The sequence below is a fragment of the Fervidicoccus sp. genome, assembly GCF_049967375.1.
Classification (GTDB): domain Archaea; phylum Thermoproteota; class Thermoprotei_A; order Sulfolobales; family Fervidicoccaceae; genus Fervidicoccus; species Fervidicoccus fontis.
Window position 1 is genome coordinate 1 of sequence record NZ_JBMFSV010000004.1, and the last position, 49,253, is coordinate 49,253.

Consider the following 49,253-nt stretch of genomic DNA (forward strand, 5'->3'; position numbering starts at 1 on the left):
CATTTTCTCGATACAATGTGAGGTTTCCTGAGCGTCCATCTTTATAAACTTTTATACATGAAGATTTTAACATTAATAAAAAAATCTCAAATTCACATTTATACTATTTAAAAAACTATTAAATAAATTTCAAATTGACAATATTATCTTATTGATTTGCTTTAATGCTACTTGTTATAGTAGCTTTTTCTGGGCCGTGTGGTCCTGGTATAAATAATAACTTTGATTTATATATTTCCACTTTTCTTATTGGGTAGATCTTTTTTGCCTCTGAAAATATTTCCGTTGATAAATCATTTCCGACTAATAGCTGAATAACTTCATCAAAGCTCTTCTCCTTTATCCTTTCAGTAATTATCTTTTCCATAATTTTTCTAATAGCTCTTTTTTGGCTAGTATTTGCTTTATAGGATGTGAATGTTATAGCTATAATCCTCAGCTTATAGCCATCCTTTGTCTCTACGTTAAATATTCCCTGCACTTTGCTACTCTTTCTTCTGGTCAGAACCTTAATATAATCCCTTGCCAATTCGTGACCTTTAAATCTGGTATGTGCATTATGACCTTCAACCTTAATTATTTGGAAATTTAGCTTTATGTGAACCTGAGTATAATCACCAGTTATGTCATAGAGAGTTGCTTCTACTGTTCTTCCAATTAATTGCTCAGGAGTTAGAGCTGGTATGCTACCTATAGAGACTTCTCCAAATACCGATGGTGCAATAACCTCATACCATTTTTTCATTTTCCAGGTTTCTTTTAATTCTCTCCTTTTCCCTTTTACAGACGACATTTTCTTCCCCCATATAGGTAATCTTTATAACTTTTCTTTTGCTCCTTTTATTGAATTAATTACAGTTTCGATTGAATTTATATAATCTTCAATCGTATTTCTTACAGTTAATATGTTAATTCCTTTATAAACAATCTGAATTAATATAGAAGTTTTGAGATTATAAGTTTTAACTTGAAGTTCGGGAGAACTTGTTAAATCATCCGGTACTAAAGAATTAATTATGCTTTTACACAAATTCTCATTTGTTAAAGATATCTGAATATCTGCTTTGATATTGAACAAATTTTCATTCAATTTTTTCACCGTATTATTTCTATATAGGGAAAAGTTAACTTGTTTGATGATTTTAAAATTTTATTTCTTGTCTCATTGTCTAAATTTGAAAGTTCAAATATAGAAGTATAAAGCTTTCCATCTCTCTCACATACCACTATTTTTTTGCTATCTACAAGTCTGCGGTTTCTAAAAAAGTCCCCAATAAATGAAACCGGCATAACTTCATTACATTTGATTTTCAAAAAATTTCCTTCGAAGGTCATATCCTCTTTTTTAAGAAATTTTTTAAATACATCTGCAATTATTTTAATGTAAAAATTTCTATGGACCATAAGTCCATGCAGAGGTAACATTCCAGCGTAAAATAAATATAATGAGGCTGGAGATACTTCTAAAGCTATATCTATACTTTCTGCGATTTCTTTCAGGTCAAAATCTATGTTATTAAGTGTAGCAGATATTGAAACTCTTATCAGATCCTTACCACCGGCATTTGGATCAATTTTTTTGTATTCGTTTAAGAGAAGTTCAGCTATTCTTTTTACTTTTTCTGAACTTTGTTGAGTATAGTTTAAGTACGGATCAATTCCCTCTTTTTCTAAAATTTGCTTTATAAACCCAGGGTCTGCCACAGAAAAAGAAGGATAAAAAGGATCAATGGTAAAAAACAAAGAATCAATGAGACTTTTTTCGCTTCCTCCAATTAAGTTTAAAGATTTCTTTAAGATTTTTAATTGAGTAAAAGAAAGATATGATGATATTAAGTGCTCTGTTTCAAAGGGCGTTTTGAGCTCCTGATATATACTCGAATATACTGCAACTTTTTTATCTTGATCTATAAGCATACTTCCTTCTAGGATTTGAAGAATGGAATAAACAGGATTAAATTGAATAACATCAATAGAGGGTTTTAATTGAATGCTTTTAATTTTCGGAATTACAATTACTTTTTCATTGCTACTATTTTGCATTCCATTATAACCTATTAAAATATTTAGCCCTTCTTCAGAGAGTTCCTTGTCATATGTAATTTTTAAAAAGCATTTCTTCCTTGTTAAGGATAAACTGGATGCTAGAAAAATCCCTGCATGAGTGCTCATCTTGTCTGGGTATGCGCTTATAAATATTGGTAGGTCTTTTGAGATATATTCGCTTAATTTTTTTGCGTCATCCGCATAAGCTTCAGATATTGAAGGATTGCTCAAAATCCCACTCATCATTTTTTTGTTTTTATCAGATATTTTTACCTATATAAATAAAAAAGCTTATTCACAAGTTATCGATTATTTTACAACGGAAAATTTACTAACTTATGAACAAAAGCTTAAAAAAATTATAAACTTCTATACAATACATTCAAACGTAGTACTTGTAATTATAAATAAGAGAATTCTGATCATTTTCCAAAATAAGCTATAAATGGTTTTTATTGCTCTCCTTCATCACTGCCTTCGCTTTCTTCCTGCATGAGTTCTAAAGCTATTTCATAGTAGTCTTCAACTCTTTGCTGCTGCTCTTCGTCGCTAACTCCAAATTTAGAAGGTTCTGAAACTAAAGATGTAGTTTTTGGCTTGTCCTTTTCTTTGACTTTTTCTTTGATGACATAGCTTTCCTTTTTCTTCGCTTTCATCTCATATCCACATTTTGTGCATCTTAGTACCGTTTCTCCATCTTTTTTCACTGGTACCATGATGCCTCCACATTTTGGGCAAAACTGCATTTTTCCATTACCTCGATTATTTTTACTTTTAAAAAGCATTTTTACTATTTAAGCCATATAGAAATATTTAAAGATAACGCTATTACGCTTGAAACTACATTGTAACAAATTTTTAAACTTTTATCTTTTTTGATAAAATAATTTTTCATTGTGTTGCATTTTTACGATAGCACTGATGGAAACTTTATGCAAGGCTTTAGATAAAGAAAGAATTCATTCTAAAACAGAGAAGAACTTCCGAATTCTACTTCACCACAAAGAGCAATGCTCTTTAGACGGAATAATAGTTCTCATTTATGTGTGAATATATTGTCTACTTACGAAAAGTTGAGAATGAACAGAATTCTGTATTGAGTTTTTTAAGTTTTTTCAAGCTCTTATATTTAACTCATATGATACAGAAGTAAAATTTTAGATCTTTTTTGTTATATATTGAAAATTTCTGCAAAACAACTTTGAAGAAAATTTAGCCTTCAATCATGCTATAAATGATTGGCCTTTTAACTGTTGTAAATTCGCTTTCTTATCATATTGAAAAGTGGATTTATTAAAAGAGATATTTTCATAAATTTATAAAAATAAATTCATATATTTTAGAACAATTTGCAGGGTGTTATTTTATTGAGTAAAAATATTACTGCAGTTATACTGGCTGCGGGAAAAGGAGAAAGAATGTGGCCTTTAACTTATGATACGCCGAAGCCGTTATTACCAATTTTGTGCAAACCATTACTTAATATTCATCTAAACGCATTAGAGGAAGCTGATTTATTAAACTCAGCAATCGTCTTAACTTATAAGAATAAGGAAAAAATTTTTGAATATTTAAATGGTTACAACAACCTAACGGGGAAAAAAATTAAATTAATGGAGCAAAGCTTACCGCTTGGGACAGGCCATGCAATTAAAGAGATTCTAGAAGGAGCAGAAGATCTCGGAGATGAAATTTTAGTTGTATATGGAGATATATTTGTTCCAAGTAAAGAAATGTCTAGAATTCTTAAAAACATATTGGAGTTTGATGGAAACATTATTGCTGTAAAAGAAGTGAATAACCTTTCGAAATATGGGCTAGTCAAAGTAGACGAACATGGAAATCTTTTAGAAATACAGGAAAAAAGAAAAGATATACCTCCTGATGTTAATGGTTATGTAAATGCTGGAATTATGAAGCTTAGAATTGGAGATTTGAAAAAATATATAGATAAGACTGAAATTTCGCCAAGAGGAGAAATTGAACTGACATCGGTATTAAATTTGATTGCAAAAAATAATTCTGTAAAAATTTATCCGATCGAATCCTCATGGATGGATGTCGGCACCCCATGGGATTTGCTTAAGGCTAATATAATTGAATTAGATCATTATTGCTCGGAACTTGGAAAGAATCCTGAGGACTGTTTGATATATGATAAAAGTACAGTTGAAATCATTGAGCCGGTTTCGCTAGAAGGACCGATATATATATCCGGAAAGGCTGAAATAGGTCCCTGTTCTCATTTAAGAGAACATACAATTTTATGCGGGGAAAATAAGATAGGCTTTTCTGTCCAAATAAAGTCCTCAATTATAATGAGAGGTGCAAAAATACCTCATTTAAACTATGTCGGAGATTCTGTAATTGGCGAATATGTAAATTTAGGGGCAGGCACTGTAACTGCAAATCTTAGGCACGATGGAAAAAACGTTAAATCGCTTGTAAAGGGAGAATATATCGACACTGGAATGAGAAAACTTGGCGCTATTGTTGGAAACTATACAAAAACGGGGATAAATACTTCTATATTGCCTGGGATAAAAATTGGTGCGAATACCTGGATCAATGCTGGATGTATAATTGATAGAGATGTACCAGACGATGCTATAGTATATTGTTCTCAAGAAAAGAAAATTAAGAAAAAATAAGAAAAAATGGGTAAACATCTTGGATAAGGGGAAAATTTTTCAAAACGAAGTAAACAACATTATAAAAAAGAGATTTGACTATCACATAGCATTGCTTTACCCTTCTACTTACAGATCTAGCCTATCTAGCTTAGGATATCAGTTAATTTATTTTTACTTAAACAGCTTTGAGGAAATTTTTGCTGAAAGAGTAATTACAGAATCAAGAGGGGATTATATCAGCATTGAAACGGGTACGCCACTAAGTAAGTTCGATATCATATTTGCAAGTGCTCACTATGAGTTAGAATATCCTGAAATTATAAGGACGCTATTGAGATCAAGAATATCTCCTTTGAAAGAAGAGAGAAATAGGCCGATTTTAATTATAGGCGGTCCTTCTCCTACGGCAAACCCTTTTCCGATGGGAAAAGTTGCCGATTTTATCTTTAGGGGTGAATTTGAAAGTACCGGCAAAAAATTTTTCGACTCAATTCAATATATTGATAATCCGAAGAAATTTAAAGAAATGCTTTCTTCTATCGAAGGCTTTTGGAGCTTGGAAAATAGAACAGAAAAAATCTCAATAGTTAAAGATTTGGATTCTTCTTTTTTTCCAATTATTCAAATACAAAATCCTCATACCGAACCTATTTTGGGAAAGGGGTTAATGGTAGAAACTTCTAGAGGTTGCAATAGAGGTTGCTTTTTCTGTATGGAATCGGCCATATCGCTTTTTAGAAGAGAGAGAAGTGAAAATAAAATTATCGAATTAATAGAACGAGGGCTAGAAGTTAATAACTTAAATAGAGTAATTTTCTTTTCTCTTAGTTTTTTTGATAGCGCTCTTGGAGAAAAAATCTTGAAGTATGTTGTAGATAGAGGCATAGAAGCAAGCATTCCAAGCGTCAGGATTGATTCTCTTGATGATAATAAAATTGAGCTGATAAAAAAAGCTGGACAAAAAACTCTTACTGTCGCACCGGAGACTGGTATATATGAGCTGAGAAAAAGCATTGGAAAACCTATTAAAGATGAAATGATACTACAAATTGCTGAAAAACTTAAGGCTCTTGATATGGGAATAAAATTATATTATATGATAGGGCTACCGGGAGAGAGGCAAAGCGATTTGGATGCTATCATTGCACAAGTGGAATATTTTTGGAAGACTCTAAGAAACAAGAAAAAAATTAAAGTTTCTGTAAATCCGTTTATTCCGAAGCCATTAACTAAAATGGAAAATGAAAAAATGGAAGAAGCAAACGAGCTACAAAGAAAAATTGATTACCTAAATGCAAAACTCTCGAAGATTTCTGAATTTGAATACTATCCTCCTAAATTAGCACGTCTTCAGTATACTATAAATAGCTTGGGAGAAAATGCACATGTTTTTTTAATTGAACATGCATTAAAGAAAATTAGGGACTGAGAAGGTTGGTAAATTACTTACCACCATTAATAGGTGTAATTGGAAAAACTAATGTAGGAAAATCGACGTTTTTTTCTGCCGCTACAATGACAACAGTTGAGATTAGTAACAGACCTTTTACCACAATAAAACCGAATCATGGAATAGGGTATGTTAAAATAACTTGCCCTCATCTTGATTTTGGTCTTGAAGCTTGTAATCCAAGAACAGGTTATTGTCAAAATGGTAATAGGTTCGTTCCTATCGAACTGCTCGATGTTGCTGGTCTAATACCTGGTGCACATATGGGAAGAGGCTTAGGAAATAAATTTATGGATGACCTCAGAAAAGCAGATGCATTTATTTTAGTTATCGATGCATCTGGGTCTACAAATGAAGAGGGGAACCCAGTACCGCCCGGTACCTACGATCCTATAGAAGAAGTTAAGCAAATAATAAATGAAGTTGATTTATGGTTGGCTAAAATAGTAAGCTCTGATTGGCAGAAGTTTTCTGTAAGTGTTGAAACAAGCAGAAAGAATTTTGTAGATGCATTATACGATAAAATTTCTGGACTATCTATAAAAAGATCTCATGTGATTGAGGTACTTGAAAGGATTGATTTGACAAATAAAAGACCGAGCAATTGGAAAGAAGAAGATTTTTATATTTTTGCAAAAGAATTAAGAAAGACGGCTAAGCCTCATATAATCGCTGCAAATAAGGCAGATCTTCCTACCGCATATGAAAATATTGAAAGACTGAAAAAAGAATTTCCCGAGGTTCCAGTTGTTCCAGTTTCATCTGAATCTGAACTAGCTTTAAGAAAAGCTGCAAAGATGAATCTGATCGATTATATTCCAGGAGATAGTATATTTTTTATAAAAGAAAATGTCAAGTTAACTCCACAGCAGGAAGTTGCTCTAAAATATATAGAAGAAAAAGTCCTTAAAAGGTATGGTTCTACAGGTGTTCAAAAAGTAATTAATTCTATAATTTACGATGTATTGAAAAAAGTTGTAGTTTTTCCTGTTGAAGACATTAATAAGCTTACAGATAAAAACGGCAATATATTGCCAGATGCGCTAATAGTAGATCATGAAGCTTCTCCTAAGGTAGTAGCGGGTTTAATACATACTGAACTAGAAAAAGGATTTCAGTATGCTATTGATGCAAGGACAAAGCAAAAGATGGGAGAAGGTAGCAGAGTTTATGATAGGCTTGTCTTTAAAATTGTCTCAACAATCTGAGTGTTCTCTTTCTGAAGGATGAAGGTTTGTTTGGTGCTCATCATTTTTATTAGTTATACAGCTTACACCTTTCACCTTCTAGGAGAGAGAAGGTCAAAATATACCTCATTGAAGAAATTTTCCCTTAATATCCGATAAAATTAAATCGAAAATTCTATATAAAAATCTTGCAGTATATTGCTTATTTCTCTTTTTGTCTTTTCGTTAACATCAAAGACAACAGCGCCCATTCCTGGTTGCCCATAAATTACTCTTCCACTGGAATTCATTGGTATTAATAAAGGGACATATAATGATAGAAGATCTTCCTCTCCTCTAACAATTACTAAAGATGAAATGCCTTGGATGTAGTTAATTAAAACTTCAGAAAGTTCTTCATCTATTGTTTCTTTACTGATAGTTCCTTGTTTGTTATATATTTCGATTATATCCGTATAGTAACTTTTTATCTTTGAAATATCATATCTTTCTCTTTTTGTCTGCATATCTACAAAAGAAAGCACAGGAGATTTTTCTGCAATTTCTATATACTTTTCCGTTACATAATCTCCTATTGTTATATACCTGAATTTATTATGTGTAGTTTTTATAAGGTTTTCAAAAGAGGAACCAGAATAAATTGGACCAAATGGTTCCGAAAGAACTTTCTTGAGTTTATCATTCATTTTTAGAACTATTTATCATCACCTAATCTTTATTGCATACTTTCCAGGCTTCGTAATTCCTAAGATTTGAGCTATTTTACTATTATTAACATCTAGGACAATTACAAGTCCTTCCCAATCATTAGTAAATTCTTTAGACCCGCAGACAGGACATACTTCGACATTTGGTTCTACAAGAGCCTTGCACTTTATACATGCCTTATAAGGAGATTTCAACCTTTTAGACATTGCTTATCCCTCTACAGTTTTACCAAGGTAGGGCTGTCTCATAGTTAATTGGACCCTTATTTCTTTTTTTTCAGTAGAAAAACTTAATGCGATAATCCTTGCTCTAACAATATCTCCTCTTTCAATGATTCTATTACTGTTTTTCAGAATAAATGCTTCCCTGCTGCTATCATATTCAACGTATTCGTCAGAAATTTGCGATTTATGCACAAATCCATCTATTGGACCGATCCTAATGAATAATCCATAATCTTTAACGTCTGTTACAAAGCCCTCTACTACTTCATGCATTAAAGGCTTCATAGAAATTATTGACGCTTCTACATTATGATAAGATGCTCCATCTCCATGCACAATTTTTCCAAATGGATCTACCTTTGCCTTTTCGACACCAATAATAATTCCAAGCTCATCGTCATAGTATCCCGAGTAATATTGATTCAGTATTTCTGATGCGACTTTGTCCAAATCTTCATTCATCCTTTCCGGCGGAATCCTTAGTATATCCTTTACCCTAGAACGTAAAAACATATACTCATTACCTCATTGCTACAAATATTGAAAAGTTGTTTTATATTATTGATATAAAGCTTTTATAAGTATTATGTTAAATTATAGCCAGAATTCGAAATCTGTTTCAAGGGAGTTTTCACTTTCTCTGTAGTAAATACTTTTTATCCCGATCTGTCTCAATTTTCTCCTCAATTCTCTGTCATTTGTAGCAACAATTACAATGCCCTTTTCGGTTAAGTTCAAAGCAATTTCTAAAATGTCTTTATCAGCAGAAAAATAATTAGACTTTTGAAGTTCACATTTTTCCTTAATCAAGCCAATTCGTTTTTTTATTTCATTATCATTTTTTCTGTTTTTCCTCTCCAATTTTTCTAATTCATTTAAAACGCTTTCTAAGCAAATGAATTCCGGTTTATAATTAATCAAAGAAGAGATCTCTTCGAAAACATCAAACTTTCTTAGATGCATAAACAAGAAATTTGTGTCAAGCACTACATATATGTTTTTTATAACTTCAAGATTCCCCATCCTGCCAATCTCCACTTCCCATTAATCTCTCTGCTGAACACAGCCCTGCTACCGCTTATGCCAACAATGGGCTTTGAAAGCGAAATTTCTATTACATTGCTTGATACTCTCTCAACTACTCCTTTAGTTAGAGCAGTCCCTATCGTAATCATTAGTCTTTCTTTTGCCTGAATAGGTCTTGCTGTGATGAATTCTTTTGCACCTACAACTCTTTCGAGCAAATGATATTCCATTTCAATATGGTCTATTATAGGAAGTTTATTATTAGGAATTGTAAGAACGTTTCCAATAAGTTGATCTCTTTTAGTAATAGATGGATCTAGCTTTGTCCCTACAGCGAGCAATCCGCCTGGAAGGGCTTTTTCAACCTCAATTTCACCGAACCTTAAACTAGTAACTTCAGTATATATAGCCTGATATTCTTCTCTTCCGCCCGATTTTTTAACTTTCATGCCTGGCAGAATTACTATTTCATCGCCGATTTTAAGCTCTCCTTGCGAAAGTGTGCCTCCAACCACACCACCAGCAAGTTTTTCAGGAGGTGTACCAGGCTTATTTACATCAAAGCTTCTAACAATGTGCATTAAAGGAGGCTTAGTCAAATCTCTTTCCGGAGTAGGTATGTACTTTTGTATTGCAGCCATAAGAACATCAATATTAGCCCCTTTTAGAGCGCTAATAGGTATAATAGGAGCATTTTCTGCCCATGTGCCTTCTATGAGACGTTTAATTTCATTGTAACTTTCTCTAGCTCTTTCCCTGCTTACTACGTCAACTTTGTTCTGAACTATAATGAGATTTTTTATTCCGATTATTTCAAGAGCCTTAAAATGCTCAAAAGTTTGCGGTTGAGGACACTTTTCATTGGCTGCTATCACTAAAAGTGCTCCATCCATTATAGCAGCACCAGAAAGCATGGTAGTCATAAGTATTTCATGTCCTGGCGCGTCAACATAAGATATTCTTCTTAAAAGCTCAGGCTCCGATCCTGAGGGACATTCCTTGCATTCTGGTAAGGGCTGGTACTCTTCTGGAAATGGGCAGTTAGAACACCTATATATACCCCCATCTGCATATCCAAGCTTTATTGTCATTCCTCTCTTTAACTCTTCACTATGTTTTGAAGTCCAGATACCAGTGAGAGAATAAACTAAAGTAGTTTTTCCATGGTCTACATGACCTGCAGTCCCAATATTTACTTCAGGTTGTTCCTTTTTTTCATAAGCCAAAATACATCACTTTAACGATATAATTTATTGCACTAAAATAGTATTTATTTGAACAAAGCTTTCATCTATTGTATTTCCTCTGACCATTTTTCTTCTTTTTTCACCATTTCTTTCAGGATGATAACCAGGAGGCCCTGAAAGTAGCAACTTTTTCTTAACTGCACCAGGAAGATCCTTTCTCATGGGAAAACCGCTGTTATCCGAGCCCCCTTTCACTACTAGTTTACCTTTTAGATCTATAATTACAGCGTCTATTTCGTCACCTATCTTCATTCCTACAAATCTTCTGCTCGTTGAATCATCTAGAGTTAGCTGAAATGCTTTTGACTTCATAGCTATAGCTTCCGCCTGAAGTTCTCCGATTTTTTCTCCTAAAAGGTCTGAAGATATCTTTACTGTATTTTCATCTAAACCGTCTTCAATAGTAGTCTTAAAGTGCATTTTAATTACTTTTCCGCCTTCCTGCGAGAACTTTAACATGAGAACGGCATCATTTACGTTAAGCTTATCAGCCAATGCGCGTGAAACAATAGCAATAGGAAGTTTTCTTCCTTCTTTTTGCTCCTTGCTCAGCTGAATTTTTTCATCTCCAACTACTTTCACTTTGATTGATTGATTATTGTGCTTTGGAACTGATACTACTAATTTAAATTCGGGCATTACTTCATTTACCTCCGCATCCAGCTCTTTTTTCATTGCCGGATTTGCAGATTATTTAAATGCGTTTAAATTTATTATTATTAAAAGGATAATTAAATTTTAATTATACCTTTTTTGAAAGCATAATAATTAAATTCTCTATTTCAACAAAAGAAATTGAGTTTCTTTTACTCTATTGCAAATGTTTATAAGCTTTTTGCTCAGAGATAATTTTGAATTAGACATTTATCCAATCAACAATATAAGATAATGACTCATCTTTAAAAACAAATAACAATTACATTTTTGGTGATTAAATTGAGCGGTACTTCTAGAATCGAAGAGCAAAAACTGAGGCAACCTATTGTCGTTGTAATGGGTCACGTAGATCATGGAAAAACAACGTTACTTGATAAAATTAGAGGGACAAGTGTCGCTAAAAGAGAGCCTGGAGAGATAACGCAACATGTTGGTGCAAGCGTAGTTCCCTCGAGAGTTATAGAGCAATTAGCTGAACCTCTTAAAAAAATAATACCTGTTAAGCTAAAAATTCCAGGGCTGTTGTTTATAGATACACCTGGACATGAGCTTTTCATGAATATGAGAAGAATAGGCGGAGCGATCTCAGATTTTTCTATATTGGTCGTTGACATAATAGAAGGTTTCAAAGAGCAAACTGTAGAATCATTGCAACTTCTAAGGGCGAGAAAGGTTCCATTTTTGGTCGCTGCAAATAAAATTGATAAAATTCCGGGTTGGAAGCCTTATCCAAATGAAGCTTTTATAAATTCATATGCTAAGCAGTCACAAAGAACTAAGGAACTTTTGGATGAGAGGATATATTATCTAATGGGAGAGCTTGGTAGATACGGATTTAACAGTGATAGGTTTGATAGAATAAAAGATTTTACACGAACCGTGAGCATCGTTCCCGTCTCCGCAAAAACAGGTGAGGGAATACCAGAATTGCTTGCAATGCTTGCAGGGTTGTCTCAGCAGTACTTGAAGGATAGGCTGATATTTACTTCAGGAAATGCCAAAGGAGTAGTGCTTGAAGTTAAGGAGATGCCAGGACTGGGGAATACTATTGATGTAATAATATATGATGGAATTTTAAGAAAAGGAGATACAATAGTTCTTGGAAGCGCCGAAGGACCGATCGTTACAAAGGTTAGAAATCTCCTTATGCCTAAGCCATTGCAAGAAATCAGATCGCCAGAAGACAAGTTTTTGAGTGTAGATGAAGTTGTAGCAGCTGTTGGGGTAAAAATTGTTGCTCCGGACTTAGACAATGCAGTCGCGGGAACTCAGCTATATGTTGCAAATACACCTGAAGAAATAGAAGATGCTAAAAATAAAATACTAGAAGAGCTAAGTAAGATAAAGATAAAAACAGATAAAAGCGGGGTAGTAGCTAAAGCTGATACTTTGGGGACTTTAGATGCACTTGTTGAAGCTTTGAAAAGAAATAACATTCCAGTTAGAATAGCTGATATAGGAAACATAACAAAAAGGGATGTTGTTGAGGCATCAATTTCCAAGCAAGATGATGAAACTTTAGGCGTAATTTTGGGGTTTAATGTTAAAGTAATGCCTGATGCTAAAGAAGAAGCCGAAAAGTTAAATGTGAAAATAATGCTAAACAATATAATTTATAAGCTTCTTGAAGACTATTTCAATTGGAAAGAGGAAGTAAAGAGATTAGAAAAAATAAAAGAAATGGAAAACTTAGTTTGGCCTGCAAAATTTAGAATAATCCCAGGATTTGTTTTCAGAAGGAGCGATCCTGTTATTGTTGGAATCGAAGTTTTGGGAGGTATACTCAAACCTGGGAGCCCATTAATGGACGAGGCAGGTAGAAAGCTTGGTATACTTCAGCAAATTCAAGACAAAGGACAAAGTCTTAAAGAAGCAAAGCCAGGCATGCAAGTCGCAATTTCAGTCAAAGGCAACATAATGGTTGGAAGGCAAATAAACGAAGGCGATATTATTTATACAGACGTTCCCGATCTGCATGCGAGGACATTTTTAACTAAATTCAAAGGCGATATAAGTGATGATGTTAAAATGGTATTAGATGAGATAATTAAAATAAAAAGAAAAAGCGATCCATTATATGCTTTTGTATGATTTTGTTCTATGAATTCCATAACAAATAATATTTAGCATTCAAAATTCTAATATCATGTTTTCTAGCAGTTATAGTTCCCCGCATTTGTTCAAGCTTAAATTTTTTGCTTACGAGGCAAAAAGAATAAACAGAAATCACTCTTGAGCTTTCTATGAGATTTACTGCTTTAGGTTCTAGGATAACTTTTATGCAAAAATTAGAAGTCATTAAAGGAAACTTCATTACTTGGCAAAGCTTATTGCTAAGCTTTTACAAGAATAAATCCTTAAAAATATTTAAACAAAAAGGCGTGACTTTAAATTTCGTAAAATCAGGATTAATAACTATTAGTAATATAACTCAGTATTTCAGAAGTTCTGATTCAAGAAAGAATATTTTATGCTCTCTTTCATAGCTTTCTTTTGAATCAGATGCATGAATGACATTCTCTTGAATGTCGAGTGCAAAATCTCCCCTAATAGTCCCAGGCAATGCCTTTCTTCCGTCTGTAGATCCTATTAAAGTTCTTACAACTTCAACTGCTGAATCGCCTTCAAGCACCATTACCACTACAGGTCCTCTGGTTGCAAAATTAACTAAATCGTTGTAAAATGGCTTATCCTTATGAGGAATATATAATTCTTTTGCCTGCTCTTTGGTCATTTTTATAAGCTTCATGGCAACTATTTTTAAGTTCTTTCTTTCGAACCTCGATATTATTTCTCCGATAAGTTTCCTTTCTACAGCATCTGGCTTTATCATAACAAATGTTCTTTCAATTGCCATGTAAATCACCTTTTTGCTACTTTTGTCCACTTTAGTTTTGTTGCTTTTCTATTAAGCACTAGCATATTTTTATAGCATTTTCTGCTGCAAAACCACATAACACTTCCATCAACTTTTATGTACATCAGACCAGTTCCTGGTAATATTTCATTACCGCAAAAAGCACACTTAACAAGCCTTGCCATTTTTGATCGACCTTCTTTCTGTTTGTTTATACAACAAGACTTTTAACTTTTTATGTTTAATAAGCTTTATTATTGTCAAATTTTAAATTATTTTTAACAATCAAAGGTAGAGGGAAAATAAAATGAGCTTAAAGGAAGAAAGATCTGCGATAATTGAAGAGTTTGGTTATCCTGCAGAGGTTATTCAGATAATAGGAAGAACAGGTGTTACTGGAGAAATCATTCAAGTCAGAGTTAGAGTTCTTGAAGGAAGAGATAAAGGAAGGGTTCTTACGAGAAACGTAAAGGGTCCTGTGAGAATAGGTGATATTCTGATACTCAGAGAGACAGAAAGAGAAGCTAGAAGGTTGTCAAGTAGGTAAAAAAACAAAGAAAAATTTTTATGCAGACTTACTTCTTAGTTCAGAGATTTTGCTGATTAAAGAGTTTAACCCTTCTTTAGCATCTCCAGGATCGATTATAGCTACCGCTGCAGCCTGGACATCTATTCCTACAGATTCTCCTAATTTCTTTTTGCTAGGTACATACGTATATGGTATTTTTTTCTCATCACATAAAAGCGGCAGGTGAGCTACCACTTCTGGAGGATCCACGTCTTCAGCAATAACGACAAGTTTTGCTACTCCTCTTTCTACTGCTTTGGTTGTTTCGTTTGTACCTTTCTTGATTTTACCAGACTGTTTTACCTTTTCTAAAAGTTTATAGGTTTCATCTGCAATTTCTGGAGGTACATTAAATGTTACATAAAATTGTTTTGACATGGTCTTTCATTCTCCTTCTCATATATTTTCGAAGGGATCTTTCATCCCTTTAGTTTCTTTTATGATAAACAGGTTTTAAGCTTTTCTATTTATTCGCGATTTTCTGCTCTAATATTTTATGCTTGAAACTTCTATTGTAGTCATTTTATAAATGATGAAATATACATAGAATTGTGCAAGCTTTTTTGTTATGTTATTTTTAAAAGTCAAACAATATATTATTCATGAGAAAATACTAACTCGACTGATGGAGATACCCTTTTAACCCTTGCAAATCCTACTCTGATTAGCTGTATAGTTTTTCCACTAAGACTTTCTAAGATTTCAACTTTCTCAATATCACCATACTTAACTTTAAGCTCTTCTTTTGATGGAATAAGGAGAGAAGCTATTGTCGAGTTCTTTTTCTTGACCCATTGTATAATACTGAGTTTTTCTTTTCTAGCAATATCAACGCTCTTAGATTTGAACACAAGTCTTTCGCCTGAAATTTCAAAATTCGCCAACTCCATTAGCCTTAATGACTTCGTTCCACTATTGTTAATGCTCTCATAATCATCTCTTGAAATACTAATTATATCTCCATTGCAAACCTCATATTCTCTGGATCCTAAAGACTTATTATCTGGGTGGTATGATATGGTCGTCCTTAAACATCCTTCTTTTAGGTTATCGATTTTCAAGTATACTGGTTCTATAACGAACATGATCCTATAAGCTATAGGATCAATTATCTTTCTGTTTTCAGAAGCTAGATTTACATAGCTAATACTCGCATCAGAACTTTTAGCACCGACAGTTAGTATAAGATTTCTAATGGCTTCAGGTAATATCCCTCTTTCTCTAAGCCCCATTATTGTTCCAAATCTTGGATCGTCCGGTCCGGAATACAAACCTCTGGATTCTTTTAGTATTCTCTTTATCTGTGATTTGCTCATTATAAAATCTTCAAGCTTCAATCTTCCTAAATGTATAGTTTCGGGCTGCTTCCACCCCATATACTGATAGAGATGGCTTTGTTTAATAGTGTTTTGCTTATGTTCCTTACCTCTTATTACGTGCGTGACACCCATTAAGTGATCATCTACGCCGGCAGCGAAATTATAAGTTGGCCAAACTATGTATTTAGAGCCTACTATAGGATGTGGGGTCTTTTCTGTATCTATAATCCTAAAAGCAACCCAATCAATTAAACTTTTATCCGTATATTTTAAGTCTGTTTTTACTCTTAGTACAGCTTCTCCTTCTTTGTAGTAACCTGAAAGCATTTTTTCAAAAAGCTCTAGGTTATCTTCTGGAGATTTATTCCTATTTGGATGAACCTGACCTGCCGATACGATTTCTTCATATTCCTGTTTTGTTGAGTCATCAACGTAAGCCCCTCCTTTCAATATAAGCTCTTTCGCTATTTGATAGTAGATTGGAATTCTCAAACTTTGAATATACTCTTCATCCCATCTGATGCCTAGCCACTTTAGATCTTCCCTAATTAATGAATATGCTTCTATCATTGGAGTTTTTGTTCGAGGATCTGTATCTTCAAATCGCAAAATCATTTTACCTTTATACATCCTGGCATATTCATGACTGAGAATTGCAGGCCTAGCGTTACCCAGATGTATAACGAAATCTGGATTTGGGGCAAATCTTGTGATAATTTTTTCATATAATTCGGCATTGGGAAGAGGAGGAAGAACTTTTTCTTCTTTCTTCTTCTCTTCCGTCAATGAAACTTCTGGAAATTCTTTTTCCAAAATCTTTTTTTGTTCATCAATGCTTTTTGAGTTGATTTCCTCGACTTTTTTCTTTACACTTTCTATAATTTCCTTGATACTGCTTTTCAGCTCTGGTTTTTCCGCAACAATTTTTGATACAACTGCGCCTACTTCAGCCTTACCATTGTGCTTTATGGCATTTATCAGTACATGTTTTTGTATTAGCTTATCTATTTCTTCGTCCATCTCTTTTTTACCTCGTTTTAAATGTTTTTAAAGAAAAGAGAATATTATATTTTTCAAAGAATTTTCAAACATAAAGGAAAGGTTTTGTTCGTGCTTTTGACTAAAAATAAATTTACTCAAAAAATCTAAAGCTTTAAAAAAGCTAAAAATTATGCTCTATTTTAAAATAAATACAATTCTTTCAGGCTTATATGTAGGATCCTGTTCCACCAATATTATCTGTCCTTCAAATGGAATTTTAATCCTTCTTAATATCCCTTTCTTTGATTTGGAAACAGCTATCTCATCCCATTTCTTCACGCTATCTCCAGGTTTTTTTCTAGTGTTTATTTGCGATGCTTCTATTATGAAATATTTTAGTTCTTCGTTTCTTTCAATAAGAAACGAGTTTTTTGGAGTTTTTATTATAAAATTTCCCTTAGAAACGCAAATGTTCCTCTCTCCAAAAGAAATATTATTAAATATAATCTCTTCACATGCGATCCTATCAAGGCTTATGTCCAGCTTACTTTCAATATTTTCATTGCTCTTTAGATAATTTTTTACTGAAGGAATCTTTTTATCGTCTTCTAATCTGTAGCAAATATTTACCATTTATTTTTTTCTCCTCACAACGAGATCTGCAATATCTTTTAACAAGCTAATATATTCTTTATTCGTACTACCTTTTATCTCATCTAAATGGCTTTTTGCTTCCTCAGCTAAGTTTCTCGCCTTGATATTTGCATATTCTAACACTCCGAGTTCTTCAATAATTCTTGCAGCAACAGCATATTCTTCTTTTCCTAATCCCTTTTTCCCTAGTATACTGATTAGTTTGTTTCTTTCTTCTTTATTGGATAAGGCAAGAGCTCTTATTATAAGCAAAGTCTTTTTCCCTTCTCTTATATCACTGTAGACTGGCTTTCCCGTTTCTTCTTCTTTTCCAAATATTCCAAGAATATCATCAACAATCTGAAAGGCAATGCCAATTTTTCTTCCAAATTCTGATATATGCATCAAATCCTTTTCGTCTGCTCCTCCAATTGTTGCCCCAATATATGCAGAGCTTTCAATTAATGCGGCTGTCTTTTTTTCTATCATATTCATATATTCTTCCTCACTTACACTTTCTTTTTTCTCAAAGCTCATATCTAGCGCCTGACCTTCTGCTACCGTAAGCGAAGCCCATGCAAGCTTCTTTGAAGCTTTTATGCATCTATCTTTTATCTCAAAGTCATCACAGGAATGTAAAGGAAGATATAAAGAGTATGAAAATAGAAGATCTCCAGCCAAAATAGCTGTAGGAATCCCCCAGAGCTTATGAACAGTTGGAACGCCTCTTCTATAATCGTCGTTATCCATAATATCATCGTGAATTAAGGTAAAGTTGTGAAGCAATTCGACGCCTGCAGCAAATGGCAAGAGGTATTTTTCACTACCTCCAAATGCATATCCAGAGGCAAAAACTAGTGCAGGTCTCAACCTTTTTCCTCCTGCTTTTAATATGTAAAGAGATGATTCGTAAAAATCTGGAGGCTCTCCGACAAGCTTCTCTTTTATGTAGCTATCTATATTAATTGAAACACTTTTTAGAAAGTCATTCAAGCTAATCATAAGATAACACCTTTTTATTTTTTCATTTTTTACGAAAATTTTTTAATTTTTCTATTTTCTAAAAATTTTATTGGATCTATACCCCTTTGGCTCAGCCAATTTGTAATTTTTTCATCAAAAACTATAGGCACATTTTTTAGCTCTTCGACATCTTTAGCCGAAGTTAATAGCATAGCTATTTTAAGTTCCATTATAATGTTTCGAACGTATCTATCTAAGCATTCTTTAGACCTTGCAGCTTCTTTTAAAGCAGGTAACGCAAAGCCTGCAATATCAGCTCCTATAGCTATTGACTTCGCAACTTCAACTCCATTCCTTATTCCCCCGCTCGCAATTATCTTTATTTCACTCGAAACACTTCTCGTTTCAATTATAGATAATGCCGTTGGTATTCCCCAATTGTAAAATTCATAGATGCCGGGCAGATCCACTTTTTCACCTCTCAGCTTTCGTCTTAAAATTTCTACCTTTATCCAGCTAGTCCCCCCGGCACCAGCTACATCTATATATTTAACACCTGCTTTTACGAGCGCTGATGCAACTTCTTTTGATATTCCATATCCAATTTCTTTTACTATAATGGGAACTGACAGTTCGTTTCTTAATATTTCAATATTTTTTAGTATATTTCTGAAATCTCTATCTCCTTCCAATTGAAAAAGCTCCTGTGCTACATTTAAATGTATAGCTATAGCATCAGCATCAATCATCTTGATAGCTTTTTCGGCAATTTCTACAGGCTTATCGCCGAGTTGTTGCGCTCCTAAGTTTGCTATAACTGGCACGCTAATCGCTTCTTCTCTTACAACCCTGTATGTCCAGGAAACTGAAGGATCTACTAATGCCGCTCGTTGACTCCCCACTTCAATTGCTATCTTATTCTCTTCTGCTACTTTTGCCAAAACTCTATTAATATCACCTGCATATACATGTCCTCCCGTGATGCCGGTAAACATCAATGGAGCAGAAAGCTTTTTCCCTAAGAACTCAACAGTGGTATTAATAGAATCAAAGGAAAGTTCGGGAAGAGCTTGATGTATTAATTGAATATTCTTAAGTAAAGTGTCGCTAGTTTCAATTTTTTTACTTAAGGCTATTATAATGTGATCCAGCTTTCTATTTGCAATACTCATAAATGTTCTCACTCGCTAATGACATTAAAGAAAATTCGTAGTCATGCTTTAAAAATTTATGGAATTATTTTTGTTCCATTGACAGTCTTGCCAGAAATTAGATTATATATATTTCCCTCTATAAGTCCGTTTGATATCCATACTTCTTTTATCGACGAGCTAGTTGAAAGATATTGATATGTTTTTTTCAGCTTTCCTAGCAAGCCGCTTGTCACATCGACTACGTTATTGTATATAGAGGCTTTTTTAATAACACTGTCAATTTCATTCAAACGAATTTCCTTTAAAATAGTCTCTGGATGACCTAATTCTAAAAAGACACCATCTACATCTGTAAAAAATATAATTCTTTCGGCATTGATGTAGCTTCCTATCATTAGAGCCAAATCATCCCCAGAAATTATAGCTGGATCACAAAAGTTATCCCCGTAGACAATATCGCCAAATAGGATAGGAACGCTTCCTTTTTCAATTGCAGTTTTGACGATCTTCAGATCACATGAAAATCTTTCTCCAATATTACATAAGTTCACGCATAAAGAATGTGGAGGGAAAGATACTGCCTTTATTCTATTTGAAACCAATATTGAGGTCATCATATAATTGAGCTCTTGCATAGAAAAAGCTATCGGAGAGATAGTCTCATTTGATATTCTTCCATATATATCTATGGCTCTTTTTGCCTCTACGTGACCGAATGATCCTCCTCCATGTATTACGACCAAATCGATCTTTTCATCAATTGCACGCTTTATCTCTTTTGCAATGCGGATGACAACCTCTTTTCTAAACGAGTATGGTTTTGATTTATCTGTTATCAAGCTTCCTCCAAGCTTTATAACGACTTTCAAACAGATCATTCCTCAGCGTTTTTTATTTCTACCGATAAAAGCTCATTTTTATAAGACGGGACTATGAGGTTCTCCTTTTCCGGCAAAACATCATATATGGCATAATAAAGGGAATTTAACCCTCTTATTGATTGCTCAAATTTTTCCTTATTTTTTTCCACAATTCCATTGACATTAAGGATAAGAAGATAAGAATTAAGCTTGGAATACATATCAAGAAGACCGCTATCGATTTCTTTCTCAACGCTTATGCTTCCTTTTTCCTTTATGCCATTACATCTCACTTTCAAATCTTCCAGAAATATTTCTCCATCGGTATCAGAATATATCAAGGATTTTTCTCTCACTGTAGCTCTAATGAGAGATTGCAGAATTTCTTCTGGAAAAATTCCAACACTGTTCATAACTCCGTTTAAAATTTCTATTTTTTCGTCATTTGAAAATTTTTCTTCATAGTATTCTTCTAGGGAAAGTATGACACCTTTTAATATTAATGCGACAGCGGATGGAAGATTAGAACAATTTCCAATTCCTCTCGCTTCAATATCAACTTTCAATGGTAAAGGAGACCCCTTCTTTATCAAATATGATACATGTTCCATACTCGCTTTTGCGATTCTTTCATCGAGTCCTCTTATTTCTATACTAAATTCGCTTGATTGCTTTATTTTATAGCTAATTTCTAAATAACTATCGGTTAGATAAGCAAGAAATGGTGTGTTCCTTTTCGGTATTAAAACTCCTAAAGTAAGTGGTATTTTTGAGAGAATTTTCATCTCAAGCCAACTCTTTTTAAAAATATGCTGAAATTCAAATAGGGAATTTTGCCGAAAGATATCCCACAACTGCGTCTTTATCTCCAGTCAAGTCACCTGAAGTCGCATATTTAAGAATTTCCGGTTCCCTTCCGTTTTTCATTTTTGATATCGTCATTAATATCATCACTCCTCCAGGTCCACACATCGAAACGTTCTCGGTCTCTAAGTAGTTATAAAACAAATTAATGTCTCTTTTTTTAATCATCTCAAATGCTTTTAGATCTTTCCTCTTTGCGACATCATAAGGCTCATAATGGCTCATATCGCTACTTGCAATGATGGTAAAATCTCTACCTAGATGTTCGGTTGCATCTAATAATTCTTCCGCAATCTTTTCAACAACCTTTGGAGTCTGCCTCATTAATACAATTGGTAGTATTTGAAAATCCTTTTGAAATATGTATTGCAGAAATGGTAGCTGAACTTCGATGCTATGTTCATATAAATGAGCATTGTAATCTGGAACTAAAACTTTTGATTTTGTAATAAGATAATCTCTTAATTCTATATCAACATTGATAAGCCCTAATGGTGTTCTCCACTGTTTCCATGGAGCAAGAGATACTTGTGCACCTAAGCCGGTATGATTTGGTCCGATTATTATAAATGTGTCCGGCTTTTTTTCTAGAGAAATATTATAATATGTATGTGCGGCTACCGGTCCAGAATAAATGTAACCTGCATGAGGAGCTATATATCCAAAATTGTTTTTTGTTATTGAGTTTGAAAAAATTGCTTCTTTCCCAGGGCCAATAGGGTGAAGAAAAGCCCACCTAATCTGTTCTAATAATTTTTCTTTTCTTAATTCATAAAATTCTCCGGCTACGACTGGATCTCTTACAAGATCACCGCTCAAGCTTTTCCACCGACTCTAGCTTCAAAAGCATCTGGAGGTTCTTGCAAATCAGCATTCTGTAACAATAGCCCTTTTTCTCTCAATATCTGCCTTGTCAAAATCCAATATAGCAAAGCTAAGCTTTTTCTTCCTTTATTGTTTGCAGGAATTATAAGATCAATATTATCTATCCTGTTATCTGTATCTGTAAACGAAATTATCGGAATGCCAATTTTTGATGCCTCATTTATTATTTGCTGATCTGCTCTTGGATCAGTAACAACAACTATATCTGGTTCTATATACCATTCAAGGTGAGGATTTGTAAGGATACCTGGTATGACTCTTCCTGCTATATATTTAGAGCCCACGTATTGAGAGAACTTCTTCACAGGATTGTGTCCGTATTGCCTGACACTTACGACCAAAATCTTTTGAGGTTCATATCTTGCGAGCATTTTTGAAGCTATTCTAAGTCTTTCATCAATTTTTCTAACATCGAGAACATAGAGTCCATCAGGTCTAATTCTATATACAAATTCCTTCATGTTTTTATTGCAAACGTAAGTTCCAATGTGAACTCCCGCAGCTAAATATTGTTCAATTGGAACAAGCAATTCAAAAGCCTTCTCATGAATTTCACTAACCATCTTAGATTCTTCATTACTCAAATTTTTCACCTCATAGGTTTGAACTTGATTACCTGTTCAATCAAATCTACATGAGAAATGAGAGTTCTCCTGCAACAATACCTGTCAATTCCTAGATCATCAAGCACTTTCTCAGGGTCCTCGCCTTTGCTCACTCTTTCTTTAAAAGGCTCCCAATATTGCCCTAAAGGCTTTCCGCATGTATAGCATCTTACAGGTATAATCATGGTTATCTCACCTATATGATTTTTGCCATCTCCTTCTTGCACTGTATCTCATGTATTTCTCCGGCTCTGTTCTCCTGGGATCTCCAGCAAGAAGAACTCTATCATATTCTTGGAAAATTGTCTTCAATCTTTCACTTTCAAAGTATTTTACTAATCCTCTAGCAATCGCAGTCCTAGTAGCGTCAGCTTGAGCCATAAATCCTCCTCCATTTACAGAAGCAATGATATCTACCTGTTCTCTATGGTCTTTTCCAAGAAGCTTAAGGACTTCAACTATCTTGTTTCTAAAAAGCTCTACTGGATGTAGTTCTATAGGCATTTCATTTACAAGTACTCTTCCTTTTCCTGGCTTTATTACAACTTTAGCTATTGCACTTTTCCTTTTTCCAACAGATAAGACCACCTTCAAGCGATAACACCTCTCCACCCTAATGCTTCTGATAATTCCCCTACAGATATGTATCTTCCCTTACTAAGATCAGCAACTACATCTTCAAATTTTATCATTTCTTTTCCATGAAATTCTTTTGGAATACCAATATAAACTTTCAAGTTAGATAGGGCTTCTTTTCCTTTAGGCTTTCTAGGAAGCATTCCTCTAACAGCTCTTTTTACAATATTTCTTGGAGATTGCGGCCTTCTTGGACCCTGTTTGTCTGGATTTCTAAGGGTCCTCACGCTCCACAATTTTTTATAACCTTCAATAACCATATTTCTTTCTCCGCTTATCATTGCCTTCTCAGCATTGACAACGACAACTCTTTTCCCAGTAAGAAGCATTTTAGCTATTTTTGAAGCCATCCTTCCGAGTATCAAATTTTCAGCGTTGACTATTACAATTTCTTTTTCGCTCAAAATAATTCACACCTCTATTTAAACTATTATTCTTTTTGGAAGAGAATCTATTTTGTCTTTCAATTCTTTATTTCTCAATAAGTCGTCTAATAAGTAAATCTCCGCTCCGCTTTTTTTGAGCTTCTCATATGCTTTCATAGAATATGACTCGGCGATTATTACTATTTTTTTAGTTAATTTGCCTGAGCCTAGAACTTTTCCGGGTACTACTACTACTTCTCCCTCATTAGCATTCCGATTAATTTTTGATATATTCGCTTCAACCATCTTTCTCCTCGGTGCTGAAAGCTCCTCACTTATTCTTTCCCATATATTAGCTTGCTCATCCTTTGACAATTTCTTCAAACCTTTAATGAGCTTTCTTTTTAGTAAATTTGTAGGACCAGTTCTTGCCATTATTTTAATACCTCCATTTCTTTTATTACTTCTTCAAAAGCTTCTGCTTTTTTATTCAAAATTTCTAAAGCCTTTTCAATTATTAATTTTGTTGAAAGCGAACCCGTTGATTCTACTCTAAGTATTTTCTTATTTTCAAGATAATTAATCTTCATGCATTTCCTACAGACTTTATCCTCGCAAAATCTAAGAAGGCTTGTATTTTTGAAATTTTCGAGCTCGATTTTTCCTTTTTTCATTTCCATCATTTTTTCTGCAAGCTCTTCACTAAATTCACCGATACATTTTAAGCATTCATTAGATTCTTGTTCCTCGCATTGTTCAAATGAAAAAGTAATTTCGGGCACAGAAATTAAAGCTGATATAGATACAGGGCTCCATTTTATATGCTCTTTTCCTCTCCCCAATCTAGCCTCAGCTTCAAGAACAATTTTTTGCCCTTTTCCTAAAACCACTATTGGAATATCTTTAAACACTGGATAAATGTCAGGATCTTCTGACTTCAATTCTCCCGTGTATACTACTTTTTTATCTTCATCTTTATTCTCTACTTCTAAGTGAAGAATATCAAAGCAGTTTTCGCAATTTGTACATTCTGCGCATTCCTCAGGCGCCCTATATTTTTCCAGCGCTCTATCACTGTAAAGAGGGATCATCCCTAAACGATGGGCTAAGACTTCGTCATGTAAGACACTGTTATTTTCCAAAATTAGAACGTTGTCTACTGCCATTGTAGGGACTTCTTCAATTATAATTCTTCTCAGAGAAGTGAGCACCTCTTGAGGTGCATCTTCAATATATAGTTCTAAAAAATTTTCTTTAATATTTATCGGTTTGATCTTCATAACCTTGACCCTTTACACTCTTCTACCTCTTCTGCCACCAGGTCTTCTTGTTGTATCATGCGGAATAGGCGTTACGTCCTCTATCCTTCCAATAATAAATCCTGATCTTGCTAAAGCTCTAATAGCTGCTTGTGCACCAGGTCCTGGAGTTTTTGGACCGTGACCTCCTGGAGCTCTTACTTTTATATGTATTGCTGTAATTCCTCTTTCCATAGCTTGTTGAGCCGCCCTCGCGGCACTGATCATTGCAGCATATGGAGATGGCTTCTCTCTATCAGCTTTAACTACCATACCTCCTGAAACTCTAGATGCCGTTTCTGCCCCAGACAAATCTGTGATATGAACTATAGTATTGTTTAAACTGCTGTAAATATGAGCTATACCCCATTTCAATTCTCTACTACTTGAAGACATGCTCTATCACCATTTACTGGCTTGCTTCTAATTCTCTCTTAAAAGGACTACTGCTGATTATATCGATTAAATCTTCCTCGCTTCTCTTTACTAAATATCCAGGACTGGTTACTCTTCTTCCATTTATACCAATATGCCCATGAACTATCATTTGCCTTGCCTGGTAGATTGTTTTTGCTAAGCCTTTTTGATATACAATTGTCTGAAGCCTTCTGTTCAATATATGCTCTGCATTAATAGAAAGTAAGTCATCTAAAACAGCATTTGACTGAACAATTCCCTGAGAGTACAACCTTTTTAATAAGTTCTCTTCTTCTTTTTTCCTTACATCTTCAGGCAAAGCTAATAGCTCTCTGGCCCTATGTCTAATTTTTCTTGCCATTGTTTGGGCTATCCACAACTCCTTTTTATTCCTGAGACCAAACTTACCTAATAATCTCAGCTCATTTTCTAGTCTTGTTTTATCCCAAGGATGACCAGGCCCTTCCCATTTTTTTCTAAGCTTTCTCGGATCGCCCATTTAATACCACCTTATGACTTTTGCTCAGAAGACTGAGGCTTTGCTGCAGTCTTCTTTTTAGACACACCTACAGTGACTCCAAGCCTACCAGTAGTATGAGTCCTCTGACCCCTAACTTTCAATCCTAGCGAATGTCTAATTCCTCTCCAGCTCTTAATTTTCTTTTCCCTCTCTATGTCTTGCTTTACTTTGAAAATAAGCTCTGAACCAATGAGATGAATATCATCTCCAGTTTCATAATCTTTTCTTCTGTTAAGCATCCATTTTGGCAATAAGTTACTTGCGGAAATTTCGCTAATTGCTTTTTCAATCCTGCTTATTTCTTCATCACTCAGAAAACCTGTCCTCTTCTCAGGATCAATATTTAACATTCTCAATAAACATACAGCAGTTGTATATCCTATTCCTTTAATGCCTGCTAATCCGTAAGCAAGCTTTTTTCTTCCATCAAGATCTGTACCAGCTACTCTAACAATATACCGAAATTGTCCTGCTTCTTCGGCCATTTTTTACACCTTTACTTCCATATTACAGCAAAATCCTATTAATTGATAAGATCATGAAACCAACAAGCATATATTTTAATATCTCAAGGGGTTTTTATTTGTTTCATGCTTTGAAACTTTATTTGTTTTTCGGTATTTATTAGGTTTTTGAAATTATTATTTGTTTATCCGATTGTTATAAATAATGCTATAACGAGTTGGTACATTGTTGAAAAATTGAGACAAGGATAATGAAGAGAGTGAATCTATATTGAAAAAGCTAATATCTAATGTATCACCTCAGGAGATACAGAGCGGAAATGTTTACAAAGTATTAGTTAAACTAGGTACGCCATTAGCTTTAAGCGAGATGGTGCAGGTAGCTTATGATCTTGCAAATCTCTATTGGCTTGGCCGGGTTGGAAAAGATGCTGTAGCGGCACCTTCAGCTTCATGGCCTTTCACATATACTTTTATCGCAGCAATGAATGGACTCCTTGCTTCCGGCACAACTTTAGTTAGCCAGTACAGAGGAGCAAATAATATAAATATGATGAATAAAAGTGTCGCTCAGACTTTTGTTTTGGCAATTATCTCGAGCCTTATAATATCTGTTTCTGGAATATTAACCATTCCATACATTTTATATGCGGCTGGAATACCAAGTGACGTCTATCCTTTGTCAGTAGTTTACTCAAGAATAATGTTCGTCGCTCTAATCTTTATTTCTCTCTGGGAATCGTTCAGAGCTGTCGTCTCTGCTTCAGGCAATACAATTACACCTATGAAGTACAATTTCTTTGGAGTAGGACTCAATATGATATTTGACCCATTTCTAATATTGGGAATAGGTCCTTTCCCTATGCTTGGAGTAGCAGGGGCTGGAATTTCTACATTGATTTCAAGAGCAATAGTAGCATTCATTTCTCTCAACAACATTATTCAAGGAAAAAGCAATGTAAGGTTGATAAAAAGTGAAATGAAAATTGACAAAAATATTTTGAAAATGATGGTAAAAATCGGAACTCCGTTGTCTGTAGCGTGGGTAATGGAGGCGCTGGGTTTTTCCATTTTGACGGCGATAATAAGCATGGAAGGCAGCACAGCATTAGCTGCATGGGGGATTGGGGACAGACCATTGAACTTGCTAAATTTTGCTACGATCGGTTTTATAAATGCAACGGGGATAATGGTAGGACAGAGCCTTGGGGCAAGCAACAGGAAAAGGGCAGAGGAAAGCGCTGAAAAATCATTGATGATAATCTCTTTAATTGGAGTGATTGGTGGGCTTATTTTTGGCGCTTTTGGGAGGCATATCGCTAGCTTTTTCATACAAGACCCTGATGTTATTGAGGCGACAACATATTACTATATATACATGGGTTCAACAATTGTGTTTTTCTATTATATTCAGCTAATGGGCGCAATTGCCCAAGGAAGCGGGCATACTAGGTTTGTAATGGTGGTAAGTATTCTCAGAATTTGGATAATCCGAAATGTTTTAGCTTATATTTTTGGACCAGGTCCTTTAAATATGGGCATTCCTGGCATCTGGATAGGAATGAGCTTAAGCAATATCATCTCTGGATTGGTAGCTTTAATCTGGATATTCAAAGCAGATTGGAAAAAAGGAGTGATTAAAAAATAAATCATTTGATTATCTTCTCCTTTATACTATCAATCCACTCAGGCTTTAAGCTTTCATAAAAAGCCTTAAGGAGCTCAACGCTATAATGAATATCGACAAGATCGATGACCTCAACTGGACTATGAATATATCTTGCAGGTATGCTTATAGTCCCAGCTGGAACTCCCTCTTTAGTTAGTTGAATTGCTGAGGAGTCCGTTGTTCCCCCAGTGAGAACTTCTGCCTGATAAGGTATTCCGCGCTCTTTCGCTACAGATATCATTTTTTCGAGAACAGCAGTGTTGGTTATTAGCCCAGAACCGCTTCTTCCATCAATTATTTTTATTGCAGGACCTTTGCCCAATTTAGCAACCTGATCCTGCTCATCCACATCTGGAACGTCATTTGCCGTGGTTACATCTAAGGCTATAGCTACATCTGGAGATATTTGATATGCACTTGTTCTTGCTCCTTTTAATCCAACTTCTTCTTGAACAGTTGCAACAAAATAAAGATCTATGTCATTTGGCTCAACTTCCATAAACGTTTTTAAAGCGACAACCAATCCAGCTCTGTCGTCAAAAGCTTTCCCTGTTACCCTATTACCTATCAAATCGGCGAAATCGTAATCAAACAACACTCTAGAGCCGTGTTCAATTCCCATGGACAATGCTTCCTGCCTCGATGATGCCCCTACATCTATAAACAGCTTGTTCATCTCAATAACTTTCTTCTCCTCTTCAGGAGTTATTAGATGAGGTGGCTTAACGCCTATAACTCCAGGAATCCAATCGCCTTTATTTGTTCTGACTTTTACCCTAGTCGCAGGAAGTATTCTTTCATTCCACCCTCCTACTGGAGAGAATCTTAGAAATCCGTTATCATCTATGTATTTAACTATTAAGGAAATCTCATCCATATGCGCAGCAATCATCAGTTTTTTTCCGCTTACACCTTTCTTAAGCGATATCACATTTCCCATGCTATCAATCCATATCCTATCAGCATACGGCTTCAAATCTTCAATTAACAGATCTCTTACTTCATCTTCCATACCGCTTGGACCATTTGCCTGAGAATATTTTCTTAAATATTTTTTGTATTCGTCTTTGTTAAAATTCTGCATATAACTCAACCCCAAATATTAAGATAAAAAATAGTTATATTAAAAGTTATCATTTAAGAAGGTTTCTTACCTTTTCATGAGCTCCAATGCCCCAGCGACAAAAACAGATGATCCTATCGGCAGTATCTTTTCGTTTAGATTAAACTTGGAGGTATGCACTCCGTAGATGTATCCCATCTTTTCATTGTAGGTACCTAAGAACATAAAGGTTCCTGGAACCTTTTCCAAATAGTATGCAAAGTCTTCTCCACCCATTGTTGGCTTTGATTCCACTACCTTTTCCTTGCCAAGCAAACCTTCAACTACATTTTTCATAATCTCAGTTACTTCTTGATGATTTATAAGAACTGGATAGCCATATAAATATTCTAAAGAGAAGTCTCCATTAAATGCAGATGTAACTCCTCTAATTATCCTCCTAAGCCTCTCCTCCATGCTGTCTCTAAGCTCCTTGCTCAAAGTTCTCACAGTCCCAAGCATTTCTACCTTATCTGGAATGATGTTATGCGCTGTTCCTCCATGTATTGAACCTATAGTTATCACAAAAGGCTCTAGAGGATCTACCTCTCTGCTAGATATTGTGTGAAGAGCATCTACCACCTTTGCCGAGATCATAATAGGATCAACTGCGAGATTCGGCTTAGCCCCATGACCTCCTTTGCCCTTAACGGTAATTTTTATCGTATCCGCCGCTGCGAAAAACGGTCCCTTTCTGTACCCTATAACTCCTTCTGGGAGTTCAGGCCAGACGTGCATTCCTAGTATGTAGTCTACGCCATCCAAAGCTCCTTCCTCAATCATTGGTTTTGCTCCTCCAAGCGTTCCTTCTTCTTCAGCAGGCTGATATAGCAGTCTCACTCTTCCATTGAACTTGTCCCTGAGCTCATTTAGGATTAAAGCTGCTCCATAGACCATGCTCATATGAGCATCATGTCCACATGCATGCATGAATCCCTCGTTTAGAGATTTGTATGGAACATCGTTCTCCTCCTTTATCGGCAAAGCATCCATATCAGCTCTTATTGCTACAGTCTTTCCCCCTTTCTCTTTGCCCTCTATATCTGCTATTATTCCAGTTCCCGCGAGAGTTCTCGGATGCAATCCTATCTTCTCCAAGTGCTCTACCAAGATCTTGTGAGTCTCATATTCTTTGTGAGCAATTTCTGGATGCTGGTGAAGGAGTCTTCTAAGCTCGACTATTTCCTTCTCCTTTTCCCTAGCTAATTCCAAAATATTTACCATTAAATTCACCCACTATTAATATTTTAAAATAAAAAATAAAAATTTTTTTAATATTATTAAGCATGTACATCATAGTCTGTGAATTCTTCTGGAGCGATGCCTGATTCGTACTTAATTTTAGCCATTCTGACAATAGCATAAACTGCTAGAAGAACTACTAAATTAAGTGCTAACCCCACTAGTCCTACGTATGCATATTTGAACCATGGGAGCAATGAAGATGCGAACTTCACTGTATATAGGCCATATGTAGTGAAAGTAACGCCAACAGCCCAACCTGCAGCTACGCTGTATTTGTCAAGGCTGTGCCAGTACATAGAAAGAATTATTGCAGGAAGCGTTTGAAGTAGCCACGCATAGCTCATAGTGAGTAGATAGAATATTAGACCAGAAGCTGCCGGTGTCAAGACAAAAATAAGGCTTGCAACTATCATTATAAACACCGAAATTCTCCCTACAAGCACCTGCTTCCTTTCGCTTGCCTGCTTATTGATGTATTGAAGATAAATATTTCTGGTTATTAAATTAGCCGCAGAAAGTGCCTGCAATGATGCAGGTATCATCGCTCCAATTATTATTGCTGCAAAAGCTATGGACACGAATGTTGGAGAGAAGTATGTAGTAAGTACGCTTGGAAATGCCAGACTTGAAACCTTATTTGGAACGAGATTTTCGCTCAAAGCTACTAATCCGAATATCGCAAGGATCAGCATCCATACCTGATATACTGGAAGTAGTACGGAGTTTTTCTTTATTGTTTTTGCATCCTTTGAACCCAAAATTCCTGTCAATAAGTTGGGGAACAGCAACCATGCTATACCATTTCCAAAAGCAAGTGTCATATATCCAATCATGAGGTTAGGAGGTATCATGTAGTTTAGTCCTTGAGCATCTAAGCTTTTAAAGACCAAGCTAAATCCATCGAACCTTATTGCAAGGACGACAGTTATTGTGATTATAACTGCCCATAGTAGAATGTCTTTTATTATCGCGCCTAGTGCTGGACCCCTTAACCCAGCGACAACGGTAAACGCTGCTACAATTAAAAAAGCTATTATATAGCTTTCCACAATAGGAAAATTCATTGCCTGAAGAACATATTTGATACCTACTATTTGAAGTGCTATGTAAGGAAGCATTGCGATAATTCCTGTCAAAGATATCAAAAGAGATAATGTATCGCTCTTGAACCTTTCCCTTACATAATCTCCTCCTGTAATCATTCCCTTTTTCTTCGCAATTAGATAAAGCCTAGGTGCAACGTAATACAAAAATGGATATGACATAGCACCGTAGACTGCTGAATATAGTATAAAACCTCCCTAACCATATGCTCCTCCAGGAACAGAAATCAAAGCATAAGCAGTGTATATATCTCCACCCATTAAGAACCAAACTATTAATGTGCCAAACTTTCTGCCTCCTATACTCCACTCACTAATTTTAGACATATCAGCTGCTCTCCACCTTGCTCCTAAAAATGCTACTATTATAGTTGAAGCGACTATTAAGAAGAACAGTGCTATATCAAATGTAGAAAATTCCACGTCTACCACCTCTCCCTATCAATGAACTTGAAGACAATAAATGTCAACACAGGCTGTATGAATATCCATGAAAATAAGTACCAATATAGAAAAGGCCATCCTCCTAAGTAAGGTTCTTTTCTGTTATAAATAGGCGCTGTAAATACTAGTGCAGTCCATGGTATTAGCATTAATAGCAATATTTTTATGAAATGCTTACCTTTTGATAATTTTCCTCTTTCCACAATATCACCTTAAATTATTTTTTAAAACCTTTTGTTTTTAAATTTTTTTATCGTTTTTTTTTTTTGTTTTAACAAAATTTCCTTTTTTATTTTAATATTTTAATAATTAAAATGTAAAAAATTTTCATAATTAATAACTAATAAAATAAGAAGAAGCGCCGGGGGCGGGATTTGAACCCGCGCTCCCCGTATGGGGAACTGGCTCTCAAGGCCAGCCCCTTAGTCCGCTCGGGCACCCCGGCTTTTTGCAAAAATATCAATTATTATAGAAGGTAAAAAAGTTTTTAATTTTTTAAAAATTATGTTTAAAAATAATAAAGTTATGTTGCTAAGAGTAGAAAAGCCACTGGGATCCGCTAGTTATCCAATCTTCAAATGTATATGTTGAAGCATACAGTTTGTATTGTCCCATATATTTATAATATACAGGAAGACCTGAAGACGTCGGCATGTTAAACTGTATTATTAGAGGAATATCTGCTCTGTATGGATAAATATAGTTGTTGAACTTCACAGTAAATGTTACCGTACTACCAGCAGGAATTAGCCCAGAATATGATCCAGGAGTTACATTAGCATTCCATGATGAATATGCAAAGAGTGGGTAAATCGAAGGAGCAACTACAGCATAATATTGAGTTGCCGCATATGGAAGCTTGATTGTATAAGTTACTGTACCCTGAGGTCCTAATTTAGATATTGGCAATCCTGAGATCTGAAGTGGAGTGACTGAGACTAAGAATCTTTCAGCATTAGTTGAACCGTCAAATAAAGCAGTTCTTACAATGAGCGTATATATGCCTGTATTAGACTTCTGTGTGGGATACTCGAAATATCTATACCTCGTGCTCGGGAACGTTATTGCAGAAAGGTTCTTCCCATCTATACCACCTGTTGCAGTCCATAGGAAAGTTCCCGCCCATAAGTTCTCATGATATGATACAGATTCTCCGAAGAATCCGCCTGCAAACTGTCCATCAGGACCTAATGCATAAGTGATTAAGCTTGTATTACTATAAGTCCATGTTGCTTTGAACTCGAATGCAGATAACGAAGGAGATTGGACGTTTACATAGAAATATCTCCAATCTCCGGCTTCGTATCTCCAGTCCCAATCGTTGTCCCCTCTGATGTTTGATGGACTCAGCATTAGGCTTGTATCTGTCATCGGATTGAGGTATAATGTGCCGCTCATCGGCATGTTTGTATACACAGTGTAGCTAATAGGGACGTCATAGACTCTATACGAACCATCTGAGAAAGTAGCTCTTACCCTCATAAAGGACTCATATACGGTAGGTGCTAATGAATATGCAAAGACAGTTCCTTGCAGAGTTACTGACTTACCAGGTAGCAAATTCATACTAATAGAAGGAACGTAGACTGCAGGATCTTTAACTAACATAAATTGAGAGATCGTCAATGTTGCAGGGAAGTTGACAAGTGGTGCAGAGCTATAATCTCTATGTATGAACACCCTTATAGCGAGCTTAGCATTCGGTCCAAATTCTTGTAGTAACTGTCTCGGATTGCTTATCTCTATGGAATTGTAGTTGGATGTCGCATAACCTACGTTTATGAACGCCAACTCGTTTCTATCAGGCACACCGTTTCCATTAGTATCATTTATCCAGACATATGCATAAACATCAATGTCGAAATCTGGATTATAATCGTCATTGTTGTCCAGCAACCTGAAGGGGGCATTAACTTCTGCTAATAATATGCTCGTGCCTGAGCTGATATTATTTGGAGAAAGGATTATCCATTGGTTTGATATTGTTGTTGATCTTGAAACGTTGAACAGCAACTGGTAAGTAACTGGAGCGAGTATCCTTTTCATTGTATAAACGCCATCTATACTGAAGGTTGCAAATGAGGTTGATGGATTCTGAATAGTAAAGGTGAAGCTCTTCATCCCGTTTAATGGAACATCTGGGACATAAATGCCGTAATAATTCTGTGAAGAGAATGCACTAGGAATGTTTGGATTTTGAACTTGGAGGTATGCTCCATAAAATCCTAAAAATGACCCTGGCATATAGTCCTGGAAAGTCCAGTACCACATGCTAGACATTTTAGATGCACTTAGTGAATACTCGCTTTGAGATGAAATTAAAAGCTCATCGGACTTTCCAAGTACATATTGTACAGCTCTCGTAATGTTGATCCTGCCGGCCCCCTGATCATAAGGCATGTATCCTAAGCTGTCAGCTGTATTCATTAGTATTTCCTTGAGCATTGATGGCGGAACACTATTGGCAGATGATCCCACTTTTTCTTCGAGCGCCTGTATCAAAAGTGCGACAGCACCAGCAGTTAAGGGGGTTGCATAGCTTGTCCCTCCAAAGATGTTATAATAAATAGGTATTGGGGCCGCTGTAATTCCCCAGGCACCAACATCAACTATATCTGGCTTTAAGTATCCCATTGGAACGGGGCCTCTGGCAGACCACATAATTATGTTATCTTGCGTATATCCACCATATCCATATCCAACCTGGTAAACTTTCCACAATGTAGATGCACTCACTGTAAGTGCTCCTACAGCGGCACCCGGAGAGGTGACAGTTCCAAATCCAGGCCCCCCGTTTCCTGCAGCTTGCACTACGAGTATTCCTGGGAATGAGGGATCTAAGAACCCTGGAGTTGTTAGAGCATTGATAAGCATTGATTCAATATCATAACCAAATCCAGAAATATCATATATGAAGTTGCTAATTCCCCAGCTATCGCTTATTACATCTGCTCTCTTTTCGCCTGTATAATAGATTGTACCGTTATTATTTACATCAAAACCTGAAGCCCACAAAAGTCCCATTTCAACATCTCCATACCATAAAGCCTTGACACCAATAACATTAGCATCCTTTGCAATTCCATTAACAATTCCATTGCCAGCTGCAGCGGAAGCACATGATGTACCGTGACCTTCAAAATCATAGAAGAGACTTATATAATTGCCGTTCAGATCCCATCCAGGATAATATGCACCATAACTATTAAACCAAAGTCCGACGTCATAGAAAAATCCACCAGCAACTCCTAAGCTAAGATCCTCTTCAGGAGAGTATAGTATTCTATTTCCATCATATGTGACAACAATATCTCCATTATCTCCAAATACACCATCATTATTTGCATCAATTACCAATAACGTATAGTTTCCTGGAGTATCAGGATCTGACATCAAGACACCGACACTAACTAATCCAGCTACTGTGTATTCAAGAGTCATACCAAATTTGTATACTCCATCAGACGAAGAAATATTTCCTACATAATAGTAAGGATATGAAGGGGTAACTGTCTCTTTGAACGGATCGAGTACTGTAAAGCTTGCGGAGCTAACATTAATATATCCTGTGCTGTTTGCCTCAAATGATTGAGTTAAAATGACCTGAGATTCGTCTGCATCCAATACCATTGGCTCTCTGATATTTGAAGTTGTCCCATAAACCGTTCTATAACTCCCAACATAGTAGATCAATTTGCTTTGCAGATCTGGATGTGCATAATCAACACCAGTGTCTACAATTGCTATTTTCACTCCACTACCAGTAATTCCATAAGAATTTTCTACAAAACTAGCACCGATAAGATTCCTCACGTCATTTGTTTCAGGTTGAATAGAATTGTTTACTCCAATCTGCGTATAATTATCGAAAGGACTAAAAGTACTGGGCTCGAAAGTTGGAACGGCACTAGCATATATATTTGTTATATATGTTAATCCAACTGCTTGTATTTGGTTATAAAGCAATTTAGCCGGACCATATAACCTAATTGTATACCCCCCATCTTTGTTCTTAACAGGATTTCCAAGTATTATTGGAACTTGTGAACCGTGAAATGAAAATGTATATCTGCTTAACTCTGATACAATTTTTGAAATTTGCTGTGAAGATTGTGGGGATAAGTACAACGAAACCATAACAGTACTATTTCCAAGCTGAGAGAGTGAACCTAGTTCCTTTGAAATTCCGCTCAAATTACTGCCTGTTGTACCAGTATTGTTATATGCAAACGCATTTATTGGTGCAGACATAATTACTATTAATATAATTGAAATCAACTTAAATAATACATTTCTATTTACCAAATTTTATTCACCTAAAAATCTTATTTCATTGTCATAATATTTAAATATTATCTTATTAAAATAAAATTCACTTACAGAGGGAAAAATACAATTATCAAAATTTTATTATAAAAATATAATAGAAATAGAAAAATTTAAAAAATATAAAAAAATAAAAATTAAAAAAATTAAAATATTGATATATTTTTTTACTTATTTACTTGGAGTAGTTGCTAGAGATTTCTTAAGGGTATTGTATACCATTGTAGATATTGCAAGCGCTACTAATACAAGTATCAAGGTTACCAAGCTAATGTACAGTGCATATGCTGCTTTGCTTGCAGCATCGCTTGCTTGCGTAGTAGCTGCATTAGCTGCAGAAACCGCATTGCTTACTTGACTGCTTAAATTACTCACTTGTGAAGATAATGCATTGATTTGGTTAGCAGCATTAGATGCTGCAGTAGCTGCATTCTGAGCCTGGGTCGCTGCACTGTTTGCAGAGGTTGCTGCATTCTGAGCTGCAGTTACTGCCTGCGAAACTTGGCTAGATAGCTGGTTAACTGATGTGCTTAAACTATTGACATTATTAGATAAAGTGCTTAATTGAGAGCTCATAGTATTTAATGAACTATTAATACCGTTTAACGCATTGTTTATTGTGCCTACCGCTGCATTGAGATTGTTCTGCAGTGTTGTTAAACTGTTTGAAAGTTGAGTGCTAACGCTAGTTAACTGACTAGAGAGAGCACTTTGAGCACTGTTAATGCTACTTGTAATGGTACTGACTGCATTCTGCAAATCACTATAAGTCGCAACCTCTGTCAAATTGTTAATTACATACGCATAGCTTGCATCAGTCGCCTGAATTACTGGCGTGCTAGTGCTTGATGGCACATAATATGTTAAATTAACCATATATGCACCTGGTTCGACGAATGGAATCCACAATCCTAGTACGTTAGTAAATTGACTTGTCAGTAAACCATTGCTCGTTGAAGTCCATCTCTGAACGTTGGTAGTTACAGCCATTATAGCATCTGTGTTGTTTATCAGCACTCCAGCCATAGCAACACCAGCTGGGAATCCAGTACCAATTACTCTTACTATGCCAGAACCTACTAATATTGGTGCAATATCTTTATTGAGATCTAGTAGCAATATCTTTGGAACTACTTGAGCAGGCGTGTTAGGTAATATATTAGTACCATTGTAGAATCCTAAGGTAATCGTTCCAATCGATGAACCTGCAGCTTGCAATAAATAGGTACCTTCAGGAACTGTTGGTACAGTGAAACTAAAGGTAGCCGAGCCACTGTTATCTGCTGTAGCTGTTCCTACTTGTATATCACCAAAGTATATATTAATTGTGTCTCCTGGTACCAATCCGGTAACTGTAACTAATACTTTATCTCCAACATAGTCGCATGTACCGCTTACTGCTGCACACTGAGAGCAGTATTTCTCACCAACATATTGCTCACATGGACATACTATTACAGTTTGATTATTATAGCCTGCATAAGCAATTGGACTGCTTTTCGGTTGCATCGTAATTGGGTTAATGATCTCATAATATCCTCCTGCACCAACTACTATAGCTGCTCTGTACTCGAAGCCCCAGCTATCTATTCCCCATATGTAGTGGGCGCCAAATGTAATATTCGAAGATGGCATAGTAACATTAAATGTTAAGTTTCCATCTTTGCCCAAAGTAAATGTTCCTAGATATATTGACTGATCAAGGGTCACTGTCAAGTAGTTTGTCTGATATCCATAGTAAGTTCCTGGACCGTAACCGTAAGCTACTACCGTTATTGTTTGTCCCGGAGTTACAATTGCGTTAGATGGATAATATATTATGAGAATTCTCTGCACAAGATAGTAATCATCGGGGAATGTTATATTATTGCCATTTGATTCGACTACAGTTGGTATGTATAAGCCAGCAGTCATGTTTGTTGGATAGTATTGATAAAGGTTAGAGAAGTTAAAGAACCCGTAGCTGTTAGTCGTTATATTACCAGAGGAAACATCAAAAGTATATGATACATTTGTAAAGTTCTTGTTGTGCAATGTTACATTCATTACTTGAACATTTGGATCGAAGCCGATGCCAATTAATGTTAGATTCTGAAGTTGCTGGTCAATACCATTTCCGGTATTTGGAGATAGTACCAGTTGTGGAAGGACTGTAAATGTTCCAGGTTTCTGATTACTTATATAGGTAGCACCAGAGCCAATAAAGTATACCGAATATTGCCCCATCGGAATACCTTCAGTGAAGTTTGAGCTTGAACCGTATAATGGTAGAGTTGTACTTGCAGTTCCATTAGAGTTCACAGTTAAATTTGTACTTAAATTATATACTGCAGTGAATGTATTGCTGGTAAAGTTAAATGCTGTAATAACTGCATTTGGATCTACACCATAAACGTTGACGGTAATGCTATTTGGATTGCCTAAAGTATCAGCACATGGAGTTTGAATCGGAGATATTTCAACTTTTGGATATATATTGAGATAGCTGTATTCGCTAGTAAGAAATCCTGAAACTAGAACATATACTACAGGTGAAGATTGTATGCCTGGAAGAGACTTTGGTAAAGTCAATGTCACATTATACAATCCAGTCGTAGATGGACTTATTGTTTGTGTTACCCATACATTAGATCCAACTGAATCACTAGCCAGTTTTATTGTATATGTACCTGGCAAATTAATTTGCAGACTTACTGTGATTGGTTCTCCTGGATAAGCACTGCCATCTGGCGCGGTTCCAGTAACGCTTATTATAGTTGCTCCTCCTTGTTGAGCTACTGCAATTGGTAATGCAAGTATTACTATAGGTATAATAGCTAATAATATTAGACTAATTTTTTTCATATTGTCCATAGAGGATTTACCTCCTTTGCATTTTACTATTAATTTAATTTCAGGTATTTAAGAGATATGTGTCTTTATGTATATATAAAAGAATTTATTGTATACAATTGCTTATAATAATGCATGCATAAAACAATTAATTTTTAATAAGAATTTAAATAATGATTATATTAAAAATTTAAATGATGATTATCAATGAGCGAAAGAGGAAAAAAGAGGTTTCTCGCTATTTCTGAAGATATAATTACAGAGGCAATGAACATAAGTGAAAAAGTTGGAATCCCCTTCACTACACTAATAGAGAGAGCTCTCAGCGATGTTTTCAAAGTAATGAAGTACAAACCGCAACTGATTGATGCGCTTTCATACGCTGATGCAGTAGATGATATACGAAAGCTGGGGGGAATTGTTATTCCAATGACTTTTTTCAAAAAAAACATTGAAAAGTTAAGCGATAAGGAGCTGGAGGATTTAGCCAATGAGTTGTATAAGATGAGCCTATGGTATGGAGAGCTTGCAAAGGTAAAAAGAGGAATAAGCGTAGATGAGTTAAAGAGAGCTATATCATTATGGATACCTAGCTCAAATATTGAGGTGATTGAAAATGGATCAGAGATGAAGATCATTGTCTCTCTATTAGATGCAAATGATAAAGTTTTGTCTGTAAGTAAGAGAATCATTGAGGGATTGCTCGAAGGTTTTGACTTAAAAGTTAAGGAAATTTCCTTAGGAAACAGTCTTATAATAGCAAAGGTGCACGGAAAAATTGAGGAAAAATAGGAAGAGCATTGCAGCTGACTATGATTTAGCTGAAAGGTTGAAAGAATTTTCAAAAAATAGAGGAATGAATTTTTCTAAGTATTTAAATGAGATTTTGGAGCAGTGCGTTTATGCTGAAAAGCAGGGCCTTTACCCACCAAACCTCCTAAAGGAGAAGAGGAGGCAGTATGTGCTTGAAAAGCTAGGATTTGTCTTGTTGCCTTCTGATATAATTGAAAAAGCTAAAGATGTAGGAGAGCTTGAAAAATATGGAGAATCAATAGGGAAAACCATTTCTGAGCTCAGTAATGAGTCATTTGAAATTGTAGAGATGCTTGTAAACAACATGAAAATTGGCTTTTCGCAGAGTGACTCCGTAATGCTTATACCTTCCTACGGCTACCAAGAATTTCTAAGAATTTTTGTCGTTGGAATAGCAAAGGGGGCGGGTTTAAGAGTTGAGAAAAAGGGGGAGTTTTACTTAATATATCGAAATAAAGATGAAGCTATGAAAAGTGAAAGTTCCTGATCTAAAGGTTTTGATTTTCCTCAATTATCCTTTTTATTTCATCCTTCGAAAGAACCTTTGCCCCGTAAACTTGGGACATATATACTAAAGCGTAACCGTGATCGCTTTCACTAAATGCTGCAACGCATTCTTTTGGTATAATTATCTTATACCCTCTGAAAAATGCATCTGCAGCTGTATGAAGAACGCATATATGAGTACTTGTTCCAGTTAAAATCAAAGTATCTACATCCAGCTCCCTCAATAACAGATCTAAACCTGTAGAGAAAAATGCGCTGTACCTCCTCTTCTTAATAATGAATTCCCCATTTTGGGGCTCTAGCTCTTCAATTATTTTGCTTCCCCACTCTCCTTCAATCGCATGTTCTCCCCATACTTCAATTTCTCTATCAACCCCTTTGATATGAGAGTCAACAGCATATATCACCGGTATACTGTTCTTTTTTGCAAATTCCTTAAGCTCCCTTATGCAGGGAATAATTTTCTTTACATTTTCATTACCGAATTTTCCATCGACAAAATCGTGGATCATATCTATTATTATTAGGGAAAATTTCATTTGAAGCATACCTCCATAGTAAAAAATTTCCTTATATTGATAAAAATTTTTCAGTTAAAGTCTTATTTCCCTATCAAGTTCTTCTAAAAACCGCTCAACAAACTTACTTCTCTCTTCCGCAATTTCCTTTCCGGGTTTCGTATACATCTTATCTTTAAGCTTTAGAATTTTCCTGGAAAAATGCTCAAAGCTCTCATTCAAGCTCCTTTCATGCTTTCCACTATATGCAAAAACTCTAGCTATTCCAACCGCTCCGATTGCATCAATCTTGTCTGCATCGCTTAATATTTTGGCCTCAATAGATCCAGGCTCGATACCAGAAGAGAATGAGTGCGCTCTTATAGCATGCGAGATTTTTTTGATTTTTTCCTCTCGGATCCCGAATTTCCTCAAAATATCTTCAGAAATCTCTGAAGCTAAAGCTTCGTGATTTTCATCATCGCTTACTCTTGATATGTCATGGAGATAGGCTGAGGCAAGGAGTACGAATGTGTCGACTTCCTCTTCCACCTTTTCGCCAATATATAGGCATAACCTTACAACCCTTTCAACATGCTCAATTCCATGTGTTATGTCTTTCTGTGGCATGACTGACCTTGCTAATAATTTAAGAACTTCCAGCACATTTCTTTCTTCTTCCTTTAATTCGGTTAACATATTCCTCTCTCTTCTTAAAAACGTTTTGAAATATTTTGCTTAAAGTATTTTAAAACTTTTGCGATATTGCGTCTCATTAGCATTGATAAATCAAAAAACTATCTAAATAAAAAGGATCATTCGCCGATTACTTCTATTAGAACTTGTCTTCTGTTTCTTGGTCCATCAAGCTCAAACAGCATAATTTCCTGCCATGTTCCCCTTATGAGTTTTCCATTCACTAAAGGAAACACTTTTGAAGGACCGAAAAATGAAGCCGCTATATGGCTATCTGCATTATTATCTATCAGATTGTGATAGTATTTTCTTTCTTTATCAAGAAACTCATCAATCCAGTTAATTATATCTTTCTTTAACCCTTGTTCGTCCTCATTAACTACTATAGTAGCAGTGGCATGGGGCACAAAGACTAGAACAATTCCATTATTAATTCCGCTTTCTTTTACAGCCTGTTCGACAAAAGATGTAATGTTTACAAGCTCTCTTCTATTTTTAGTATCAATAGAAATGCTCTTTACGAATGTCTTCATTAAAGAGCACCCTTTAAGATTGAATTATAGAATTGAAGAAATCTATATACTTTGCTAGTCTAAACTCGATGCCATGTCCAGGTAAAACAAGTGCATCTGCGTTTACTCTTTCATGTATTAATTTGATGCTCTTCTTCATTTCCTCCTCATTACCGCCGAAGAAATCAGTTCTTCCTATGCTCCCTGCGAAAATTGTGTCGCCAGAAAAAGCTAAATCAACCTCTCTTAAATAGAGGAGTATGCTTCCTGGTGTATGTCCTGGAGTCTTGAGCACTTCTATTTCTTGATCGTCAAACTCTATTTTTTCTAAATCTTTTAAATCAATATCAGGATCTAAAGGGCAATCCTTTTCATTCAAATTAAATCTTTTTAGAACTTTTTTATTGTGTTCTTTCAAGAACAAATCCTCGCTACTCATGAAAAATTTTGCATTATATGCACTTTTGATTTCGTCTACTCCGCAAACATGATCAAAATGACCGTGTGTTCCAATAACCCATATAGAATTTAAATCTCTATTTTTTAAAAAATCAACAATTACATTGCTACTTTCTCCTGGATCTATCATGAGAGCCTTTTTCGGATCTTCGCTGAAAATAATATAAGTGTTCGTTCTCAAAACTCCGTGCTTTATTGCATATATAGCTAAATTACCAATACTAAATTTCTTTATTGCTTGCATAATTGTAGTCTACCGATTATTATTAAAATTGTCTGAATTTACAAATTTTTCGATTATACTATCTTTGCTCCTATATAAGACAGAAAAGCTCTCATTTGATTTTTATCATTACTCACAAACCAAAAGAGAAGAATTTTGCTATTATAAGTATTATTGAAGACGAGAGAACTATCAAGATATTGTCATCTAATGGATTATACTCGTATCTTTCTACAAAAGATGCGACAACTGAGGCGATAACTCCCCAGTACCCAGCATATATATATCCAATTGGTATCATTAATGCTGCCATAGCGAGATTGCCTGCCCAGTGCTTAGTCCTCTTTCCAAAGAGGAGGTTCCTCACTATACCGGTTATTCCGTCTCCAAAGCTTATAAGCATAGGCGGCAACATCGCAACGAAAGGGTTGCCCAGGTATAGCCACAGAATCAGTATGGAAAAACCCCAAGCAAATGCGAAATTCACTTCATATTTATTCTCATCGACTTGAAACCAATAATACTTTTTCCTGCTTTTGTGCTTGTAGAGGAGAAAAGATCCTAGCAAAACTGCAAATAAAAATGGCGTAAAAGGTTCTTTAAAGATAAATGGGATAAAGGCAGAAACAACCCCTCCAACAAAAATGTGTATTATCTTCCTGTTGTAATATACAGCTTTCCTTTCTTTTACTCCTCTTCTTATCATAGCATCATATGTTTTCCTAGTCACATAACATATTAATAAAAAAACGTATATAGCTAATGGAATTGCAACAGCTAAGTCTCTAATAAATACATCTATACTGTACGTTTCCAAGCGATAAACACCATGGCAAAATACATTAAATTATTCCTGACGAAAGTATTAAATCTTTTTCTAAAGAAAAAATTACAAGATGATGCAAAAATGCCACTTAACAGAAAGATAATGGCTGCCGACCAAGAATTAGCGGAGAAGCTTTCAAAGCTTGCTGAAAAATATAATACTAGCCTTTTCAACTTAACAAATAAGGCAATTTCTTCTTATATAATAATGGAAAAGTCTGGGTATGGAGATCCTGTAGATGGAGCAGTAGATTTGACAATTTTTCAAACGCTCTTGTCCTTCGGCTTCAAGCTAGAAATTCCCAATCTAGAGGGTGATGAAGCGAAAAAAGCTGGAAGAGCTGTTTGGATTTTAATATCCAGCAGGGTCGATGGGGCTGACAAAGATAAAGTTCTCCTCAGACTTTTAAGCTTATTTGTTGGCGAGAAGAATGTTTTCACTGAGACTAAAAATGGAGAAAAGAGATTTGTAGTTTCCCTTCCTATAAATCCCAAGGTAAATGAAGAAGCTTTAAAAGATATCATATATGGATTTTTAGAAGAAGCTTATGGAAGAAACAGGTTCGAAATTGAGAATAAGGCTAAGCTTTTAATAATCAGTATTTTTTCAGATTAAATTCTATCTATCTTTTCGATATATTTGTTGAGCACAGGAAGTCCGCAGATGATATCTCCATTTATGTACTTTTTCAGGAAGTTAATAGTAGAGTACGAAGTTTCCTTGCTATTAATTGCCTCTGATGGAGAGAAAAATTTTGCGTCTCCTGCATCACTTCCAGCCTTAAGCTCTCCTCTGACATTCTCAAAAAGCACATCTATGAGAATATAATGCCTCCAAACGCTTTTATCCTCTTTTAACACTATAAGCTCATCGACATTAACTATACACTTAGCATCTCCAATAAGCCCAGTTTCTTCATAAAGCTCTCTTTTTGCTCCGTCAAAGATCGTCTCTTCAAGCTCCAAGTGCCCTCCTGGAATCGCCCACTTTCCTTCTTGCGGTGGGTAAATTCTCTTAACAAGCAAAATCTCTCCTTTTTCATTAAATACGACAGCACCTACACCTACAAGAGGTCTAGCACTCATCACCTTTCGCCTTTTCTATCCTCTTCTCTAGGCTGTCATTCTTCCCATCTCTTTCTGCCATTCTCTTCGCATAATTTTTTATTTCATTCAGATCATATTCAAAGCTATACCAAGGTTCTTTCTCTTTTTTCATAATTTCAGCAGCCCTGCATACATTTATCCCTAAATTATACGAATCATATACAGCAAAGCCGTTGTCTAGTGAATCGTCAATTGAATGGTGATAAGCAAGTGACCAAGGAGGAATATGATATCCGAAGCTATTGAATACGTCCATCAAATATGCAATTGTCATTGAGGTTCCAGTGTCTGATCCTGTAGCAATGAATGCAGCAACTTTTCCGTCGACTAGGCTTTTACCAGTGTGGAAAAGCATGTTTTCTAAGCTTGTGAGCCTGTCTATAAAATTCTTCATTATGCCTGATACCATGTACCAATAAACAGGTGTTGCTATTACGACTCCATCACTCTCAATCAGTTTCCTTGCTAAAGAATTAAAGTCGTCATCGTCTATAACACAGGGGAACTTGCATGCCATTATATCATCTGATACGCATCCTGCACATGGCTTTATCTTATGATCTTTAAGGTAAATTATCTCAGTCTCGCATCCTCTTTTCCTTGCCCCAAGCTCTGCTACATACATAAGCTTCGTGCTATTTCCCCCCTTTCTAGCTGATGCATCAATAAATAGTATCTTCGCACTCATATTTTTCACCAAATGGATCAAAAATCAATAAAAACGATAAAGCAAAATCCCTTAATTTTATTTTTCATTTTGAAAATTCAAAAATGAGTATTATTCGAACAGAGGCTCAAGTATTGGCCTCATTTTCTGATATAACAGTGAAGTCCTCTCTTCTCCCAGTAATGCTCTCGATATCTCCTTAAGATCCTCTTTGGTGACTATCTTCTCTTTTATGTAAATTAAGTAGGAAGATGCCATAATTAGCATGCCAAGATACCAAGATAACCTTACAAAAAACAGTAGTACCGAAAAGATGAGAGGCACGCTTATTAGAATAGCTATTTCTTTTTTCTTAAACTGAACTTGAAGCTTGTATGCAATGTACAATAAATATAAAGCACCTAAGTAGGAGCCTGTAGTAAAGCTTATAGCAGCTCCTATTCCACTCATTTTTGGAACTAGGATAAAATAAAGGATTACTCTAGGCACGTTTGTTATTAGTCCGCTTTTTAAAATTGTGAGATAGTCACCATAAGCATACACAAGGCTTGAAACGAATCCGGAAAAAGCTACAGGTATACTTCCAAAGAGCAGAATTACCAGCGGAATCGAACCTGAGGACAGCTCTTTTCCAAATATATCCAAAAGCAGAGTTGGGTAGACCATTATATAAAAGCTCACTGGTAGCATTAGGGCAAGACTTATCCTGAAAACTCTAGAACCTACCCTTTTTCTCCCATCGCTCAGTCCTGAAAGTACAGGGAGGAGAAGGCCATTTAAAATATTTGATATGTTTAATACTACATTTGCTAGCTGAGATGCGATGAAGTATGAACCTGTCTCAAGACTTCCTATGGTTCCATAAAGCAATATTACACCGAACCACTGACCAATTGTGGAAATAACACCCGGAAGCCAGCTCGGAATGCCTGCCCTCAACAGCTCTTTGAGCTTATCCTTGCTGAAGTATATTTTAAATCCTGTGATTTTTAAAGAATGATAAGAATTTATTACGAATTGAACTACAGTGCTGACAAAGTATCCTAATGCCGCACCGACCCATCCGTAACCAAAATACACAAGCAGTACGCCCAATGTAAACTTGAAAATTGCAGCTGCAACTACAGATATAAAAATGTACTTTGTCAGCAGTAAGCTTTGAAGAAATGAGGTGAAGGATCCGGCGAAACCCACAAATACAAGCAAAGCTGCTATTGTTAACTCTTCAGTACTATAAGAACCTGCCCCTCCGAAGAACTTGCTGTAGATAAAAACGAGGATCCCGCCTATTATGTAAATTAAAAGGGAAAAGTAAACAGAAGTCCATAAATATTCACTTGCACATTCATTGCTTTTCTTTATCCCTATACACAGACCTGTATATCTTGATAACCCAGTAGTAATGCCTAAACTAATAAGCCCTGAAATTAGGCTTGATAGACCAACTATTGCTGAAACTGTTCCAACAATGCTTCCTCCTGCAATCCTTGAGATGATCAACCAATAGAAAAATCCCTGAAGATTACTAATTATGGTTGAAAGATATAGCCAAAAGCCACTTGAAATTACCTTACCGACATGACTTTCTCTGCTCAATTATTACCATCTTCTTTATTTTTAAGCTGAATTCTATTCTTTCCAAATAATTTTATATATAATTTATCTAGTTGTGGGGATAAAATCTCGACTAACAAAGAGGACTCTATTCCTAAAAATATTCCAAAAACTACATCGCTGAACCAGTGGACTCCCAGCATTATTCTAGATATAGCGATCAAAATTGTGTATATCCAACTTAGAATGCTGGCTATTTTCCCTTTTTTGCTTAAATAATAGCTTGCCACGGACGCTCTTGTAGAGTGTCCGGAAGGGAAGCTATAATAGTCACTTAAGAGCGATAAGAATCCAGCGGGAGGAGGGACAGTTGCATTTGGCCGCGGAACTTTAGTTACATCCTTCAAAATTAGTACAAGAACCGAACTTATAATAAACGCAGAAGCAAAATCCAATAGGTTTTTAGAGAACTTTTTTTTACGCGTGATTTGATAGATCGCAATTAAGCCTCCTATTATGACAAATGAATATATGCTCGCCGTTTCAGAAAAAATTTCAACAAATGAATCGTATTTTCCTCCATAAGAGCTATTAATGCTAATATCTAGAAAAGAAAAAAAGCCATAAATTCGTAAAATTAATAGCGCTAGAATTACAGCTGTATTAATAATCAGTGATACTTTAATTTTCTTATTTATATTTCTTCACCACACTATTAGAACTTAAAAATAATAATTCATTTTTTGTTAAAATTTTTTCTTATTAGTAATCAAAAAAGTGAACATTCTGATCATAACATGCATATGGTACGACTGCTTATAATAATTAATTTTAAGCATGAAAACTATTAATATTACTTTCAAATCAAAATAACTTCATTGAACAAACTGAAAGAGGTGCCTGCCATTAAGCTCATTCCGACTTGGGCATTTAAGGATGTCATTGGAGATGAAATGGGGAGAACACGGAATCTAGAATACATAAACACGATAAAAGAAAGATTGAAAAAGTTTGGACTGGAATTTGCTTTATTTCACGAAGTCCCTCTAACAAGCATTGCGATATCTTCAGATTCGGATTGCATTCAAACTTTTTCCCCCACTACAGGAGAGGAGGATTTAAGTCTAATAGCTACTTTTACGGGAAAAAGGATTATATTCTCTAATCCTTATTATTTTAACGGTAATTCAATCGTCTTTAAAGAAGATGAGCTTAAAGAAGAGGGATGCATGAGCTACGCTTCTAATCCTAACATACCCCTTGGTTTTTTCATGAATGAAGAGAAAATTGTAGAAATTGCAAAGAAACTAAACGGATTAGTTGTCGTAGATTCAACATATGATTTCCTTTTTGATAATGATCTCAATCAAATTATAATAAATGAAAAGCTTGCAAGATTACTAGACCAATTCAGAGAAGCTGAAGTTCTAGTAATTAAAAAACTTCATAAGATATTTGGTCTTTATGAGAACCCATTGATTTTATTGTACACTAATTCTCACAGAGTTTTTGAGACATTGAGCTTAATAACTAACAACGAAGAAAGACTATGCATTGATTGTCTTTCACTTTACGGAAGGATACTTTCAGATAATGAATTGCTAAACAGAATCAATATAATTAAAGAAAAGCTAGAAGAAAAGAAGAAAGAGCTTATTAACGTGATAAGATCGAATGGGGGAATAGTATTTGAATCACTAGCTCCGTATTTTGTCGCCAGTTCGTTAAATGAAAAGGTTTTAAAAGAGCTTTCAAAGAAAGCAGAGCTCGAAAAAGCTGGAGAGTACTTGTTTCTAGGAGAAAAGTATTATGTAATTTTTCCAAAATTATAATTTATCAACTTTTCTTGCTTTTTCTCGATTTTCTTATATGACCCTTTTCTTTTTTAACCACTTCACCGACGGCGTCCTCATTACCTTTTCCGCTATTGCTATCTTTTTCTTCATCTTTAAGTAGTGAAGAGACTTCTTTTTGTTCAACCGCTTTGGCTGTCTGATCACTATAATTGCCAACAATGTTTTCTTTCTTCTCTCCCTGTGCATTACCTTCGCTCCGCGTTTTCTGCTCCACATTCTGCTCCTGCTCTAATTTCTTAAGCTCCTCAT

The 49,253-nt window shown here is 35.3% G+C and carries 55 protein-coding genes, 1 tRNA gene and 1 pseudogene; 10 read left to right on the top strand and 47 right to left on the bottom strand.

The window, feature by feature from the left end; translation table 11 throughout:
• Positions 1-148: 148 nt before the first annotated feature.
• From ACP5SL_RS01350 to ACP5SL_RS01365, 4 genes are all read right to left on the bottom strand, one after another.
• The gene (locus tag ACP5SL_RS01350) at positions 149-793 is read right to left on the bottom strand and encodes a 30S ribosomal protein S3ae (RefSeq protein WP_014557572.1); all 645 of its coding nucleotides are present in this window, start codon (positions 791-793) and stop codon (positions 149-151) included.
• A gap of 24 nt (positions 794-817) precedes the next feature.
• The gene (locus tag ACP5SL_RS01355; protein ID WP_158308291.1) at positions 818-1,090 is read right to left on the bottom strand and encodes a KEOPS complex subunit Pcc1; all 273 of its coding nucleotides are present in this window, start codon (positions 1,088-1,090) and stop codon (positions 818-820) included.
• 5 nt (positions 1,091-1,095) lie between these two features.
• A complete protein-coding gene (locus ACP5SL_RS01360) occupies positions 1,096-2,277 on the bottom strand; it encodes a hypothetical protein (RefSeq protein WP_428228076.1) in 1,182 nt (393 codons plus the stop codon).
• 221 nt (positions 2,278-2,498) lie between these two features.
• Positions 2,499-2,831: a zf-TFIIB domain-containing protein gene (locus ACP5SL_RS01365; RefSeq protein ID WP_322741382.1), complete on the bottom strand. Its 333-nt coding sequence runs from the start codon at positions 2,829-2,831 to the stop codon at positions 2,499-2,501.
• 582 nt (positions 2,832-3,413) lie between these two features.
• Here ACP5SL_RS01365 and glmU point away from each other — a divergent pair.
• The 3 genes from glmU to ACP5SL_RS01380 are packed head-to-tail and all read left to right on the top strand — an operon-like array spanning position 3,414 to position 7,337.
• The gene (glmU, locus tag ACP5SL_RS01370) at positions 3,414-4,697 is read left to right on the top strand and encodes a bifunctional sugar-1-phosphate nucleotidylyltransferase/acetyltransferase (protein ID WP_014557577.1); all 1,284 of its coding nucleotides are present in this window, start codon (positions 3,414-3,416) and stop codon (positions 4,695-4,697) included.
• Positions 4,698-4,716: 19 nt separating this feature from the next.
• Positions 4,717-6,108: a B12-binding domain-containing radical SAM protein gene (locus ACP5SL_RS01375; protein WP_193803544.1), complete on the top strand. Its 1,392-nt coding sequence runs from the start codon at positions 4,717-4,719 to the stop codon at positions 6,106-6,108.
• Positions 6,109-6,113: 5 nt separating this feature from the next.
• Positions 6,114-7,337, top strand: coding sequence for a redox-regulated ATPase YchF (locus ACP5SL_RS01380; RefSeq protein WP_014557579.1), 1,224 nt, complete (start codon positions 6,114-6,116; stop codon positions 7,335-7,337).
• Positions 7,338-7,477: 140 nt separating this feature from the next.
• On the opposite strand, the gene ACP5SL_RS01385 is transcribed toward ACP5SL_RS01380, so the two are convergent.
• The 6 genes from ACP5SL_RS01385 to ACP5SL_RS01410 all read right to left on the bottom strand — a co-directional run bounded on the left by ACP5SL_RS01385 (position 7,478) and on the right by ACP5SL_RS01410 (position 11,160).
• Entirely contained in the window at positions 7,478-8,002 is a 525-nt protein-coding gene (locus ACP5SL_RS01385) for a GTP-dependent dephospho-CoA kinase family protein (RefSeq protein WP_193803546.1), read from the bottom strand.
• An 18-nt stretch (positions 8,003-8,020) separates the two neighbouring features.
• On the bottom strand, positions 8,021-8,230 hold the full coding sequence (gene spt4, locus ACP5SL_RS01390; protein ID WP_014557581.1) for a transcription elongation factor subunit Spt4: 210 nt from the start codon (positions 8,228-8,230) through the stop codon (positions 8,021-8,023).
• A gap of 3 nt (positions 8,231-8,233) precedes the next feature.
• Entirely contained in the window at positions 8,234-8,761 is a 528-nt protein-coding gene (locus tag ACP5SL_RS01395; RefSeq protein WP_148683535.1) for a DNA-directed RNA polymerase, read from the bottom strand.
• A gap of 81 nt (positions 8,762-8,842) precedes the next feature.
• Positions 8,843-9,271, bottom strand: coding sequence for a PIN domain-containing protein (locus tag ACP5SL_RS01400; RefSeq protein ID WP_428228077.1), 429 nt, complete (start codon positions 9,269-9,271; stop codon positions 8,843-8,845).
• Positions 9,250-10,500: a translation initiation factor IF-2 subunit gamma gene (locus tag ACP5SL_RS01405; RefSeq protein ID WP_014557584.1), complete on the bottom strand. Its 1,251-nt coding sequence runs from the start codon at positions 10,498-10,500 to the stop codon at positions 9,250-9,252. Before ACP5SL_RS01405 ends, ACP5SL_RS01400 begins: the two co-directional genes overlap by 22 nt.
• 24 nt (positions 10,501-10,524) lie before the next feature.
• The gene (locus tag ACP5SL_RS01410; protein ID WP_158308292.1) at positions 10,525-11,160 is read right to left on the bottom strand and encodes a 30S ribosomal protein S6e; all 636 of its coding nucleotides are present in this window, start codon (positions 11,158-11,160) and stop codon (positions 10,525-10,527) included.
• Between the two features lie 288 nt (positions 11,161-11,448).
• On the opposite strand from ACP5SL_RS01410, the gene infB reads away from it, so the two are divergent.
• Positions 11,449-13,269: a translation initiation factor IF-2 gene (gene infB / locus ACP5SL_RS01415; RefSeq protein WP_193803743.1), complete on the top strand. Its 1,821-nt coding sequence runs from the start codon at positions 11,449-11,451 to the stop codon at positions 13,267-13,269.
• Between the two features lie 340 nt (positions 13,270-13,609).
• Here the strand turns inward: infB and ndk are convergent, their stop codons facing one another.
• Positions 13,610-14,035 carry a nucleoside-diphosphate kinase gene (ndk, locus tag ACP5SL_RS01420; protein ID WP_014557587.1) on the bottom strand — a complete coding sequence of 142 codons (426 nt, stop codon included), beginning with the start codon at positions 14,033-14,035 and terminating at the stop codon, positions 13,610-13,612.
• Between the two features lie 5 nt (positions 14,036-14,040).
• Positions 14,041-14,220 (bottom strand): 50S ribosomal protein L24e, encoded by a 180-nt coding sequence (locus ACP5SL_RS01425; RefSeq protein ID WP_014557588.1) that lies wholly within the window; start codon positions 14,218-14,220, stop codon positions 14,041-14,043.
• A 122-nt stretch (positions 14,221-14,342) separates the two neighbouring features.
• Between ACP5SL_RS01425 and ACP5SL_RS01430 the strand changes: the two genes are divergently transcribed.
• Complete coding sequence (locus ACP5SL_RS01430; protein ID WP_014557589.1) at positions 14,343-14,582, top strand: 30S ribosomal protein S28e; 240 nt, start codon at positions 14,343-14,345, stop codon at positions 14,580-14,582.
• 18 nt (positions 14,583-14,600) lie between these two features.
• Here ACP5SL_RS01430 and rpl7ae read toward each other — a convergent pair whose 3' ends face one another.
• The 17 genes from rpl7ae to ACP5SL_RS01515 all read right to left on the bottom strand — a co-directional run bounded on the left by rpl7ae (position 14,601) and on the right by ACP5SL_RS01515 (position 26,588).
• Positions 14,601-14,981, bottom strand: a complete 381-nt coding sequence (gene rpl7ae, locus ACP5SL_RS01435) for a 50S ribosomal protein L7Ae (protein WP_014557590.1) — start codon at positions 14,979-14,981, stop codon at positions 14,601-14,603.
• A 218-nt stretch (positions 14,982-15,199) separates the two neighbouring features.
• The gene (locus tag ACP5SL_RS01440) at positions 15,200-16,942 is read right to left on the bottom strand and encodes a glutamate--tRNA ligase (protein WP_014557591.1); all 1,743 of its coding nucleotides are present in this window, start codon (positions 16,940-16,942) and stop codon (positions 15,200-15,202) included.
• 156 nt (positions 16,943-17,098) lie between these two features.
• Entirely contained in the window at positions 17,099-17,536 is a 438-nt protein-coding gene (locus tag ACP5SL_RS01445) for a DUF2118 domain-containing protein (protein ID WP_014557592.1), read from the bottom strand.
• A complete protein-coding gene (locus ACP5SL_RS01450) occupies positions 17,537-18,538 on the bottom strand; it encodes a polyprenyl synthetase family protein (protein WP_014557593.1) in 1,002 nt (333 codons plus the stop codon).
• Between the two features lie 29 nt (positions 18,539-18,567).
• Positions 18,568-19,671: a type 2 isopentenyl-diphosphate Delta-isomerase gene (gene fni / locus ACP5SL_RS01455; RefSeq protein ID WP_193803550.1), complete on the bottom strand. Its 1,104-nt coding sequence runs from the start codon at positions 19,669-19,671 to the stop codon at positions 18,568-18,570.
• A gap of 56 nt (positions 19,672-19,727) precedes the next feature.
• Positions 19,728-20,522 (bottom strand): isopentenyl phosphate kinase, encoded by a 795-nt coding sequence (locus ACP5SL_RS01460; protein ID WP_014557595.1) that lies wholly within the window; start codon positions 20,520-20,522, stop codon positions 19,728-19,730.
• A gap of 5 nt (positions 20,523-20,527) precedes the next feature.
• Positions 20,528-21,298 (bottom strand): hypothetical protein, encoded by a 771-nt coding sequence (locus tag ACP5SL_RS01465; protein ID WP_272984938.1) that lies wholly within the window; start codon positions 21,296-21,298, stop codon positions 20,528-20,530.
• 34 nt (positions 21,299-21,332) lie between these two features.
• On the bottom strand, positions 21,333-22,196 hold the full coding sequence (amrB, locus tag ACP5SL_RS01470; protein WP_014557597.1) for an AmmeMemoRadiSam system protein B: 864 nt from the start codon (positions 22,194-22,196) through the stop codon (positions 21,333-21,335).
• Positions 22,193-22,825, bottom strand: a complete 633-nt coding sequence (gene rpsB / locus ACP5SL_RS01475; RefSeq protein WP_148683824.1) for a 30S ribosomal protein S2 — start codon at positions 22,823-22,825, stop codon at positions 22,193-22,195. The genes amrB and rpsB overlap by 4 nt, the downstream gene beginning before the upstream one ends.
• A 26-nt stretch (positions 22,826-22,851) precedes the next feature.
• Positions 22,852-23,052, bottom strand: a complete 201-nt coding sequence (locus ACP5SL_RS01480; RefSeq protein ID WP_014557599.1) for a DNA-directed RNA polymerase subunit N — start codon at positions 23,050-23,052, stop codon at positions 22,852-22,854.
• Positions 23,053-23,059: 7 nt separating this feature from the next.
• The gene (locus tag ACP5SL_RS01485) at positions 23,060-23,485 is read right to left on the bottom strand and encodes a 30S ribosomal protein S9 (RefSeq protein WP_193803747.1); all 426 of its coding nucleotides are present in this window, start codon (positions 23,483-23,485) and stop codon (positions 23,060-23,062) included.
• Positions 23,458-23,910, bottom strand: a complete 453-nt coding sequence (locus tag ACP5SL_RS01490) for a 50S ribosomal protein L13 (RefSeq protein ID WP_148683540.1) — start codon at positions 23,908-23,910, stop codon at positions 23,458-23,460. The genes ACP5SL_RS01485 and ACP5SL_RS01490 overlap by 28 nt, the downstream gene beginning before the upstream one ends.
• A 15-nt stretch (positions 23,911-23,925) precedes the next feature.
• On the bottom strand, positions 23,926-24,303 hold the full coding sequence (locus tag ACP5SL_RS01495; RefSeq protein ID WP_014557602.1) for a 50S ribosomal protein L18e: 378 nt from the start codon (positions 24,301-24,303) through the stop codon (positions 23,926-23,928).
• The gene (locus ACP5SL_RS01500; protein WP_193803551.1) at positions 24,303-25,148 is read right to left on the bottom strand and encodes a DNA-directed RNA polymerase subunit D; all 846 of its coding nucleotides are present in this window, start codon (positions 25,146-25,148) and stop codon (positions 24,303-24,305) included. The genes ACP5SL_RS01495 and ACP5SL_RS01500 overlap by 1 nt, the downstream gene beginning before the upstream one ends.
• Before the next feature lie 12 nt (positions 25,149-25,160).
• The gene (locus ACP5SL_RS01505; protein ID WP_148683541.1) at positions 25,161-25,562 is read right to left on the bottom strand and encodes a 30S ribosomal protein S11; all 402 of its coding nucleotides are present in this window, start codon (positions 25,560-25,562) and stop codon (positions 25,161-25,163) included.
• Between the two features lie 13 nt (positions 25,563-25,575).
• Positions 25,576-26,082, bottom strand: a complete 507-nt coding sequence (locus tag ACP5SL_RS01510) for a 30S ribosomal protein S4 (protein ID WP_014557605.1) — start codon at positions 26,080-26,082, stop codon at positions 25,576-25,578.
• Positions 26,083-26,093: 11 nt separating this feature from the next.
• Positions 26,094-26,588: a 30S ribosomal protein S13 gene (locus ACP5SL_RS01515; protein WP_014557606.1), complete on the bottom strand. Its 495-nt coding sequence runs from the start codon at positions 26,586-26,588 to the stop codon at positions 26,094-26,096.
• Between the two features lie 250 nt (positions 26,589-26,838).
• Here ACP5SL_RS01515 and ACP5SL_RS01520 point away from each other — a divergent pair, with 250 nt between their 5' ends.
• Complete coding sequence (locus tag ACP5SL_RS01520; RefSeq protein ID WP_428228078.1) at positions 26,839-28,215, top strand: MATE family efflux transporter; 1,377 nt, start codon at positions 26,839-26,841, stop codon at positions 28,213-28,215.
• A gap of 1 nt (position 28,216) precedes the next feature.
• Here ACP5SL_RS01520 and ACP5SL_RS01525 read toward each other — a convergent pair whose 3' ends face one another.
• The 8 genes from ACP5SL_RS01525 to ACP5SL_RS01560 form a co-directional block, all read right to left on the bottom strand.
• Positions 28,217-29,320 carry a M42 family metallopeptidase gene (locus tag ACP5SL_RS01525; protein WP_428228079.1) on the bottom strand — a complete coding sequence of 368 codons (1,104 nt, stop codon included), beginning with the start codon at positions 29,318-29,320 and terminating at the stop codon, positions 28,217-28,219.
• Positions 29,321-29,386: 66 nt separating this feature from the next.
• Positions 29,387-30,562 carry a M20 metallopeptidase family protein gene (locus tag ACP5SL_RS01530; protein WP_272984952.1) on the bottom strand — a complete coding sequence of 392 codons (1,176 nt, stop codon included), beginning with the start codon at positions 30,560-30,562 and terminating at the stop codon, positions 29,387-29,389.
• Between the two features lie 56 nt (positions 30,563-30,618).
• Positions 30,619-31,848, bottom strand: a complete 1,230-nt coding sequence (locus ACP5SL_RS01535) for a sodium:solute symporter family protein (protein ID WP_428228080.1) — start codon at positions 31,846-31,848, stop codon at positions 30,619-30,621.
• Positions 31,849-31,884: 36 nt separating this feature from the next.
• Positions 31,885-32,109 (bottom strand): hypothetical protein, encoded by a 225-nt coding sequence (locus ACP5SL_RS01540; RefSeq protein WP_428228081.1) that lies wholly within the window; start codon positions 32,107-32,109, stop codon positions 31,885-31,887.
• A gap of 2 nt (positions 32,110-32,111) precedes the next feature.
• Positions 32,112-32,333, bottom strand: coding sequence for a DUF3311 domain-containing protein (locus ACP5SL_RS01545; RefSeq protein ID WP_014557611.1), 222 nt, complete (start codon positions 32,331-32,333; stop codon positions 32,112-32,114).
• A gap of 156 nt (positions 32,334-32,489) precedes the next feature.
• A tRNA-Ser gene (locus ACP5SL_RS01550) sits at positions 32,490-32,575 on the bottom strand.
• 86 nt (positions 32,576-32,661) lie between these two features.
• On the bottom strand, positions 32,662-36,435 hold the full coding sequence (locus tag ACP5SL_RS01555; RefSeq protein ID WP_428228082.1) for a S8 family serine peptidase: 3,774 nt from the start codon (positions 36,433-36,435) through the stop codon (positions 32,662-32,664).
• A gap of 192 nt (positions 36,436-36,627) precedes the next feature.
• Complete coding sequence (locus ACP5SL_RS01560; protein ID WP_428228083.1) at positions 36,628-39,309, bottom strand: hypothetical protein; 2,682 nt, start codon at positions 39,307-39,309, stop codon at positions 36,628-36,630.
• Positions 39,310-39,495: 186 nt separating this feature from the next.
• On the opposite strand from ACP5SL_RS01560, the gene ACP5SL_RS01565 reads away from it, so the two are divergent.
• Together ACP5SL_RS01565 and ACP5SL_RS01570 are read left to right on the top strand one after the other, a co-directional pair.
• Positions 39,496-40,080, top strand: a complete 585-nt coding sequence (locus tag ACP5SL_RS01565) for a hypothetical protein (protein WP_014557614.1) — start codon at positions 39,496-39,498, stop codon at positions 40,078-40,080.
• Positions 40,067-40,588: a hypothetical protein gene (locus tag ACP5SL_RS01570; protein WP_193803558.1), complete on the top strand. Its 522-nt coding sequence runs from the start codon at positions 40,067-40,069 to the stop codon at positions 40,586-40,588. The genes ACP5SL_RS01565 and ACP5SL_RS01570 overlap by 14 nt, the downstream gene beginning before the upstream one ends.
• Position 40,589: 1 nt before the next feature.
• Here ACP5SL_RS01570 and ACP5SL_RS01575 read toward each other — a convergent pair whose 3' ends face one another.
• The 5 genes from ACP5SL_RS01575 to ACP5SL_RS01595 all read right to left on the bottom strand — a co-directional run bounded on the left by ACP5SL_RS01575 (position 40,590) and on the right by ACP5SL_RS01595 (position 43,812).
• Entirely contained in the window at positions 40,590-41,147 is a 558-nt protein-coding gene (locus ACP5SL_RS01575; RefSeq protein ID WP_014557616.1) for a cysteine hydrolase family protein, read from the bottom strand.
• A gap of 54 nt (positions 41,148-41,201) precedes the next feature.
• A complete protein-coding gene (locus tag ACP5SL_RS01580) occupies positions 41,202-41,804 on the bottom strand; it encodes an HD domain-containing protein (RefSeq protein WP_014557617.1) in 603 nt (200 codons plus the stop codon).
• 116 nt (positions 41,805-41,920) lie between these two features.
• Positions 41,921-42,334: a secondary thiamine-phosphate synthase enzyme YjbQ gene (locus tag ACP5SL_RS01585; RefSeq protein WP_193803559.1), complete on the bottom strand. Its 414-nt coding sequence runs from the start codon at positions 42,332-42,334 to the stop codon at positions 41,921-41,923.
• Between the two features lie 13 nt (positions 42,335-42,347).
• Positions 42,348-43,016, bottom strand: coding sequence for an MBL fold metallo-hydrolase (locus ACP5SL_RS01590; RefSeq protein WP_428228084.1), 669 nt, complete (start codon positions 43,014-43,016; stop codon positions 42,348-42,350).
• A gap of 112 nt (positions 43,017-43,128) precedes the next feature.
• Entirely contained in the window at positions 43,129-43,812 is a 684-nt protein-coding gene (locus ACP5SL_RS01595; RefSeq protein ID WP_428228085.1) for a dolichol kinase, read from the bottom strand.
• Positions 43,813-43,902: 90 nt separating this feature from the next.
• Between ACP5SL_RS01595 and ACP5SL_RS01600 the strand changes: the two genes are divergently transcribed.
• On the top strand, positions 43,903-44,436 hold the full coding sequence (locus ACP5SL_RS01600; RefSeq protein WP_148683542.1) for a hypothetical protein: 534 nt from the start codon (positions 43,903-43,905) through the stop codon (positions 44,434-44,436).
• On the opposite strand, the gene ACP5SL_RS01605 is transcribed toward ACP5SL_RS01600, so the two are convergent.
• The 4 genes from ACP5SL_RS01605 to ACP5SL_RS01620 form a co-directional block, all read right to left on the bottom strand.
• Positions 44,433-44,906 (bottom strand): NUDIX hydrolase, encoded by a 474-nt coding sequence (locus tag ACP5SL_RS01605; RefSeq protein WP_193803562.1) that lies wholly within the window; start codon positions 44,904-44,906, stop codon positions 44,433-44,435. The two genes, ACP5SL_RS01600 and ACP5SL_RS01605, sit on opposite strands and share 4 nt — an antisense overlap.
• Positions 44,896-45,615 carry a flavodoxin family protein gene (locus ACP5SL_RS01610; protein WP_428228086.1) on the bottom strand — a complete coding sequence of 240 codons (720 nt, stop codon included), beginning with the start codon at positions 45,613-45,615 and terminating at the stop codon, positions 44,896-44,898. Before ACP5SL_RS01610 ends, ACP5SL_RS01605 begins: the two co-directional genes overlap by 11 nt.
• 90 nt (positions 45,616-45,705) lie before the next feature.
• The gene (locus ACP5SL_RS01615) at positions 45,706-47,190 is read right to left on the bottom strand and encodes an oligosaccharide flippase family protein (RefSeq protein ID WP_428228087.1); all 1,485 of its coding nucleotides are present in this window, start codon (positions 47,188-47,190) and stop codon (positions 45,706-45,708) included.
• A complete protein-coding gene (locus ACP5SL_RS01620) occupies positions 47,187-47,603 on the bottom strand; it encodes a phosphatase PAP2 family protein (protein WP_158308293.1) in 417 nt (138 codons plus the stop codon). The genes ACP5SL_RS01615 and ACP5SL_RS01620 overlap by 4 nt, the downstream gene beginning before the upstream one ends.
• A 441-nt stretch (positions 47,604-48,044) precedes the next feature.
• Here ACP5SL_RS01620 and ACP5SL_RS01625 point away from each other — a divergent pair, with 441 nt between their 5' ends.
• Complete coding sequence (locus ACP5SL_RS01625) at positions 48,045-48,980, top strand: aminotransferase class I/II-fold pyridoxal phosphate-dependent enzyme (RefSeq protein WP_148683545.1); 936 nt, start codon at positions 48,045-48,047, stop codon at positions 48,978-48,980.
• A 4-nt stretch (positions 48,981-48,984) separates the two neighbouring features.
• On the opposite strand, the pseudogene ACP5SL_RS01630 reads toward ACP5SL_RS01625, so the two are convergent.
• Positions 48,985-49,253 (bottom strand): annotated as a pseudogene (locus tag ACP5SL_RS01630) (hypothetical protein); the annotation flags it as partial.

Coding starts and splice junctions, on each gene's coding strand:
- spt4 (WP_014557581.1), bottom strand. CDS start 8,230: ATGTCTAAAAGGTTGAAATCTCCTTATAAGGCATGTATAAAGTGCAAG.
- ACP5SL_RS01410 (WP_158308292.1), bottom strand. CDS start 11,160: ATGCCCGAATTTAAATTAGTAGTATCAGTTCCAAAGCACAATAATCAA.
- ACP5SL_RS01575 (WP_014557616.1), bottom strand. CDS start 41,147: ATGAAATTTTCCCTAATAATAATAGATATGATCCACGATTTTGTCGAT.
- ACP5SL_RS01445 (WP_014557592.1), bottom strand. CDS start 17,536: ATGGTAAATATTTGCTACAGATTAGAAGACGATAAAAAGATTCCTTCA.
- ACP5SL_RS01365 (WP_322741382.1), bottom strand. CDS start 2,831: ATGCTTTTTAAAAGTAAAAATAATCGAGGTAATGGAAAAATGCAGTTT.
- ACP5SL_RS01600 (WP_148683542.1), top strand. CDS start 43,903: ATGCCACTTAACAGAAAGATAATGGCTGCCGACCAAGAATTAGCGGAG.
- fni (WP_193803550.1), bottom strand. CDS start 19,671: ATGAGTATTGCAAATAGAAAGCTGGATCACATTATAATAGCCTTAAGT.
- ndk (WP_014557587.1), bottom strand. CDS start 14,035: ATGGCAATTGAAAGAACATTTGTTATGATAAAGCCAGATGCTGTAGAA.
- ACP5SL_RS01505 (WP_148683541.1), bottom strand. CDS start 25,562: ATGTCTTCAAGTAGTAGAGAATTGAAATGGGGTATAGCTCATATTTAC.
- ACP5SL_RS01500 (WP_193803551.1), bottom strand. CDS start 25,148: ATGAAGATCAAACCGATAAATATTAAAGAAAATTTTTTAGAACTATAT.
- ACP5SL_RS01440 (WP_014557591.1), bottom strand. CDS start 16,942: ATGGACGAAGAAATAGATAAGCTAATACAAAAACATGTACTGATAAAT.
- ACP5SL_RS01525 (WP_428228079.1), bottom strand. CDS start 29,320: ATGCAGAATTTTAACAAAGACGAATACAAAAAATATTTAAGAAAATAT.
- ACP5SL_RS01590 (WP_428228084.1), bottom strand. CDS start 43,016: ATGCAAGCAATAAAGAAATTTAGTATTGGTAATTTAGCTATATATGCA.
- ACP5SL_RS01610 (WP_428228086.1), bottom strand. CDS start 45,615: ATGAGTGCGAAGATACTATTTATTGATGCATCAGCTAGAAAGGGGGGA.
- rpl7ae (WP_014557590.1), bottom strand. CDS start 14,981: ATGTCAAAACAATTTTATGTAACATTTAATGTACCTCCAGAAATTGCA.
- ACP5SL_RS01385 (WP_193803546.1), bottom strand. CDS start 8,002: ATGAATGATAAACTCAAGAAAGTTCTTTCGGAACCATTTGGTCCAATT.
- ACP5SL_RS01515 (WP_014557606.1), bottom strand. CDS start 26,588: ATGGCCGAAGAAGCAGGACAATTTCGGTATATTGTTAGAGTAGCTGGT.
- ACP5SL_RS01530 (WP_272984952.1), bottom strand. CDS start 30,562: ATGGTAAATATTTTGGAATTAGCTAGGGAAAAGGAGAAGGAAATAGTC.
- ACP5SL_RS01495 (WP_014557602.1), bottom strand. CDS start 24,303: ATGGCAAGAACTGGTCCTACAAATTTACTAAAAAGAAAGCTCATTAAA.
- ACP5SL_RS01480 (WP_014557599.1), bottom strand. CDS start 23,052: ATGATTATACCTGTAAGATGCTATACATGCGGAAAGCCTTTAGGGCAA.
- ACP5SL_RS01395 (WP_148683535.1), bottom strand. CDS start 8,761: ATGTTTTTACGTTCTAGGGTAAAGGATATACTAAGGATTCCGCCGGAA.
- ACP5SL_RS01430 (WP_014557589.1), top strand. CDS start 14,343: ATGAGCTTAAAGGAAGAAAGATCTGCGATAATTGAAGAGTTTGGTTAT.
- ACP5SL_RS01510 (WP_014557605.1), bottom strand. CDS start 26,082: ATGGGCGATCCGAGAAAGCTTAGAAAAAAATGGGAAGGGCCTGGTCAT.
- rpsB (WP_148683824.1), bottom strand. CDS start 22,825: ATGGTTAGTGAAATTCATGAGAAGGCTTTTGAATTGCTTGTTCCAATT.
- ACP5SL_RS01535 (WP_428228080.1), bottom strand. CDS start 31,848: ATGTCATATCCATTTTTGTATTACGTTGCACCTAGGCTTTATCTAATT.
- ACP5SL_RS01425 (WP_014557588.1), bottom strand. CDS start 14,220: ATGGCAAGGCTTGTTAAGTGTGCTTTTTGCGGTAATGAAATATTACCA.
- ACP5SL_RS01450 (WP_014557593.1), bottom strand. CDS start 18,538: ATGATTAGCTTGAATGACTTTCTAAAAAGTGTTTCAATTAATATAGAT.
- ACP5SL_RS01560 (WP_428228083.1), bottom strand. CDS start 39,309: ATGGACAATATGAAAAAAATTAGTCTAATATTATTAGCTATTATACCT.
- ACP5SL_RS01400 (WP_428228077.1), bottom strand. CDS start 9,271: ATGGGGAATCTTGAAGTTATAAAAAACATATATGTAGTGCTTGACACA.
- ACP5SL_RS01605 (WP_193803562.1), bottom strand. CDS start 44,906: ATGAGTGCTAGACCTCTTGTAGGTGTAGGTGCTGTCGTATTTAATGAA.
- ACP5SL_RS01580 (WP_014557617.1), bottom strand. CDS start 41,804: ATGTTAACCGAATTAAAGGAAGAAGAAAGAAATGTGCTGGAAGTTCTT.
- ACP5SL_RS01565 (WP_014557614.1), top strand. CDS start 39,496: ATGAGCGAAAGAGGAAAAAAGAGGTTTCTCGCTATTTCTGAAGATATA.
- ACP5SL_RS01465 (WP_272984938.1), bottom strand. CDS start 21,298: ATGAAAATTCTCTCAAAAATACCACTTACTTTAGGAGTTTTAATACCG.
- ACP5SL_RS01585 (WP_193803559.1), bottom strand. CDS start 42,334: ATGAAGACATTCGTAAAGAGCATTTCTATTGATACTAAAAATAGAAGA.
- ACP5SL_RS01350 (WP_014557572.1), bottom strand. CDS start 793: ATGTCGTCTGTAAAAGGGAAAAGGAGAGAATTAAAAGAAACCTGGAAA.